Genomic DNA, 57,671 nt, shown 5'->3' on the forward strand with positions numbered 1-57,671 from the left:
AAAAATTTAACGGAAAATCTCCTGCAGAGATCTTTATCAACCTGTATGGCGAGGATGTATTGCATTTACTCGGACTCGAACTTATTCCGCCACAGGATATCTGTTTAAAGCGGACTCTTCTCGCCGGTAAATAACGGCTCCTTTTTAATTTCTTGATTGCATTAACTCTGAACTGAAAATTTTGCTTTCAGTTGAGGATCACTTTTGTATGCACTTTTTTCGGACAATTTCCTCGTAACAGCTTTTCATCCCCTTGAATTTGTTCCGTTAGCGCAATCTTGATCGTTATTATGTGTTCGTAATGACTGCTTGCTGCTTTTGTCCTGTCAAAGTAAATGCAACCCCGTCGCATTTACTTTGACGAGGTTGCATTTACTCTGAAAATTTACCGATGTTCCCGAGGCGGTTGTGTTTCGTCCGAAAATAACGCCCCAAAAGCGCCGCAACGTTTGAACTTATGGCGTTCAGAGTCTATAATTGAGCTGAAAGTTTTTGCGGAACCACGAATTTTCTCCTCAAAAATCCTATTTCAGAAAAGGAGTATGAACGATCATGGACGTTAACGACAAACTTTACCGCAAAGCGCTCGACCGTCGCCCTCTCAATGTGAGAAACCGCTGGGAAAACGAAGACGTAGGACTGTTCAGCGGCCGCGATATTTTCGACGCCATGAAGGAAAACGAGGCGATCGTGCTGGCGGCGAACGCCCGCCATCCGCTTACGGCCAAGGGCGTGCTGCGCGCCGCCAAAAAACACAGCGCCGCCGTGCTGATCGAGATCGCCAAATCGGAGACCAATTACTGCGGCGCCAATTTCGACAATCTCGTCGACTCCACCGTGCAGTATTCCAGGGAGCTGGGGCACGGCGCGGTCTTCGCCATGCACGTCGATCATTACGGCATCAAGGGCAAAGAGGACGTGATGAAGGCGGTCGCGCAGATGGGCGAGATCGTCGCCAAGGGCTGGACCTCGGTGGCGATCGACGCCTCGCATCTCGACGACTGGAACAATCTCTGCGCCACGCGCGACGTGGCCATGCACATCCCGCCGTACTTCGGGCTTGAGGCCGAGGTGGGCGAGATCAAGGGACCGGGCGAATTCTCCACGGTGGAAGAAGCGTCGTATTTCATCGGCGGGCTCAACTCGTGGGGCATCTTCCCCGACCTGATCGCCATCTCCAACGGCAGCAAGCACGGCACCTACGACAAGACGATGGGGCAGGACGAAGGCATCAACCTCGAGCGCACGCTGGAGATCGCCACGGCGCTGCGGCCTTACGGCGTCAGCATCGCCCAGCACGGCATCTCCGGCACCGACATCGAGAAGTGCGCCAAGTTCCGCAAGTACGGCATCGTCAAGGGCAACGTGGCGACGCTGTTCCAGAATGTGATCTTCGGCATCAAGATGGAGCCGGATACGGGCAACGCGGTGATCGAGGGCGATTCCTACGTCAAGGAAGCGGACCGCGGCATTCCCGTCGAACTGTGGAACGAGATCGTGGCGTACTGCGACGGCAAGGGCATGAGCCGCAAATCGGGCGACTACAAGAAGGCGAATCTGCCCTTCTGCGACAAGATCCTCGCCCTGCCCGACAAATATCTGGACCGCATCCTCGACGAGACGGAGTACTGGGCGGAGCGCTTCATCAGGGCGTTCAACGCCGAGGGCACGGCCGACAGGGTGATCGAGATCGTCAACCGCCGCGGCACGTGGAACCCGCTGCCCGAGCGCAAGATCATCGCCGACCGGAGCGATTTCCGCGCCGACAACGCGCCCACGAAGGGCGGCAACGACGGCGGCGATTATTCCGAATAAGCGATGAGAAACTTTCCCGCGAAAATTCTTTTGAGCGTTCTGCTGCTGGCGGCGGGAGGCGCTGCGCTGACGGCGGCTCCCGTCGCCACGCAGCTTACCGCCGACGCCATGGACTACGATATGGAAAGCGGCGAGTTCAAGGCGCAGGGACACGTGACGCTGAAGCGCGAGGACGTGACGCTGACGTCTGCCTACGGCGAAGCCAGCACGAAAACGCAGAAGGCGCGCCTGTGGCGGAGCGTGCGCGCTTTCGGCACTTATCGCGGCGAAAAGCTCGACGCCGTGTGTGCCGAGCTGACGGCCGACTTTTCCGTTTCCGGCGGCAGCTATGCGATGAAGGGCAACGTGGACGCCGCCTTCGGCAGCCGCGTGCTGCGCGCGGCCGTGGCGCGGCTGAGCGGGCAGACTTTCGGCGCCGAGGACGTGACGCATTTCGAGGATAAAGACCGAAATATGGTCATGACGTGCCGCACGCTGAGCGGCGATTACGACGCCCAAGGGCTTCGCGCCGCCGAAGGGAAGGGGAACGTCACGGTCGTGCAGCAGGATGAAGAGAAGGTTTCGCGCCTCTGGTGCGACGCGCTGTCCTATTCCCGCGCGGCCGACACGCTGACGGGGACCGGCAGCGCCAAGATCCACGTGCAGCCCAAGAGCGGCAAAACCAGCGAGACGACGATCGAATGCGAAAAACTCGTCTACTCCGTGGGCGGCAGCGTCGTGACGGCGACGGGCAAAGCCCGGGCCGTGCAGGACGGGCGCCGCATCAGCGCCGAGACGCTGATCTACCATCCCGATACCGGGCGGCTCGAGGCCAAGGGAACGCCGCGCATCTCGGTGGATCTGACGAATCTGAAACCGTCGCCGCGGACGCCCGCGAAGAACGGAGCTCCCGCCGCGGGAAGCGAAAAAGGCGGCAAGAAATGAACGCGATAAAAACGCTGAGCGCGACGGGGCTGAACAAGAGCTTCAAAAAACGCCACGTCGTCAACGACGTCAGCCTTGAGTTCAGCACCGGCGAGGTGGTTGGCCTGCTCGGCCCCAACGGCGCCGGCAAGACGACGAGCTTTTACATGATCGTCGGCCTGATCGAGGCCGATTCGGGCGTCGTCAGGATCGACGACCGCGACGTCACGGGGCTGCACGTATATCAGCGCGCCCGTTGCGGCATCGGCTATTTGCCGCAGGAAGCCTCGGTGTTCCGCAGCCTGTCCGTGCGCGACAACATCGATCTGGTGCTGCAGGAGCGCGGCATCGAGACGAAGAAGCGCCGGCAGATCATCGACGAGCTGGTGGAGGAATTCGGCCTGGCGGCGCTCGCCGACGTGATGGGCTATTCCCTTTCCGGCGGCGAGCGCCGCCGGCTGGAAGTGGCCCGCACGCTGGCGCTCGATCCCGATTTCATCCTGCTCGACGAACCGTTCGCCGGGATCGACCCGATCGCGGTCGGCGACATCCAGCAGATCGTCAAAACCCTGAAGGACAAGGGCTACGGCATCATGATCACCGATCACAACGTGCGCGACACGCTGGCCATCACCGACCGCGCCTACATCATCTATCAGGGCGAGATCAAGGTGAAGGGAACGTCTGCGGAGATCGCCGACGATCCCTTTGCGAGAAAATATTATCTGGGCGATTCGTTCCGCCTCGATTGAAGAGGCGTTTTCCGGCTTATTCGAGCGCGGCGATCCCGTCGAGCCGTCCCGCGGCGATCAGATCGGCGCACTCCTGCGCCGCCTGGACCGCCGCGGGCGTGAGCCCGATGCCGAAATCGACGCTCTGCGGCTGGATGGCGACGACCCAGGCTTCGCAGTCCGACGGCAGCGTGCCGGCCAGCAGCTGCGGCAGCGGCAGATCGTGGCTGGTGAAGGAGGGATCGTCGACGCGCGCCAGCGGAAATCGGCGCAGAGTTCCGGGCGGCAGCCCCATGTCGGAGGCGTCGATCAGCAGAAAGCGGCGCGGGCGTTCCCTTGCGAGCGTGGCGAGATAATTGCCGGGCGCCAGCTCGCAGCGGCGCAGCGAAAAGCCCGACAGTTTCCTTTCGCCGAGCAGGCGCACGACCTCGAGCCCGGCGGCGTCGTCGCGCAGCAGAGGATTGCCGATGCCCCAGACGGTGGTATGGGTTCTCATATTCTTGCGGCCCCTTTCGATTGGCCGGCCCGAAACGGAAATGTTCCACGTGGAACATTCCGTTTCGGCGGGTCGAGTCTCTTTTGTGGAAAATCCGCGAAAATACGCATGAGAGCGGGAGAAACTTTATGGCAAGTGAAAAATCGGGAAACATGATCCGCAACGCCCTGACGATGATGGCGGGCACGTTTTCGAGCCGTATCCTCGGGCTGCTGCGCGAGGTGATCACCGCGGCGTATTTCGGCGCCGGACGCTCGCTGGACGCCTTTTTCGTGGCCTACACCGTCGCCAATCTCGGCCGTCAGCTGTTGGCGGAAGGGGCGCTGTCGGCCGCTTTCGTGCCGGTGTTCTCGCAGGTCCTGGAGCGCGACGGACACCGCCGCGCCGAGCGTCTGGCCCGTCAGGCGCTGACGGTGATCCTCGGCGTGGGCGCGCTGGCGGTGGCTGCCGGCGTCGTTTTCAGCCCGCAGCTGATCGCGCTGATCTCGCCGGGCTTTGCGGGCGAGAAGAAACTGCTGGCGGTGGCGATGACGCGGCAGATGTTTCCGTTCCTGCTGCTGATTTCCGTGGCCGCGCTGGCGATGGGGGCGCTCAACAGCCTGAACTGCTTTTTCGTGCCGGCGCTCGCCCCCGCGCTCAGCAACGCCGTTTATATTATGACCGTCCTGTTCTGCGCGTCAAGATTCGGCGTGGAAAGCCTGGTCGCCGCGGTGCTTTTCGGCGGCGCGGCGCAGCTGGCGTTTCAATGGTGGGCGGCCTGCCGCAAGGATATGCTGCTCGTCCCCGCCCGTCCAAATTGGAAAGACCACGACCTGCGGCGCATGCTGACGCTGTTTTTGCCCTACGCGGCGGGACTGTCGCTGAATCAGGTCAATCCCGTGCTGGGACGTTTGTTCGGTTCGTTTTTGGCCGATGGTTCCATTTCCATGCTCAATTATTCGAACCGCGTCATCCAGCTGCCGCTCGGACTGGTGGTGATCGCCATTTCGCAGGCGGTTCTGCCGGAGCTGGCGCGCTGTGTGCGGCAGGGCGACGAAGTCTTTGCGGGCACGCTGCGCGACGCGCTGCGCTTCGCTCTGTTCGTGATCCTGCCGGTGACGCTGGGCACGCTGCTCGTGTCCAGCGAGGCGGTGAACTTTCTGTTCTTCCGCGGCGCTTTCGACGCGGAAGCGTGGCGCGGGACGGCCTCGACTCTTTTTTATGCGGCGCTGGGACTGCCGGGTATGGCCTGTTCGACGGTGCTGATGCGCGCGCTTTTCGCCCGTTCGCTGCCGCGCGCGGCGATGACGACGACGGCGGCCAGCGTGGCGGGCACGCTGCTGTTCTCGGCGGCGCTGGTGCTGCCGATGAAGATGAACGGCATCGCCTTGGCCAGTTCGCTGGCGTTCACGTTTTCCAGCGGCGTCGGCCTTCTTTTGCTGCGTCGTTCCATGTCGGCGCCGCTGCGTCTGTTTTCCGCCGGCTGGCTGGCGAAGATCGCCGTCTCCTGCGCGCTGACGCTTGCGGCGGGACTGGCGTGGCGGACGCTGTGGCGTTATCCGGTCGAGGCTTCGCTGCTGCGGCGCGGGCTCTGGATCGTCGGGATTGCCGCGGCGTGCGCGGCCGTTTATGGTATAACGACTTTGAAACTGAAATGCGAAGAGTGGGGGCTGATCTCTCAGGCTGTGCGTCGGAAAACGCCGCGGGAGAAATAACGCCGGCTGTCCGCAGGCGCGGAAAAACGGAGGTGAGTTTGTGAGAATGAAGAAGATGATAAAACTTCTTGGGGCGGCGGTGCTTCTGACGATGGGAGCGATTTCGGCCTTTGCCGCTTCGGCGAACAAGGATGAAGAATTGATGAAAGCCCGCTCGGTGCTGCTGTGGATCGGCGGCACGCGCGTCGGCGACCTGATGGTCGGGGCCGACGCCAAGCTGCAGTTCCAGTTCGTGGATCGGACGCTGTCGGCGCGGATCTACGCGGCGCCGAACAACTTTCCCGACGACATCGTCTGGAACGCGTCGTATATCGACAAGGCGGCCCGCGCCAAATGCAACCTGGTGATCCTCGGCTATCGGGCCATGAACCGCTGGAACTTCGATCCGGGCAAGCTGACGGTCAACGGCGAACCGCTGCCGGCCAACCGCATTTACACGAGCCTGCTCTCCAAGGAAACGGGCAATCTGGCCCCCGATACGCAGGACGCGATCGCTTTCGGCGTGCCGCGTTCGCAGTCGCGCGGCGGCAGCGAGATCGTTTTCGGCTATGAAGGATATTCCGTGAAATTGACGATTCCCGAGAGGTGAATGAAAATGGCGGGGCATGTGTTCAAGTGCGCGCTCTGCGGCGAACGGATCAGTTCCGACGGCCGTCCGGCGCGCTGTCCGAAGTGCGGGGGCAAGGCGTTCGTCCATGAAGAGGGCGAACCGTTGCGGAAAAAGGCGTGCTGCACGGGATCGTGCAGCGGTTGCAGCGGATGCTGCCACTAGACAGGCGTTTCCTGACGCTGGGCATCGAGAGCAGCTGCGACGACACGTCGGTGGCGCTGCTCGAAGGGCCGCGGCGCGTCCTGAGCTGGAAGATCTCCAGCCAGATCGAACGGCACGCGGCGTTCGGCGGCGTCGTGCCCGAGTACGCCTCGCGCATGCATCTGGAGGCGATCCTGCCGCTGACGCGTGCCGTCCTCGCCGAGGGCGGCGTCGCCGATCCCGCGAAACAGATCGGCCTCGTGGCGGTGACGCGCGGCCCGGGGCTGATGGGCTCGCTGCTGGTCGGCGTGATGACGGCCAAGGCGTACGCGCAGGCGTGGAACGTGCCGATCCTCGGCGTCAACCATCTGGAAGGGCACATCTACGCCAACATGGTCGATCACGAAGATTTACGGTTCCCGTTTCTGTGCATGGTCGTCTCCGGCGGGCACACCGAGATCGTGCTCGTCGAAGGCTGCGGCGCGTACCGGATGCTCGGCGCCACGCAGGACGACGCGGCCGGCGAGGCGTTCGACAAGGTGGCCAAAGTGCTCGGCCTGCCCTATCCCGGCGGCCCGGTGATCGACCGTCTGGCCGCCGCAGGCGGCGCGGAGGCCTTTAAGTTTCCCGACGTGCTGCAGCATCTGGACGGGCTGAATTTCAGCTTCAGCGGTTTGAAGACGGCGGCGATCAATCAGGTGAACCGTCTGCGTCAGAAGGGCGAAGAAATTCCGCTGGAGGACTTTTGCGCGTCGTTCCAGAACACGGTGGTGAAGACGCTGGTCGCGCGTCTCGAACAGGCCGTGCGGCTGACGGGCGTGAAATCCGTGGCGATCTCCGGCGGCGTGGCGGCCAACAGCGCTTTTCGCCGCGCGGTGGCGGAACACGAGGGCTGGAAACCCTTCCTGCCCTCGAAGATGTTCTGCACCGACAACGCGGTAATGGTAGCCGCCGCCGGCTACGCGGCCTGGCAGAGCGGCCGCCGGGATGACATTGGGCTGGCGCCCGATCCGGCGCTTGATTTCGGCGAAGACGAGGTGGTCGGAAAATGAGGAAGGCGCGGAGGAGCAAGGGGTTTACGCTGATCGAACTGCTGATCGTGATCACGGTGATCGGTATCCTTTCCGGCAGCATGATGCTGACGATGGGCTCGAGCGCCGACAAGGCCGAAGCGACGCGGATCGTCGCCGATCTGCACAGCCTCAAGCTGGCGGCCGGGCTGTATTACGCCGATAACGTCGGCGGCGCGCTGTCGCCCGACATCGCCAGACTGAAAACCTACGTGACCGCGCCGGAGAAGCTGAGCGGCGATCAGTACGAATTTGTCGCCGGAGCCGACGCGGGACAGTGGTTCGTCGGTTACAAGGTAGCGGGGGCCGACGCCGGCGTGCGCGAAAACCTGAAGAAAATGGCCGCCGCCAACGGCTTGCGCGTCGGCACGACCTCGGCGGACACCGACGTGTACGACGGCGGCACGGCGGGCCTTTATGTGCGCGTCAAGTGACGCTGGTTCCCGAAAAAGTGGGGAAGGGACGGCCAAGGCTTCGAGAAAAACCGCCGCTTTTTGCGGCGCGCCCGCAGACTGGAGAGGGAAAAAGCGGAAGTGTCGTTCCCCCGGCATTATGAAAAAGGCGCTGAGAGACTTGTCTCTCAGCGCCATTTTGTGTCATCGCGTGCGTCATAGGACTGTCAATCGATTCTTGAGAAAGCCTTAACATCTGGGCGCTCGCTCGCCGTCGGGCCGTTCCGTTAAGAGGTGGCGTTAAAAGTCGATGGCGGACTGGCCGACGCGGTAGTAGGTTGTGCCGTTGTCCTCGTATTTCTCGTAAACGCCTTCCACGGTGATGGGGGCTTCGAGATCGGGGAAATCTTCGGGGTAGTACAGCTCGCCGGCGACGCCGAACTCGAGGCTGTTCTGCGCCATCGGGATGACGCAGTTGTAGAAAATCTTGTCGGGATCGGGCTGTCCCTGAGCGTCGGCGCCCTGAATGATGGCGAACTGGCCGGTCATTTTGATGCGGCGGCCGAGGTAGCTTTCGGGATTGTTCTTGATGTCGTAGACGGCGGCGAACAGCATCGTGCGCCCCATGGCGGCGAGGTCGATATCCGGCGCGGCCGGCGCGGGGAGGGCCAGCGCCGCGAGGAGGAACAGCGCTGCGGCGAGGCGTTTCATCGTGCGGCCCCTTTCAGGCGGCCGAGTGCCGCGCAGAGCAGAAAGACGAGGATGTTGCCGGCGACGATGGTGGATCCGACAGGCGTCCCCGCCAGCACGGAGACGACGATGCCGGCGGCGGCGCACAGCACGGAAACGGCGGCGGAGCAGAGCGTGACCGAGAGGAACGATGTGAACAGCCGCATGGCGCTCAACGCCGGAAAAATGATCAGCGCCGAAATCAGCAGCGAACCGACGAGATTCATGGCCAGCACGATGATCACGGCGATGACGACGGCGATGACCAGATTGTACAGCCCGGCGCGCGTGCCGGTGGCGGCGGCGAATTCTTCGTCGAACGTGACGGCGAAAATCTTGTGATAGAACAGCACGAACACGGCGATGACGACAAAGGAGAGGACGGCGCAGAGTTTGACCTCGAACGGATCCAGCGTGAGGATCGAGAAGGAACCGAAGAGGATGCTGCACACGTCGCCGGACAGATTGGCCGAACGCGAAAAAACGTTCATGAGCAGATAGCCCATGGCGAGGGCGCTGACGGAGAGCATGGCGACGGCGGCGTCGCCTTTGATGCGGCGAGTCCTCCCGCCCTGGAGCAGCAGCACGGCGCAGGCCACGGTGACGGGGAGCGTCAGCGCCGTGGTGCTGTTCATCTTCAGCACAGCGGCCACGGCCATGGCGCCGAAGGCCACATGCGACAGGCCGTCGCCGATCAGCGAGAAGCGTTTCAGCACCAGCGTCACGCCGAGCAGCGACGAGCACAGCGCCACGAGCACGCCGACGATGAACGCGTAGCGCACGAAAGGATACTGAAAATACGCGGCGAGTTGGGTGAACATGGCGGACATCACTGCTTTCCCCCTTAGCGGTGCGTGAAGATCCGGCCGGCGGCGCTGCCCAGATATTCCGCACGGGAGCCGAAGAAGTATTTTCCTCCGCCGAGGTGGAGGATATGCGTGGCGTAGCGCACGGCGGCGGCGATGTCGTGGGAGATCATGACGACCGTGAGCCCTTCGTCGCGGTTCAGCGCCGCCACAAGCTCGTACATTTCCGTCGTGACTCTGGGGTCGAGGCCGGTCACTGGCTCGTCGAGCATGATCAGCTTGCGCGTGGCGCAGAGCGCGCGGGCGAGGAGCACGCGCTGCTGCTGTCCTCCCGAAAGTTCGCGGTAGCAATGACTGGCCAGGGGCGTCACGCCGAGACGGGCCATGTTCCGCGCCGCCAGTTCTTTTTCCCGGCGCGTGTAAAACGGCCGCAGCCCCATGCGGTTCAGGCAGCCCGACAGCACGATCTCCCTGACGCTGGCGGGAAAATCTTTCTGCACGGCGGTTTGCTGGGGAAGGTAACCGATCTCGGTCCGTTTCAGTCCTTCGCCGGTGACGACGCGTCCCGTCCGCAGCTTGATCAGGCCGAGGACGGTCTTCATCAGCGTGCTTTTGCCGGAGCCGTTTTCGCCGACGATGTAGAGATAGTCGCCGCGTTCGACGGCGAAGTTCAGCCCTTCGATCACCGGCGCGCCCTCGTAGCCGGCGGCGACATTTTCGCAGGTAAGCAGAGCCATGGAAATCTTCCCGTCCTAGTCGAGCGCTTCGCGCAGCGCGGCAAGATTGTCCCGCATGAGCGAAAGGTAGGTCGTGCCGCGTTCCAGATCCCGGGCGGTACAGGACTGCATGGAGTTCATGGCGACGATCTTCCGCTCCCGGCCGCCGGCCGTGCGCAGCACCGTTGCGGCGATCTTGCGGTCCGAGTTTTCCAACACCAGCACGGCGGGCAAGTCAAGTTCTTTGACCTTGCCCGCCAAAACGGCCACGGTTTTGAAACTGGCTTCGCTCTCGGCCGAACAGCCTCTGAAAGCGGCGTAGTGCTCCAGTCCGTAGTCTTCGGTCATGTAGATGAAGGGGAAACGGTCGGCGAAGACGACGGTGCGGCGCTTGGCCGAGGCGGCCATGGCCGCGTATTCGCCGTCGAGCGCCTGCAGTTGGGCGATGTAGGCCGCGGCGTTGGCGCGGTAGAGCGGCGCGCCCTCGGGATCGAGTGCCGCCAGCTTCTCGGCGATGAGACGGCAGAAGCGCTGGGCATGGCGCAGCGACAGCCACACGTGTTCGTCCAGCTCCGGCTCTTCGTGCGCGTGATCATGATGGTGATGCTCCGGCGTTTCGCCGGCCGCGGGAGCTTCCTCACGGGCGCGCTCGCCAAGCGAGGCAAGCAGATCGATCACGGCCATCTCCCGGTTGACCGCGCCGGAGAGCGCGCCGGACAGACCGCTGTCGGACGCGCCGCCCACGCCGATGAAGAGGTCGCACGACGAAACCAGGATCATGTCGTTGACGGTAGGCTGATAACTGTGCAGGTCCACGCCATTGTCGAAAAGCAGTTTCAGACGAACCTGGCCGGCTCGTTCGCCGAGGATGACGCGTGCCCAGTCATAGGCCGGAAAAACAGTGGCGACCACGGTCAGCTTCTTGTCCGCCGCCGCGGCCGGGCCGTGGCACGCCAGAGTCAGCGCGGTCAGCAGCAGGAAAAATCTTCTCATTTCTGAAAGCCTCCGTTGCAGAAAATTTAAAATTGTCCGCACCTCTGTGCTATAATCGCAAAAGGGCGGACTTTTTACGCCATTGGCAAAAATATATTTCAAAAGCTAGCACGCGGCATCGCCGTTGTCAAATGAAAAGAATGCATAAGTTCAGTCGTCGTAACGCTGAGGAGATATTCAATGATGAGGAAAATCTTCCGTTGGGCCGTCCTTTTCTGTGCGCTCTTCCTCCGGACGGACAGCGCCGCGGCCGCAGAGCCGCCGCTGCCCCGGGTCGAAACGCCCGTGCTGATCACCGGCTTCGGGCAAAGTCAGGACACCAATTCGGTCAACATTTTGTGCCGCCGTCTGCAGATCGACTACGACTACAAGCTCGACGTTCCCGCCGGGGAGGTGGACTGGAGCCGCTACAAGACCATCTTCGCCGTACTGGGGTGCAGCAGCAGCGTGTACTGCTGCTCGTTCGACGCCGACTCGACGGCGATCGTGATCACCCGCGACGGCAAACCCAGCCCGACGGTGTCGGGGCTGAGCATCCTCGACGAAGCGGCCCGCTGTTCCGAGATCCTGGCCGAGGCGAAGAAACACAACGTAAAAGTCGTCGCCATGCACGTGGGCGGCGAGCCGCGCCGTCTCAAGAACTCCGAACCGTTTCTGCCCTTCGCCGGCGCCGCCGACTTCATGATCGTCCGTTCGGACGGCAATCTCGACGGCTATTTTACCACGCTCTGCGCCGAAAAAAACGTGCCGCTCTTCACGATCGAAAAAACAGCCGATCTGAAGAAGATCATTCCGCTCATGGTACGGCCCTGACGTCCGCTTTGCGGCCGGCGGCGGGAGTTTTTCGACGTGATGATAGCCGCGCGTTCATAAAGTTATATGCTTTCATGACTTGGACAAAGAGCGGGGTTTGTGATAGGAATGAATCGCCAGTCCGACTTTCGAGAAGGCGCGCGCCTGCGCGGAACTGCCTCGAGAGATCGTTATTTTTTTATGAAGAGGAAGTGCATGTCCATGTCGTTCATCGATGAAGCGCTGGATCCCATTCGGATCCCCCGGTTCGTGAAAGTCCGCCAGAACTTCCCTCGCCCTTGCGTGCAGGACCCCGCCGGCGATCTGCGTACCGGGCTGGAAACGGGGCGTTATCTCGACTCCGTCACGCCCGGTATGAGCGTTGCCATCACCGCCGGCAGCCGCGGCATCACCAACTATCCGTTGATCATCAGGACGCTGGTCGAAGCGGTGAAAAGGCGAGGCGGCGAGCCCTTTATCTTCCCCGCCATGGGCAGCCACGGCGGGGCCACCGCCGAAGGACAGAAAAACATGCTGGCCGGCCTCGGCATCAGCGAAGAAACCATGGGTGCGCCGGTTCGTTCCACGATGGAAACGGTACGGCTCGGCACGGCTGCCAACGGTCGCCCCGTCTACCTCGACAAGTATGCCGACGCGGCCGACGCCATCATCATCGTCAACCGCGTCAAGCCGCACACGGGATTTCGCGGCGCGGTGGAGAGCGGCATCTGCAAGATGTGCGCCATCGGCATGGGCAAGCAGAAAGGCGCGGACTTCTGCCACGCCGAAGGCTTCGGGCACATGGCCGAGAACATTCCCGCCATCGCCGCCGTAACGTTGGCCAAGAAGAACGTGCTCTGCTGCGTGGCGCTGCTGGAAAACGCCTATCACGAGACGGCGCAGATCGAACTGATGCGCAAAGACGAAGTGCTCGGGCGCGAACCGGTGCTGCTCGAACGCGCATGGGAGCTGCTGGCCAAGATCCAGCTCGACGAATTCGACGTGCTGATCATGGACGAGATCGGCAAGAACATCGCCGGCACGGGCTTCGACACCAACGTGGTGGGACGCTACAACACGCCTTACGCCTCCGGCGGCCCGAAGATCACCCGCGTCGCCGCGCTCGACATCACCGACGTCTCGCACGGCAACGGCAACGGTCTGGGCATGCTCGACGTGACCACCATGCGCGCCTACGAAAAGTTCAGCATGGAGCAGACCTATCCGAACGCCATCACTTCCACCGTGCCGCTGACGGTGAAGATCCCCATGGTGCTGAAGAGCGACCGTCAGGCCATCCAGGGCTGCATCAAGACCTGCAACGTGCTCGACCCGTCGAAATTGCGCCTCGTGCGCATCAAAAACACCCTTGCCCTCGACGAGATCGAAGTCTCCGAGGCGCTGCTCCCGGCGGTCGCCGCCCATTCGCACATGGAGGTCGTCGGCGCGCCGTACGAACTGAAATTCGACGCGGACGGCAACCTGTTCTAACCGCTCCGCAAAGAATCAGTATGAGATAAAAACGCCGCGGCCCGGTCAGCGCTGACCGGGCCGCGGCGTTTCCTTCATCGTGGATTTTTCATGTTGAAGAGATCGCACGACTGACTGTGTCCGGCGCGAAATGTTCCACGTGGAACATTTCCTATGCCGTTCGCTCCGTGAACGTGAAAAAGCAGCGGCCGCCGAAGGAGCGCCCCCATTGGTCGCGTCCTCCGAGCCAGTAGTCGAAGGTCCCGGGCACGCCGGCTTTCTGCAGATCGGCGGCTTTGACGCGGACAGTCCAGCGGCCCTCTTCGGCTCGCAACGAACCGGCGACGGGGCGGATGCCCATCAGACGGGCGTTGGTGCCTCCCAGCGTGAGCAACAGCGCGTCCTCGGAGGGGATGCGCCCGTCCGTGAGCGCGAAGCTGAACTCGATCTCTTCGGCGCTGTCCATCGCCGTGGCGGCGGGGGAGGCGCTGACGGCGACGGGGCGCAAGTTTTTCTCCTGCTCGCCGATGGCGGCCAACGCTTCGGTGGCGACGGCTGCGTCGCGCTCGCGCAGCAGCGCGGCGGCGCGTTCTCTGTCGTCGAGCGCCGCGACGCGCGCCTGCAGTTCGCTTTCGCGCCGCGCAAGGCCGTTTTCGTAACTCCACAGCCAGCGTTCGTGCTCGTCGTGATGCTGCTGGAAGACCAGTTCGAAGAGGTTTTGGAAGTCGCGCAGCTTTTGCCAGCCGTTGTCGCGCCATGTCGCGATCTCCGCGTCGGGGCGGCAGTGAACGGCCAAAAGCGCCGGCGCTTCGTCTCCCATCGTGTCCAGCGCGGCGGGCACGCCGCAGAAAGGATGGAAGGGCAGATAGGGCAGTTCGCTCGGGCGTCCTGCGCACAGCCACATCGTCGTGGTCTCGGGACGATCCCGATCGCCGAAGACGGTGACGGACGATTCCATGGTCGTGCCCGTGCAGATGCGGCGGATCTCCGTGTCGTGCGGCGCGCCGCCGGGGAACTGCATACGCGCCCAGGCGGGATCGAGGAACGAGCCTTCGTAGTAGCAGCGCAGGATTTCCATGACCTGTTCCACGGCGACGGGACGCTTCGGCACGACGGCGAAGGGGTAGCGGTCTTCGCGCCAGAAGGGGCTGCGCGTCAGGATCGAATAGCCGGCGGCGCTGCGGTACGTGTTGCCCGGCCCCATCCAATCCTTCTCGGCCTGATAGGCGCGCGCGAAGTCGAACGCGCCCTGAGCGGGATCGTACCAGCCCTTCTTTTGCGCGTACTCGACCAGATCGGGCGAGACGATGAAGTTGTCGCGGTCGTCGAAGTCGATCTCGTGGATCGTGTAGTAATTGGGAATGAACGCCGCCTCGCGGTCGCCGACGCGGCGCGCAGCGTAACGGCGGCCGCTGACGACCTGGAGCATCCACGCTTCGTCGGCGTCGGCGCAGGTGTAAGTGCGGCCGGAGGAAACGTAGCCGTAGCGTTCGAGCATTTCGACGCCGATTTCCACGGCGTGGCGGGCGGAGTTAGCGCGCTCGGCCATGACGCGGCGAAGGTTGAAGCCGATGCCGCCCTCGCTGAGCCGCGAGGCGTCTTCGAGGTCTTCCTTGGAGTCGACGCAGCTGTCGCTGACGATCAGCACGCCCTGGTCGTTGTAGAAGGAGTCGGCCGTCGACATGCCGCCGGAGGCTCCTTTCATCTCGCTCCAGTAGAATCCGTGCGTGTGCGCCGCCTGCGGGATGAGCGCGTAACCATCTTCGGCCGGCAGCGTTTCGCCGGGAACGTGGTCGGCGGCGGGAACGGAGCCGTGACGGTTGACGAGACGCCCGCCGTCGTCTTCGTTGTGCCCGACGATCACGTGCCCCGTCGGCGAAGCTTCGCGCCCGACGACGACGGTGGTGCAAGCGCGAGCCGCCGCGGGCAGCGCGATCAGAAGCGCCAGAGCCAGAATGACAAGATCCATGGGAAACACCCTTTCCTGAAAAAATGATGGGATCGAAACGGCCGCTGCGAAAAAAGGAAAGGAAGAGCGTTTCCTCCCCTTTTTCCATTGTCGATTATAGAAAGCCTTCGAACGAGCGTCAAAGGTTTTTACTGATCAAAAAGATGGCATTGCACCCAATGCCCCGGCGCGATCTCGCGCTCTTCGGGCGCGCACTGCGAGCAGACGGGCATGGCGCAGCGGCAGCGCGTGTGGAAGCAGCAGCCCGACGGCAGGTTCACGGCGCTGGGGATCTCGCCTTCCAGCCCTTCGGCGTTGCGCATGTTGTGTCCCGTCAGCGTGGGGATCGAAGAGAACAGCGCCTTGGTGTAGGGATGCTGCGGAGACGCGAAGATCTGCTCCTTGCTGCCCTTCTCGACGATGCTGCCGAGGTACATGACCGCCACCTGATTGGAAATGTGCTTGACCACCGAGAGGTTGTGGGCGATGAACAGATAGGAGAAGTGGAACTCGTCCTTCAGATCCATGAGCAGGTTGAGGATCTGGGCTTGAATGGACACGTCCAGCGCCGACACCGGTTCGTCGGCGATGATGAATTCCGGTTCCACGGCCAGGGCGCGGGCGATGCCGATGCGCTGGCGCTGTCCGCCCGAGAACTGGTGCGGGTAACGGCTCGCCTGCTCGGGACGGATGCCGACGCGGGACAGCAGGTCGAGCGCGCGGGCGCGCGCTTCCTTTTTGCCGCTCGCCACCTTGTGGAACAGCATCGGCTCCGTGAGGATCTCCATGACGTTTTGGCGCGGGTTGAGCGAAGCGTAAGGGTCCTGGAAGATCATCTGCATCTTCTTGCGCAGCGGCAGCATCTCGTCCAGCGGGATGTGGGCGATGTCCTGCCCGCGGTAGCGGACCGAGCCGCCGGCCGGTTCGATCAGGCGGATGATGCTGCGCGCGGCCGTCGATTTGCCGCACCCAGATTCGCCGACAAGGCTGTAGACTTGGCCTTCTTCGAGATCGAAGCTGATGCCGTTGACGGCGTGGACGACGCGTTTGCGGCGCACGACGCGCCCGCCTTCGAAGCGGAGCTGGCTGAGGAACGAGCGGTCGAGGTCGAAACGCTGTTCGAGATTTTTGACTGAAAGCAGACAAGCCATGTTACTTCACCTCCCCGCGAAGCGGAAAATGGCAGGCGGCGCAATGCCCCGGCGCGATCTCGCGCAGCTGCGGCGCTTCGCGGCGACAACGTTCCTGAGCGCAGGAACAGCGCGGACTGAAATAGCATCCCGAAGGCAGGGCGAACATGTTGGGGACGATGCCGGGGATCGTGTCGAGGCGCTCTTTTTCCGTGCTCAGGTCGGGAATGGAGCTGATCAATCCATGGGTGTAGGGATGCGCGCTGCGGTCGATCACGTCGCGCGCGGCGCCGCTCTCGACGATCTTGCCGCAGTACATCACGTTGATGCGGTCGGCGACCTCCGAAACCACGGCGAGGTCGTGGGTGATCAGCATCAGCGAGCAGCCCTCGGCGCGGATCAGGTCGGTCATCAGCTTGAGGATCTGCGCCTGGATCGTCACGTCTAGCGCCGTCGTCGGTTCGTCGGCGATGATCAGCCGCGGGCGGGCCGCCAGCGCGATGGCGATGACCACGCGCTGCCTCATGCCGCCGGAGAACTGGTGCGGATAGTTCTTGAGCCGGCTTTCGGGATTGGAAATGCCGACGTCCCTGAGCAGGTCAACGCTGGCCCGGCGGCGCTCGGCCGTATTCATTGACGTGTGCAGCCGCAGCGTTTCGTCGAGCTGCTGGCCGATCGTGTAGACGGGGTTGAGCGAGGTCATCGGATCCTGGAAGATCATGGAGATGTCCTTGCCGCGCAGCTTGTTCATCTCGTGTTCGGAAAGCGTCATGAGGTCTTTGCCGTCGAACAGGATCTCGCCCGATTCGATGAAGCCCGGCTCTTCGATCAGGCGGATCAGCGAGAAGCCCGTCACCGATTTGCCGCCGCCGGACTCTCCGACCACGGCCAGCACTTCGCCCTGCCTGATGTCGAACGACACGTCGTCCACGGCCTTGACCGTGCCCTTGAACGTTTTGAACCACGTGCGCAGGTGCTTCACCTGCAAAAGAAGTTTGTCGTCCATGGCGGGCCTCATTTCAGCTTGGGATTCATCTCGTCGCGCAGGAAATCGCCGAGGAGGTTGATGCCGAACACGATGATCATGATGTACAGCCCCGGCAGGATCGAGACCCACCACAGGCCGCTGTAAAGCACCGTGAAGCCGTCGTTGCAGAGCATGCCAAGCGACGGACGCGAGATCGGCACGCCCAGGCCGAGGAAGCTCAACGTCGCCTCGGTGAGGATGAAGCCGCCCACCTGGATCGTGGACAGCACGACGATGGAGGCGAAGACGTTGGGCAGCACGTGCTTGTAAAGGATGCGCCAGTTCGGCAGGCCGATCACGTGCGTGGCTTCGATGTATTCGCATTTTTTGACGCGCAGCGTTTCGCCGCGCACCGTGCGCGCGTAGCGCACCCAGCCGACCAGCATCAGCGACAGCAGGATGTTGGTGATGCTGCGCCCCAGCATGGACATCAGGAACAGCGCGATCAGCATCGACGGGAACGACAGCTGCACGTCGGCAAAGCGCATGATGAGCGCGTCCACCTTGCCGCCGAAATAGCCCGAGATCAGCCCCAGCACGATGCCGATGCCGCTGGCCATCAACGTGCCCAGCAGGCCGATGACCAGCGAGACGCGACTGCCGTAGACCATGGCGCTTACCATGTCGCGCCCTTGCTGATCGGTGCCCAGCAGGAACTTGGGGTCGCCGCCCTCCAGCCAGAACGGCGGCTTGTAGGCGTCGCCCAGGTCGAGCTCGGCCATATTGTAGGGATTCTGCACCGTGAACTGCGGCCCCACGACCGCGATCAGGATCACGAGCAGGACGATCACTGCTCCGGCGATCGCCGTAGGGGAGTGACGGAAGTTGTAAAACAGTTCCGAGTCCAGAAAAGCGCGCCAACGGCTTTTCTCTTGTGCGTCAGACATTTTTCGTCCTCCTCCTACTGCAAGTCGATGCGCGGATCGATAAAAACGTAGAGCAGATCCACGATGAAATTGATGAACACGAACATCACCGCCACGAACAGAATGTAGGCGGCGATGATCGGCCGGTCGGCGCTGGTCACCGCGTCGATGAGCAGCTTGCCGATGCCCGGCCAGGCGTAGATCGTCTCGGTGATCGTCGTGAAGGCGATCAGGTTGCCCAGCTGCAGTCCGAAGACCGTGACCACCGGGATCAGCGTGTTTTTCAGCGCGTGCCCGAACAGCACCTTGCGGTTGGGCACGCCCTTGGCGCGCGCGAACTTGACATAATCCTGCCGCATGTTTTCCTGCATCCCCGCGCGGGTGAGGCGGATGATGGTCGCCACGTTGCCCAGCGCCAGCGTGATCGACGGCAGGATGATATGCGCCCAGCCGTCGGCGGTGGCGAGGCTGGTCGTGATTCCGAAGATCACGCCCGTTTCGCCGCGTCCGGACACGGGCAGGACGCCGAGATACAGGCCGAAGAAATAGATCATCACCATGCCGATCCAGAACGACGGCATCGAGATCCCGGCGATGGACATGGCCATGACGCTTTTGCTGAAACGGCTCTTCGGATACGCGCCGGACCATACGCCCAGCGGGATGCCGAGAAAGATCGAGAGCACCATGGCCACGGCGACGATGTCCAGCGTGGCGGGAAGCCGTTCGGTGATCAGCGCCAGCGCCGGCAGGTGGTACATGTACGACTGGCCGAAATTGCCGTTCAAAACGTTTTTGACGAAGATCCAGTATTGGACGTACAGCGGTTTGTCCAGGCCGAGATAGGCCGAGACGGCCGCGATCTCCTCGGGCGTTGCGTTTTCGCGCACCATAAGGTAAACGGGGTTGCCCAGCACGCTCGTGAGCACGAACACGATCAGCGAGACCACGAGCACGACCAGCACGAGCTGGGTCAGCCTTTTGACGAGAAACTGAAGCACCTTAAAGGTCACCTCCGCGGAAAAGCAGTCTATTCCGGAGCGAAAAGGACGGAAAAAGACTTTCATCAAAGACAGACGGTTCTTTTCGCGTGAAAAGAACCGTCTGCATTATGGGTGTCTTTCGGGAACCGGGAAATTATTTTTTGAACGTGACGTCCCACGCGTACACGTATTTGTTGTAGCGCGGCGCGTAATCGATGCGCGGCCCGACGGCGTACACGTCCATCTGGAAGTGCAGCGGGATGTAGGCCACGTCGTCGGCGGCCAGCTTCCACGCCTGCCGCATGATCTGATCGCGTTTGGCGGCGTCGACGGTCGCCATCGCTTCCTCGATCAGTTTGTCCACCTCGGCGTTGCTGTAATAACCGCGGTTGACGCCGCCCCAGCCCTGCTTGACGTACTCGCCGGGCTTCATCGAGTAGATCATGTCGAGGGCGATCAGCGCTCCCTCGCCGCCGGAGTCGGCCCAGCCGGTCTGGCACAGGTGCGTGTTGTCTCCCGACCGATTGACCGCGCCGATGTAGGAGAAGAAAATGTTGCGCGACATCAGATTGGGGACGACCTTGATGCCGACCTTTTCGAGGTATGAGGCGCAGGCCGTGGCGATGGCGCCGTCGTTGATGTAGCGGTCGTTGGATGCGTCGAGCGTCACCTGGAAACGTGTGCCGTCGGCCTGGCGGGGGTAACCCGCTTCGTCAAGCAGCTTTTCGGCCAGAGCCGGATCGTAAGCAAGGCGCTTGATCTCGGGATTGTAGCCGTTGTAGCCCTCGGGACAGTAGGTCGCGGCGGGAAGGGCGAAGCCGTTCATGACCTTGGCGACGATCTCGTCCTCGTTGATGGCGTGGTACATGGCGGCGCGGACGCGCTTGTCGGTCATCGGGTTCCTGCCCGTGGGCGAAACCAGCGGGAACTTGGAATCCTTGCTGGGGTTCTCCACGCAGGACGGATTGAGGTAGATGACGCGCAGGCTGGGCATCTTGACGATGCTGATGTTTTTGTTGCGCTCGACCATGGCCACGTCGCGCACCGGCACGTCGACGATCATGTCGACGGCGCCGGACATCATGTTGGCGGTGCGGGTGCCGGGGTTGGTGATCGGCTTGTAGACGACGTTCTCGGCCTCGGGTTTGTCGCCCCAATAAGTTTCGTTGCGCTTGAAGACGATGCGGTCGCCGCGCACGTGCTCGGCCAGCGCGTACTTGCCGGTGCCGACGGGATGGTTGGCGTTGTAATCGTCGTCGTGGGCCTCGCAGGTCTCCTTGTCGAGGATCACCACGTCCTTGACGTGGGCCAGCAGCAGCACGTTGGGCGCCTTGCAGGTGATTTTGACGGTGTAATCGTCGATCTTCTCGCTCTTGTCGATGGTGGCGAACGCGTAAATGAAGGCCGACTTGCCGGCCGTGTTGGCGCGCTCGAACGAGAACAGGACGTCGTCGGCGTTGAAGGCGCTGCCGTTGTGGAACGTGACGCCCTTGCGCAGATGGAACGTCCAGATCGAAGCGTCCTCGTTGGTTTCCCAGCTCTCGGCCAGAAGCGGCTGCGGTTTGATCTCCCGGTCAAGGGTCACGAGCGGTTCGAAGACGTGCTCCATGATGGCGTTGTTGAGGTCTTCGTTCAGCGAATAGGGATAAAACGAATAAGCGTCGCCCGTCAGGCCGATCGTCACGTCCCGCGGCCCCGCCGCGCAGGCCGCCGAGGCTCCCAGCGCCAGAGCGGCCAGCGCACACCACAAAATACTTTTCTTCACGGCATTTTCCTCCTGTTAAAGATAAGTTTTTAAGAACCATCTGAATCATAATTTTTATGGATACAAAATTCAACAATAAAACATAGTGATCGGCGTGATAATAAATGTTGTTTTTGCATTAAAATGTTTGCTGCGGAACTGTCATACAGATAAACTACTTTTCCCCGGCTTCATGTGCCGACAATTTTTCGAAAAGAAAAGAGGCTCGTCACGGCAGAGCACAGAACATGGGCGGCGGATTCACATGAATCCGCCGCCCATGTTCTGTGCTCTGCCGTTTTTTGTTCCGCAGGCGTCCGCCTCTTATTTACCGAAAAGACTGTTCAACCCTTTTTCGAGCTCTTTGTTGAGCGCATCGTTGAGCTGGTCTCTGACGCTGTTTTTGCTGGACCCGCTTTCGGCGCCGCTCTTGCCGGTGAGTTTCTCGGTGAGCTTGTTCACGGCGTCTTCTTTGGCCTTTTCAACGGCGTTCTTGGCCTGGTCCTTGACGTTGGTGACTTTGGCGTTTTCCTGCTGGGCTTCCTTGGCGTCCCAGGTCTTGCCGTTGACTTTGAAACTGCCGATCTTGGGGTCGCCGATAGTGCCGCCGATGTGGAAGGTCAGGTTTCGGAAGTCGTTGACGCCCCAGCTCTTGCTGGCGCCGGCGATACCGCCGCCGATCAGGCCGGCGATGCCGCCGGCGCCGCCGGTCAACAGGGCCGCCGCGCCACCGGCCGCCATCGCGCCGCTCAGGGTCGAAGCCGCCGTGTTCACGAGCATGGCGTTGATGGAACCGTCGACGTTGATGTTCAGATTGCCGGCGTAGGCGAAGGTACCGTTGGCTTTGATGTACTGATAAATGCCGTCGCCCTTTTCGGCGTTGATGACGGTGCCGTCCTTGAGCGTCAGCTTTTCGATGTCGTTGGCGAAGGGGATCCTGGCGTTGGCGTAGGCGATGCCCTTGTTGCCGTGCAGCGCGGCGACGGCGTTGACGATGGACTGATACTGCTTGAAGCCGTACATCCTGCCGCCTGCCGAGGAGACGGAACCTTCGCCGTCGAGCGTGAAGGGGCTGAGCTTGCCGGCGGCCTTGTATTCGCCGGTCAGCGTGCCGGTCAGTCCGCCGCCGAGCGCGGGCGCCATCTGGTCGATGATGGTCTTGAGCTGGCTGCCCTTCAGGCTGGCGCCGAGCTCGTAAGTCATCTTGTTGATGTCCATGCTCGCATTGCCGTCGATCGTTCCGCCGGCGAATTTGGAGGAGAAATCGGGCAGCGAGGCCACCATTTTGGAGAGTTTGAGGGAGGATCTGATCTGTTCGAACTTGAGCCCCGTAAGCGAGAAGACGGGGATGGAAAGCGAACCGTCGCCGGTGATGTCCGTGTCGGAAAGCTCGCCCTTGAGGCCGCCGCTGAGTTTGCCGGAAGCGCCCAGCGAGGCGGCGCCGAACGTGTTCATCACGTTGCCGAGGTCGATGCCGTTCAGTTTCAGATCGTAGGTGCCGTTCAGATTTTTGCCGAATTTCAGCACCGAGTCCATCTTGATCGTTCCGTTGGCGACGACCGCGGACATTTCCTTGAAGGCCAGATTGTCGCTGCCCATGGTGATGGAGCCGTTGACCTTGGTGACGGGCAGTTCCATAAAGACCAGCGAGGCGTTTTTGAACGTCACCGTGCTGCCCTGGAAGGCGACGGGCACGTTGACCTTGTCGATGTTCATGTCGTTGAGCGAGACGCGCGGCGAGTCGATCTTGCCGCCGGCGGTGATGGCGCTGCCCTTGCCCTTGACGGTGAAGGCGGCGTTCACTTTGCCCTTGATGTTCGCCGGCGCCGAAGGCACGATCTTGGGCAGCATGGCGAGGTCGAAGTCCTTGACGCTGAAAGCCACGTCGGCCGCCACTTCCTTGCCGCCGGCGTTGACCGTTCCTTTGAGCGTGGCGGGATTGCCGGCGAGGTTGGAGCCGCCGGAGACGGTGATCAGCCCTTTGCTGTTGAACGCGGCCTTGAAAAGCGTGTCGGTGACGCTGGCGCCGCCGAACGTAAGCTTGTCGGCCTTGACTTGGGCGCTGCCCTTGAGGGCGTTCACCGGTCCTTCGACCGCGACGTTGACGGCGTCGACCTGTCCGCTCAGTTCAGCGGGCAGCGAGGGCAGATTCTTGCGCAGAGTTTCGGCGGTGACGGGGCCGTCGGTGTTCATGTTCACTTTGATGGAAGGCGTTTTGCCGCCGAGGTCGGCGAACACGTCGCCTTTGGTGGGAATGCCGATGGCATTGACGGTCAGAGGCTTGAGATTGACTTTCAGGTCTTTCATCGCGACCGTGGTGCTGGCCGAAACGGGGAAGCCCATGGCGGAACCGTCCTCGAAGCTGACAGTCCCCGCTACGGCGGGATTGCCCGGCTCGCCTGTGACGGTCATGTCAGCGGTGACCAAACCTTTGACGAGGAAACTTTCCAGCTGGGGAACGAGGGCCGCCAGATCGCCGATCTGCACCTTGTCGGCAGCGGCCTTGAGATTCAACGCCGGCGCTACGCTGCCGTTGACGCTGATCGTACCGCCGGCAGTTTCGATGTTCCCTTTGCTGATCGTCAGGCCGGGGGCCATGCTGACTTTGAAGCTGCCCTTCAGGGGCAGACCGTTGAGGGCGATGTCGAAGGCCGCCTCGGCTTCGCTGCCGTCCAGCGTACCGCCGACTGAATTGAGCTGGAGGTCGTTGAGCGGAACGGCGCTGGGCAGCGTCACTTTCTGGCCGGTGAAGATTTCGGCCAGCTGGAGCAGGTGAGGAATGGTGCTCTTGATGTCGCCCAGTTCAATCCAGTCGAGCGCCACGTTACCGGTGATCAGCTTGAGCAGCGCCGGGTCGACGAAAATTTTGCCTGCTTTGATCAGCGACGCGCCGTCGCGCGTCAGTTCGATGTCGTTGAAAGTGTAGCCTTTGACGGGATTGCCTTTGGCGCCGCCGATGGACACGCCCAGATTGTAGGTGTTGGCCACGTATTCGGCGCCTTTCTGAGCGATCCAGCCTGTGCCGACGTCCAACGTGCAGACGGCGACGACGGCCGCCGCGAGCAGGATCGCAATGCCTATGAAAAGTTTTTTCATTGGGATTTAACCTCCTCTATTCTGTCGTTTTCACAACGGCAATGATGGTACGCTTCGCGATTTTGTGCCGGCGTTTTCATGCCGGACTCATTATAGCACAGGCTTAGAAAAGGGACGCTCCCGAGCGGAAAAGGAACGGAACGCTTTCCATTTGCATCGTGTAGTGTTTATAAAACAATCGTGTTATCATAAAAAAATACATTTATGGAAGGTGCAGGAAATCTATGGAAAATCGTCGTGAAATGCTGGCGCAATCGCCGTTGCTGCGTTTGCTCGCGAAAATGTCTCTGCCGGCCATGATCGGCATGTTCGTCATGGCTTCGTACAACGTAGTCGATGCGATCTTCATCGGCTGGGGCGTCGGCCCGCTGGGCATCGCCGCCACGTCGGTGGCGTTCCCGCTGCAGCTGTTCGTGGGGGCGCTGTCCATGTGGGTGGCGATGGGCACGGCCTCGCTGTCGTCGCGCAAACTGGGCGCGGGACTGGACGACGACGCGGAGCGGGCGCTGGGCAACGGCTTCGTGATGTCGACGGCGCTGGGTTTCGCGACGCTGGCCGCCGGGCTGTTCTTCCTCGATTCGCTGATCGCCATGATGGGGACCGACGAGCAGGTGGCAGACTACGCGCGGCAATATCTCGGCATCGTCTTTCTCGGCAATCCGCTGGTGATCGTGGGGATGCTCTTCAACAACACGATCCGCTCTGAGGGCAACACGCGCTACGCCATGTACTCGATGGTGCTGCCGGCGGTGCTGAACGTTTTTCTCGATCCGCTGTTCATCTTCGGCTTCAAGATGGGCATGGCGGGAGCGGCCTGGGCGACGGTGATCGGCCAGCTGGTGACGCTGCTGTGGAATCTTCGCTACTATCTGACGGGGCGCCGCAGCCTGATCGCCCTGCGCGTCAGCCGCATGCCGCTGCGCTGGGCCATCGACGCCGAGATCCTCGGCGTCGGCGTTTCCGAGTTCGCGCGCCAGGGGGCGCTGACGGTGGCCAACACGATCCTGATGAATCAGATCTCGCATTACGGTTCGGCGCTGCATATCGCCGCCTACGCGATCATGATGAAGGTCTCGTCGATCGCCGTGATGCCGATCTTCGGCATCGGCCAGGGCATGCAGCCGATCGTGGGTTACTGTTACGGCGCGGGACTTTACGGCCGCGCCCGCAGGGCTATCGAGATCGCGCTGCTTTCGGCCACGGTCATCACCGTGACGGGCGAGATCATTCTGCTCGGCTTTCCGCACGTTTTCGTGCGCGCGTTCACCGATGACGCCGAGGTGATCCGCCTCACCGTCTGGGGCGTGCGCATCCTCCAATCCACGTTCGCGATCATCGGCTTTCAGATCGTCGGCACGGTGACGTTTCAGGCGCTGGGATTCGCGGGGCCGGCGCTGTTTCTGTCGCTGAGCCGCCAGGTAATTTTTTTCATCCCCTCGCTGCTGGTCCTGCCGCGCTTTTTCGGCGTCGCCGGCGTGTTCTTGAGCTATCCCGTGGCGGACGTGTGCGCCTGCTGTGTGACGCTGGCGCTGCTGATCTTCTACCGAGGACGCTTCAAAAAGCTTGAACGCTGACGGTGCGATGCCGCCGCTTCCCGTATCGCGCCGACGAGGCGAAAATAATGATTTTCATGATTTCATGGATAAGGCAGATGAGTTAAAATAAATTATAGTGAACATAATGGAAGAAGAGCATCCGGGACATCTGAAGAAGCCATGATCGTGTATCGGATGCTGTTCGCGCGGACGTTCGACCCGATCGCGCTGTACCGCGTGGAAGAAGGATCGCACCGCAGCATCACGGCCGACAGGGTGTTTTTCGTCGACGTCAACCCGTCTTACGAGCGCGTCATGAAGGTTCGCCGCCGGGACGTGATCGGCCGCAGCTTTCTCGACGTATGGCCGATTTCCGAGCCGCGCTGGTCCCAGATCATCGTCGACTGTCTGCGTCTCGGGCATTCGGTGCACTGCGAGGGCAACAGCAAAGAGGCCGGCAGTTTTCTCGAGGCGATCGCTTTTCCTCTGCCGCCGGCCATGGCGGCCGTGATCTTCCTCGACAAGACGAAACTGAAGGATGCCGACGAGGCGCTGGACCGCAAAAAAAATGAATTGCGCAATTTGGCCACGCAGCTGACGCTCACCGAGGAGAGCACGCGCCGCGCCATCGCCACCGACTTGCACGACCGCATCGGCTACGATCTGGTCTCGCAGCTTCACAAGATCCGCGAGCTGCGCGAAAAAGTGCGTCCGGCGCTGGAGGCGGAGATGGCGGCGCTGGAAGCCAACACGGAGAAGATGATCCGCGAAAGCCGTTCGCTGATCTTCGAGCTCAGCCCGCCCATTCTCAAGGAAGTGGGCATCAATCCCGCTTTGGAATCGTTGGCCGACAACCTGCTCACGCCGCACGGCATCAAGTGGGAGCTGCGCGCGAAGGGGACCATGGCCGACTTCTGGGCGGACGATGCCGTCTGCGTGATCCTTTACCGCATGGCACGCGAGCTGCTGATCAACGTGATCAAACATTCCGGCGCGACGCGTGTCACCATCATCGTCAACCGCGGCCCGGGGAAGATCATGGTCGCGGTGGAGGACAACGGCCGGGGATTCCCCGAGGACTTCGACCTCGATCATAACGAGGAGCGCAAGGAAACGAAAAGCTTTGGGCTTTTCAGCATCAGGGAACGCCTTGAACCCATCGGCGGAACTCTGAAAATCGTTTCCATCCCCGGGAAGGGCGCGACCGTCGCCATGTCCTGCCCGTTGAAACTGAAGGAAGGGGAGTTCAAATGAGTATTCGCGTGCTTCTGGCCGACGATCACGAAATGTTTCTTGAAGGACTGCGGGAACTGCTCGGCAAAGCGGACGGCATCGAACTGGCCGGACTGGCCCGCGACGGCGCGGAGGCCGTCGCGGCGGCGGAACGTCTGCAGCCCGACGTGGTGCTGATGGACATGACGATGCCGCGGCTGAACGGCATCCAGGCGACGCAGAAGATTGCCGCCGGCTCATCCGGCACGAAGGTGCTGGTGCTGTCCATGCACGGCGACAAGAACCTGATCGTCGAGAGCCTGAAGGCCGGAGCCCGCGGCTACGTGCTGAAAGAGTGTTCGTCGCAGGAGCTGTGCCTGGCCATCCAAACCGTCGCGAACGGCCAGTATTACTTGACGCCGGCGATCCTTTCGACGCTTATCGGAGATTATCTGCGCTTGACCGAAAACGAAGCCCAGTCCTCGAGCTGCCCGCTGTCGGACCGCGAGCTGGACGTGTTGAAACTGCTCGTCAACGGTTGCAACGCCAAACAGATCGCCGAACAGCTCAGCATCAGCAAAAACACGGTGGACACGCACCGTCGCCACATCCTCGACAAACTTGGCTGCAACAGCATGGCCGAGCTGACGCGCTACGCTATCCGCGAAGGCTACCTCGACCTCAGCTGAAACGCCTCTCCAGCCGCGAAGAAAAAAGCGGGCACGGCACCCGCGGCGGAACGGAAGAGGAAACTTGGCAACGGCGCCGCCTGTGCGGCAGACACCGAACCATCGTGAAAATCTTGTCGGGAAACAACGGCAAAGAGCCGCCTCGCATCGACCGGGGCGGCTCTTTGTGCATGTTCCGCGTTAAGCGACGCCGTCGGATTGTCGCGAACGGCACGTCATAATTTTTACTACGGGCATTTTCACATTTTTCATTATGGAAGTCATTCATTCTTTTTCATTATAATCCAATCGTGAAAAGCAACACAGAGGGAATGGAGCGGCCGGGCTGAGAACGTCCGGTCATCTCGAAGGGGCATCGGAGGGATTTGATCCCGCGAATCTTGAAGAAGGAGTGATTTCAGTTATGAGACTTGAAATCGGAGCCTTTCATGTGACCGACATCAAGTTCGGCGACCATACGGGCTACAGCAAGGGCATTCTCACCGTCAACAAGGAAGAACTGCTCAAGGTCGTCAAGGAAGACGAGCACATCACCACCGCCGATCTGAGGATCGTGCATCCCGGCGACAAAGTGGTGCTCTGTCCCGTCAAGGAAGCGGTGGAGATGCGCTGCAAGGTGTCCGGCGGCCACGGAATCTTCCCCGGCGTCCTGTCCGAGATGGAGATCGCCGGTTCCGGCCGCACCCACTGTCTGCAGGACTGCTCGCTGCTCGTCGTCGGCGAACATTGGGGCGGATTCCAGGACGGCCTGATCGCCATGGGCGGCGCGTATCAGCATCACACCATCTTCGGCGACATGGTCAATCTCGTGTTGGTGGCGGACACCGACGAAGAGTTCGAAAAGCGCGAGCAGCAGAAGAAAAATCACGCCCTGCGCTGGGCCGGCATGCGCCTTGCCGAATACGTCGGCCAGTGTGTGAAAGATCTCGAGCCCGAGAACATCGAAGTCTACGACCTGCCTGCCCTGAACGAGCGCGGCCCTGAAGTGGACAAACTGCCCCGCGTGGTCTACCTGCTCCAGCCGCAGACCCAGATGGAGACGATGGGCTACAACACGCTGATCTACGGCTGGGACGGCAACCATATCCTGCCCACCTTCATGCACCCCAACGAACTGCTCGACGGCTGCATGGTGTCGGGGTCCTTCATGCCCACGTCGTCGAAGATCTCGACTTACGAGTTCGCTGTCAATCCGATGATCAAGAAGCTCTACGAACAGCACGGCAAGACCATCAATTTCCTCGGCGTCGTCATGTCCACGCTGAACGTGAAGATGGACGAAAAAGTCCGCTGCGCCAAGATGGCCGGGCAGATCTGCGCCTCTCTCGGCGTCGACGCCGCGGTCGTCGTCGAAGAAGGGTACGGCAACCCCGACGTCGATTATACCGCCATGCTGGTCGAGCTCGAGCGCCTCGGCATCAAGACCATCGGCCTGTCGGACGAGTGCACCGGCCGCGACGGCGCCTCGCAGCCCCTCGTTTCCATGAACCCCGTCACCGACGCGTTGGTCACCACCGGCAACGTGTCCCAGATGTACGAGTTCCCGAAGATGGAAGTCATCGGCGAGCTCGAAGCTCTGGCCCGCGACGGGAACTCCGGCGGCTGGGAAGGCTGCATCCGTCCCGACGGTTCCTTCGTGATGGAAAACAACGGCATGTTCTGCGCCAACCACATCAGCGGTTACTCCAAGAGAACCTGCGCTGATTTTTAAATCGGGGAGGCAAAAATAAAATGCTGAAAGCCATTCATTACATCAACCAGTTCTTCGGCCAGGTCGGCGGCGAAGACGCGGCCGACGCCAAGCCCATTTTCCACGACGATCTCGTCGGCTGCTCGATGATGCTGAACCAGATGGTGAAGCCCGACATCGAAGTCACCAATACCATCGTCTGCGGCGATAATTACATCACCAATCACACCGACGAGGCCCTGAAAGAGATCTTCGCCTGGCTCGACACGAAGAAATTCGACATTTTCTTCGCCGGTCCCGCCTTCATGGCCGGACGCTACGGCGTCGGCTGCGGCATCATGTGCAAGGCGGTGGCCGAGCGCTATCACGTGCCCGTGATCACCTCCATGAACGAGGAAAACCCCGGCGTCGAAGAGTACAAATCCGTGTGCTACATCTTCAAGGGCGGCCGCAAGGCGACCTTCATGAAGGACGACGTGACCGCCATGGCTGCGTTCGCCAAGAAAATCGCCAAAGGCGAAGAGCTCCTGCCCGCCGCCCAGGAGGGTTACTTCCCCCGCGGCATCCGCGCCGAGATCCCTCAGCCCGACGGACGCATCGCCGCCGACCGCGTCATCGACATGCTGCTCAAGAAGCTCAAGGGCGAGCCCTTCCAGACCGAGCTGATCATCCCCAAGATGGAGAAGATCCCGCCCGCGCCCGCGCTCAAGGATCTGGCCCATGCCACCGTCGCGCTCGTCTCGTCTTCCGGCGTGGTGCCCGTGGACAATCCCGACCGTATCCAGAGCGCTTCCGCCCAGAAATGGGGCAAGTACGACATCTCCAAGCTCGACAACTTGCCCGAGGGCGTGTTCAAGACGATCCACGCCGGTTTCGACCCCGCCGCCATGTGCCACATTCCCGATCGCGGCATCCCCGTGGACGCCATGCGCTACTTCGAGAAACAGGGCAAGATCGGCAAACTTTATGATTATTACTATGTGACTGTCGGCACCGGCACGACCCAGGCCTTCGCCGCCAAGTTCGGCAAGGAGATCGCCGCCGAGCTTCACGCCGCCAAAGTCGACGCCGTCGTGCTCACCGCCACCTGAGGCACGTGCACTCGTTGCGGGTCAACGATGGGCAAAGAAATCGAAAAAAGCGGCATCCCTGTGGTCGTGATGTGCAATCTGATCGACGTGGCCAAGACCGTCGGTGCCAACCGCATGGTCCAGACCGTGTCCGTCCCCTATCCTCTGGGCGATCCCGAACTGAGCGCCGAGGCCGAGTGGCAGCTGCGCACCAGCCGCGTCGAGGCGGCTCTGAACGCTTTGGCGACGGACATTACCGAGCCGACGGTGTTCCCCTCCAAGTTCTGATCTGACGGAACGGCGGAGTGAGATTCTCTCGACCAGAGACAAGGCAGTAAGTTCGAGGGGCTGAAAGGACGTTTTTGAAACGTGAATTTCAGCCCCTTGTTTTGAATCGTCCTTCCCATTGTGAAAGGAGTCGCTTGAATGTCGGATAAAATTTCCCGAAATCCTCTCGACCACGGCCGGCTTGACTGGTCAGGCTGCGTCGATACCAAGAGCAACGCGGTTTATTACGTTTCAATTCTGATCACCTTCGCGGCGGTCCTTTGGGGACTGCTGTCGCCCGATTCTTTCGGCTCTTTCGCCAAGTCGTTGTTCAATGGCCTGACGACTTATTTCGGCGCCGGGTACATGTTCTTCATGAACGTTTTCGTTATCTTCTGTCTCTTCATCGCCGCCGGCCGTTTCGGCAAAGTCCGCCTGGGCAAGGCGGAGGACCGCCCCGAATACAGCAACTTGGCCTGGTTCGCCATGCTGTTCTCGGCCGGTATGGGGGTGGGGCTGGTGTTCTATGGTGCCGCCGAACCTTTGATTTATTTCACCAATCCGCCCTTCGGCGCGGCTCCCGAGTCCGTCCAGGCCGCCCGTGACGCGCTGCAGGTCTCTTTCTTCCATTGGGGGCTGCATCCTTGGGCAGGTTACGCCGTCATCGCCATGCCGCTGGCCTACTATCAGTTCCGCTACAACGCGCCCGGCTTGATCAGTTCGATCTTCATCCCGCTGGTCGGAGAGAAGGCCGTCAAGGGGACGTTCGGCAAGGTTGTCGACATTCTCGCCACGTTCGCCACGCTGGGCGGCATCACCACGTCTCTGGGGCTCGGCACGCTGCAGCTGAACTCGGGAGCTAACACCGTCTTCGGACTGCCCAAGACCACGTTCGTTCAGGTCGTCATCATCGCGATTCTTGCCGTGCTTTACACCGGTTCGGCCGTGCTCGGCATCAAAAAGGGCATTTCCAAGGTGGCCGACTTCAACATCCGCGTCTGCTTCATCCTCATGGCCCTGATGTTCATCGTCGGCCCCTCGCTGCCCATCGTCGAATCCTTCATGACCGGTATCGGCGATTTTCTCAGCGGCCTGGTCGAGGAGAGTTTCATGATGGATCCCTACGGCGCCGGGTACCAGAAACATCTTGCCAACTGGACATTGTACTACTGGGCCTGGTGGATCGCCTGGGCGCCTTTCGTCGGCGCTTTCGTGGCCCGCATTTCCCGCGGCCGCACCATCAGCGAGTTCATCGCCGGCGTTCTGATCGTTCCCGCGCTCGGCAGCGCGGTCTGGTTCGCCATCTTCGGCACTTCGGCGCTGCATCTCGAGCTGGTCCAGCACGTCAAGATCGCGGCGGAAGTGATCAAGGACGTTTCCGTCGGCGCCTTCGAGCTGTACAAGCACTATCCTCTCGGCACGGCCATGTCCTACGGCATGATCGTGTTGATCACGACGTTCTTCGTCACTTCGGCCAATTCGGCCACGTTCGTGCTGGCTGCGTACTGCCAGCACGGCACCAGCGATCCGTCCAAGAGCAAGATGGCCATCTGGGGCATCCTCATGGGCGCTCTGGCCGTGGTGCTCTTGACCACCGGCGGCCTGATCAACATTCAGACCATCTCACTGTGCACGGCGCCTCCGTTCGCGTTCATCATGTTCTTCTCCTGCTGGGGGTTCTGGAAGGCCCTCAACGCCGACGAGCGGAACGGGCGTCTGTAAGTCTCTTCAATTCAATCGTGAAAAAACGGACGCCTTTTTTCGCAAAAAGGCGTCCGTTTTGTAAAATTGCCATGGGAAAAATATTTCTCTTAGACGAAGGAGGAACGATCATGGAATCTTCGATCCTTTTGTTTTCTCCCGAATTCCCCTGTTGGGACGAGGAGACGGTGCGGCTGGCCGGCGACGATCCCTCGTCGCTGGCCGGGATGCTCGAAGCCGGCGAACTGGCACGCCGCGGCGGCGGCTACGTGCTGACGTCCAAGGGCAAGGCGGCGCGGCGCGAGCTGGCGCGGTCGACCGGAGTTCCGGCGGCGGAGATGGGCGCTCCGACGGACGACGAGGCGCAGGCCTGCCGGGAGCTGGAACACAACCGCATGTGCCAGCTGCTCGATCGCGCGTTCCGTCAGCAGTGGGGCGTCAAGGAAGTCACTCATCACGAAACGTTTCCCGTCGTGCCCTGTCTTCCCGACGACCGGTACTTCGCCTTTGAGGGCGAGCGCGTCAGGGCGATCTGGCCGCAGCATCCGCTCGTCGAATCGTTTACGGGAGCTTTTCCGCACTGGGGTGTGGGCGCACGCGGCCTGCCCGCTCCCGGCCAGGCGGGGCTCGACGCCTGGGCGAAGGAAAACGGCGCTCCCGCAGGGACGCTGACGATCGACTTCATGCTGCGCAGCCATGCCGATTTCGAACACTACAGGTTTTTCGAACCGATGGCGTCGGACCGCTTCGGGTTTTATAACGTCGATCTGATGTTTGCCGTGAAATGCGGTGACGATCCCCGGGAACTGCTGCCGCTGATCGGGCGGCTGCACGTCTTTTTGATGGAGCAGCGGCGCGTCTACGTCCCCGGCTGGTATGATCTCGACGCCGATGAGCAGGAGGATTGGACGCTGCTGGCTCTCGTCACCGACACCGAAACGCAGCTGGCCGATCTGGCGGCGACACTGCGGCGTTGGGGGCGCGATCTGATCGAACCCTGCCGCCCGTTTTACATCCTCGGTACGAGCATCGAACGCCTGCGCGCGCAGAAAGAGCCGAAAGATACCCTTTACGACTGGTTCCAGGAGGAGACCGTGCGCATCCTGCGTCCCGACGTGGACGATCAGGAAGATCTGTTCGGCTGAGAGCAAAATAAGTGAGGCGCGCGCGACGGCAATGTCGTCGCGCGCGCCTCATCATGAAGTTATGTGTGAACAGCGCTTTTTTCAAAAAAATCCCCTTCCGACAGATCTGAAAGTGACGATGACAGACGGTCGGAAGGGGGAAAGGGTTGCTGCGTTGTGTGTAAACGCCGAAGTTCAATCGGCGTTTTTGTTTTTCTGACGCCCGCGAAAAAAGCTGTTTCATGGAGCTGGCGCGTGCGCGGCGGAACTCGGCGCCGCAAATTCCGTTCGCCGCAGGTTCCGCGCTTCACGGCGCAGCAGCAGCGCGGCGGCGAGGCCGCCGACGAAATCGATGGCGGGAAAGGTGATCCACACGCCGTCGACGCCGAGGAATCTTGGCAGGATGACGATCAGCGCGATGCCGACGAGCTGGCGGATCAGGTTGAAGCAGAAAGACGCCCGCGCCCGTCCGAGCGCCTCGAGCGTGTAGCCGACGATGATCGCGGCAGCGCTGAAGGGAAGGGCGGCGTAGCCGATGCGCATGCAGCGCGCCGCGAGGGCGATCAGTTCGGCGTCGCCGTCGGTGAAGAGGGATGCCAATTCCTCCGCCCAGAACATCGCCGCCGCTTCGGACAAAATATAATAGCCGACCGAAAACAGCAGCGCGATCTTCACCGTTTCGCGCAGGCGGTCCCAGCGGCGCGCGCCGTAGTTGTAGCCGATGATGGGCATGGCGCCTTCGCCGATGCCGGTGACGGGCATGAAGAGCAGACTGTCGAGGCCGAAGAAGATGCCCATGGCGGAGATGGCCATCTCGCCGCCGTATTGCCCCAGCAGCAGATTGAACGCCACCAGCATGACCGAAAAGAAGATGTTGATCAGAAAGGGCGACACCCCCACCGCGCAGGTTTCGGCCAGCACCCGCCAACGCGGCCTGAACCGATCGGGAGAGAGCCGCAGCGCGCCGCGGCGCCGCGCGTAAAAAGCCAGCAGCCAGAGAAAGGCGAAAATCTGCGCACCGGCGGTCCCCCAAGCGGCGCCGGCCACGCCCATGCCGAGCCCGGCGATGAACCACCAGTCCAGGGCGACGTTGAACAACGAGCCGAGCACCATCGCCCACATGGCATGGCGCGGATGGCCTTCGGCCCGCATGGCGGCGATCAGAACCATGCTGAGAAACTGAACGGGAATGGCCGGCCCGGTGATTTTCAGGTAGGTCTCCGTCAGCGGCGCGATACGCTCCGTGGCGCCGCACAGCCTGACGATCGCCGGGATGTTGAACAGCAGCAGCGGCGCCGTCAGGGCCAGGAAAAAGACGGAGGCCGTGACGCCGTTGCCGAGCGCGATCTCGGCCCGTTCCTGATCCTGCGCGCCGAGATCGCGCGAGATCTGCGAGGCCGTGCCGACGCCGATCAGAGCGCTGAAGGCGACGACCAGCAGAATGATGGGGAAGACGACGGAAATGGCGGCCAGCCCCTCGGCGCCGACGTAATGGCCGATGAAGACGCGGTCGACGATGTTGTAAAGCGCGTTGGCCAGCACCCCGAGCGTGGCCGGCAGGGCGAAGCGGAGGATCAGGCGGGGAATGGGCGCGCTGCCCATCAGAGCGGAAGCGTCGGGCATCTCAGACCAGGACGGCGATCACCGGATTGACCGAGCTGACGGCCTTGAGCGCGCGCAGCGAGGCGATGAATTCCTTCACGCTTTCCACGTCGCCGCGGACGATGACAGTCTCGAGACAATGATCATGATCGGCGTGGACGTGGGTGGTGCACACGATGATGTCGCCGAAATCGTGCTGAAGGCCGGTAAGGCGCGCCGTCACGTCGTTGCTGTGATGATTGTAGGTGAGCGTGATCGTGCCGTAGACTTGCCCCGATCCTTTCTGCCAGGTGTCGCGGCTGACGTACTCGCGGATCAGCTGACGCAGCGCTTCCGAGCGATTGGGCAGGCCGGCGTTCTCGAGGCGCTTGTCAAAACTCTGCAGAAGGTTCTCCGGAACGGCGACGCCGAAACGGATCAGCGGTTCTTTTTCACGGTGCATGGCCACAAGTCTCCTTCCTTTCGGGGCGGACGGGCGACGACCCAAGGCTGAGTGCATTCGTCCCGTTCCATGACGAAAATGTCGTACCAGGTGCTGTAAAACTTGTCGATGTGTTCCACGACGTAGCCGTCCTGGCAGTGGTCGGCGGTGTCGTGCGGATCGGCGAGGATCAGCACGCCGTGGGCGGGATTGCCCGTGCCCATGTCGTCGTAGCCGATGATCACCCGCCAGTGCGCGCCCCAGTCGATGTTCTCGACCATGATCGGAGCGCCGTCGCGCAGCGTTCGGCGGCAAAAACGCGCGAAGCTGTCCAGCGTCGGGAAGCTTTTGGCCTCGGCGCAACGCCACGGATTGTAGGGCGCGGCGTCCTGCGGCGCTTTGGCGGCGAAAGGCAGATTCGATGCCACGTCCCAGCCGATCGCCTCGAAGAAATGGACCAGATCCTTGACCGGGATCGGGCGGCGCGACTCCGTCGGCAGGCCGTGAAAGGCCGCCATCTTGTCGGCGATCTCCAGCTCCCGCCAGTCGTGATAGCCGAAGTGGTACATGACCATCAGCGCCACGGCCGAGGCGCAGCTGTAATCGCGCGTCTGCTGGTAGGTGCGGAAACAGGGCAGGATCGTGCGCGAGCCTTGGCTGTACATGTGATAAAAGTCCAGCGCGGGAAAATAAGGCGAGTTGGGGCAGTCGGCCGCTTTGAAAAAGGCCGACGCGTCCGATTCGAGGTTGTAGCCTTCGGGCACGTGAATGATCGGATCGGCGTTCCACCGCGTCGCGACAATGGCTGCCTCGTGCCGGGTCAGTTCCCACAGCGGCGGGAGCGGCAGTTTCTCTTTTTCTGCATGTGCTGCCATCGACGCATTCCTCCTTTGCAAATAAAAGCCTGCGGCATAATTTCTTATTTTAGCGCAAAGAACGCCATTCGTGGCGGATGATTTGAGCGGAAAACAAAAAAATCGTTCCGCGCCGCCGCGCCCGTTTCGTGGTACACTTTGCCCAGAGAATCTTTTCGTCAACGGAAAGAAAGGAGCGAGTTATCCATGGATTCCCGCATCGAAAGAGACAGCATGGGCGAGATCGCCGTCCCCGCCGAGCGTCACTGGGGCGCGCAGACGCAGCGCAGCTACGAGAACTTCCGCATCGGCACGGAGACGATGCCGCGCGGGATCATCGAAGCCTTCCTGATCCTCAAGAAAGCCGCCGCCGCGGCCAACGGCCGCCTTGGCGCGCTCGACGCCGAAACCGCCGCGGCGATCATGCACGCCGCCGACGAGCTGCTGGCCGGCGGCCGCTGGGACGAATTCCCGCTCAAGGTCTGGCAGACGGGCAGCGGCACCCAGAGCAACATGAACGTCAACGAAGTGATCGCCCATCTCGCTTCCGAACGTTTGGGGCGGAAGATCCATCCCAACGACCACGTCAACCGCAGCCAGAGCAGCAACGACACGTTTCCCACGGCGCTGCACGTCGCCGCCGTGCTGGCCGTGGAAAAGGGAGTGCTTCCCGCGCTGGAAAAGATGCGCGAGTGCTTGCAGGCCAAGTCGGAACGATACATGGATCTGGTCAAGATCGGCCGCACGCACCTGCAGGACGCCACGCCGCTGACGCTGGGACAGGAGATCGGCGGCTGGGCGCGCATGCTCGAACGCTGCCAGGCCATGATCATGACCGCCGTCGAGTTCATGAAGGATCTGGCCCTCGGCGGTACGGCCGTGGGCACCGGCCTGAACGCGCCCGAACAGTTCGGCAGATTCGCGGCGCAGGAGATCGGCGACATCACCGGCGTGGATTTCCGCACCGCGCCCAACAAGTTCCACTCGCTCACCAGCCGCGACGAGATCGTGGCGCTGCACGGCGCGCTCAAGGCGCTGGCCGCCGATCTGATGAAGATCGCCAACGACGTGCGCTGGCTCGCTTCCGGCCCGCGCTGCGGCCTCGGCGAGCTGAAGATCCCCGCGAACGAACCGGGAAGTTCGATCATGCCCGGCAAGGTCAATCCCACCCAGTGCGAGGCCGTGACCATGGTGGCCGTGCAGGTGATGGGCAACGACGCGGCCGTGGGCTTCGCGGCGTCGCAGGGCAACTTCGAGCTGAACGTGTTTTTGCCCGTGATCGCCTACAACTTTTTGCAAAGCTGCCGCCTGCTCGGCGACGCGATGAACTCCTTCACCGACCATTGCCTGGCCGGACTGGAGGCCGACGAGGCGCGCATCGCCGAGAACCTGAGCCGCAGCCTGATGCTGGTCACGGCGCTGGCGCCGAAGATCGGCTACGACAAGGCCGCCGAGATCGCCAAAAAAGCGAACGGCGAAGGCACGACGCTGCGCGAAGCGGCGCTGGCGCTTGGGTACCTGTCGGCCAAGGAATTCGACGCGGCCGTCCGTCCCGAGCTGATGGTCGGGCGCCCCGTGAGGGCCGTGAAGCCGCCCGCCGCGAAATCGGCGGAAAAGGAGTAACCGTCCGATGAGAATTTTTATCAGCGCCGACATGGAAGGCGCCACGGGCGTCACGTCCATCGCGCAGTGCGACAGCCGCCGTCCGGAATACGCTTTCGGCTGCAGGATGCAGCAGCGCGACGTGCTCGCGGCGGTGCGCGGCGCTCTGGACGGCGGCGCCGACGAGGTGATCGTCAACGACGCTCACAGTCACATGACCAATCTGGACATCGGCGAGTGGCCGAAGGGGGCGCGGCTGACCAGCGGCTCGCCCAAAACGCTGGGCATGATGGAAGGCTTCGACGAGTGCGACGGCATCTTCTTCCTCTGTTACCATGCCATGGCCGGCACGCGGTGCGCGGTGCTGGATCACACCATCGATCCGAACGTGGTTTACAGCGTGAAACTGAACGGCCTTGAAGTGGGCGAGATCGGCATCAACGCCGCGGCCGCTTCCGGCAAAAAAATCCCCGTGGCGTTGGTGACCGGCGACGACGCCGCCTGCTGCGAAGCCCGCGCCCTGTGGGGCGACACAGCCGTCACCGCCGCGGTGAAAAAGGCTCGCGGCCGCCTGGCCGCGACCTGCCTGGGACCGGAAGAGACTTACAAGATCATTTACGACGCGGCCATCAAGGCGGCGCAGCTGGTGCGCGGCAAAAAAGCGCCCGTGCTGGACTTCGCTCCGTCCTGGATCGCCGAGATCGCTTTTCTCAAGACCGCTCAATGCGATGTCGCCGCAACGCTGCCGTTCGTCGAGCGCCTCGACGGCCGCCGCGTCCGCTTCGGCGGCTCCGACTCCGTGGAAATGCGCCGCTGCGTCAGCGCCGTGCTCGATCTGGCGGGGACCGCGCCATTCTAACGCTGAAAGTATGGGCCGATTCCGTCCGCGGCGACGGGATCGGCTTTTTGCAGCCCATGAGATTCTGGGACAGGAGGCCGAAAAAACGTCGTTCCGCGCTGCAATAAGCCGTCAGCTTTTGTTCGGCGCGGCGCCCTTGTGTTCGAATTTTTGATGAAGAAACAGCGCGACAATCTTTGGGGGGATGGCAATTGAAGACAGACTATGACGTGGTCGTCGTCGGAGGCGGCGTGGTGGGGTGCGCCGTGGCGCGGGGGCTGGCGCAGTATCGCATCGGCGCCTGTCTCGTCGAACGCGAGCTTGACGTGTCGCTCGGCACAAGCTGCCGCAACAGCGGCGTGCTCCACTCGGGCATCAACTACAAGCCGGGCACGCTCCGCGCTGAACTGGCCGTGCGCGGCAACGCCATGATGGACGATCTGTGCCGCGACTTGAAGGTGAAAATCCGGCGCATCGGCAAGCTGACAGTCGCCCTTGACAGAGACGATCTGCCCGGCATCGAACGTCTTCACGCTCAGGGGCAGGCCAACGGCGTGCCGGGCCTGGAGATCATCGGTCCGGCGCGCATGCGTCAGATCCAGCCCGACGTACAGGGGATCGCGGCGCTGTGGTCGCCGACCAGCGCGATCATCTCGCCTTACGGCCTGACGATCGCCCTCGCCGAAAACGCCAAGGCCAACGGCGTCGACATCCGTCTCGATTGGCCGGTGGCGAACGTGAACGTGCTGCCGCAGGGGCGCGGCTTTGAAGTGAGAAACGATCGCGGCGACATGCTCACCTGCCGAGTGCTGGTGAATGCGGCGGGACTTTTTGCGGCGAAAATCTGCGAGATGGTGGGCATCGGGGATTATCGCATTTATCCCTGCCGCGGCGAATACTATGTGCTCGACAAGCGCCTCGGCGGTTCGTTGCGCACGCTGATCTACCCCACGCCGAATCCGAAAAATCCCGGCCTGGGCATTCACCTGACGCCGACGGTGGACGGCAATATCCTTATCGGGCCGAGCGCCGATTATCAGGATTCGCCTCGCTGGACCGGAAACGAAGCGCCGGTCATGGCGTCGCTGCGTGACGAAGGGCTCAAGCTGTTGCCCGACATCCACGTGTCCGATTATATCCGTACGTTCGCCGGCCTGCGCGCCAAGCGGACGCCGCCGGAAGTCGGCGGCAACGCCGATTTCGTGATCGAGGACCGCCCTGACGTGAAAGGCTTCATCAACGTGCTCGGCATCGAGAGCCCGGGGCTGACCAGTTCTCCTGCGATCGCGGAGATGGTGCTCGGTTTTGTGGGAAATCATCTGGAACTGCGGCGCACCCCGGATTTCAACGGCGCACGTCCTGGCAACGCTCTGTCGTTCAGCGAGCGCAGTCCCGAGGAACGCGCCGACATGATCGCTGCGGATCCGGATTACGGCGAAATGATCTGTCGCTGCGAGGGCGTCAGCAAACGCGAAGTGCTGGACGCGCTCGACAATCCGCTGGGCGCGCGAGCCTTCGTCAGCCTCAAGTACCGTTCCCGCGTCTCCATGGGGCGATGCCAGGGCGGCTTCTGTTTTCCCCGTATCGTCCGCCTGCTGCGCGAGGAGTTCGATTGGGAGTGGGAGGACTTTGTGGATCACAGCGCTGCGTCCGCCATGTTTTCAGGCTGTGCGCTCGGCGGGGGTGAAGACCGGTGATCGGGGAAAGACACTGCGGCGTCGCCGTGATCGGCGGCGGTCCCGCCGGCCTGGCGGCGGCCATCTCGGCCTGCGAGGCCGGTTGCCGCGACGTGGTACTGGTCGAGCGCGACCGGCTCTTGGGCGGTATTCTCAATCAGTGTATCCATGACGGTTTCGGCCTGCATCGTTTCGGCGAGGCCATGACCGGTCCCGAGTACGCCCAGCGCGACATCGACCGCTTCGGCGAATTGGGGCTCGAGGCCATGACCGAGTCGATGGTATTGGAACTTTCGAAGGAGCGCGAGCTGCTCGTCAGCCGTCGCGGCGAGATGGTCCGACTCAGAGCGGACGCCGTCGTGCTGGCCATGGGGTGCCGCGAGCGCCCGCGCGGCGCTCTGTCGATCCCCGGCACGCGCCCGGCGGGCATTTACACGGCCGGGGCCGCGCAGAATCTTGTCAATCTCGAAAACCTGATGCCCGGCAAAAAGATCTGCATCCTCGGCTCCGGCGATATCGGCCTGATCATGGCACGCCGCATGACCTTGGAGGGAGCCGGCGTCGAGGCGGTTTTCGAACTGCTGCCCTACTCAAGCGGCCTGCCGCGCAACATCCAGCAATGTCTGAACGATTACGGCATTCCCCTTTATCTGAGCACGACCGTGACCGATATTGTCGGCGACGACCGCCTCGAAGCCGTGCAGGTGTCGCGGGTGGACGAAAAACGCCGCCCCATCCCCGGTACGGAGCGGATTTTCGAGTGCGATACTCTGTTGCTGTCCGTCGGGCTGATCCCCGAAAACGAACTGACGCGCATGGCCGGCATCGAAATGAATCCTGCGACCGGCGGTGCGGCGGTGGATGACGACTTTATGACCAGCGTTCCCGGCATTTTCTCGTGCGGCAACGTGCTGCACGTGCACGATCTGGTGGATTGGGTCTCTCTGGAGGCGGCCGAAGCGGGGGCGCGCGCGGCGGCTTATGCTCTCGGACGATCTCCTTGCAGAGAGAGCATCGTCGTTCGTCCCGGCGCCGGCGTGCGTTACACTACGCCTTCGCGGATCAGCGGCGAAAAAGACGTGTCCATTGCGTTCCGTCTCGTCTCTCCCGGCCGTGACCGCTGTCTCGTCGTGAGCGCCGATGGCCGTGAGATCCTGCGCGAAAAACGGGTGCGCCTTCATCCGGCCGTGATGGAACATCTCGGAGTCAGGGCCGCTGATCTGAAGGGCTGCTGCAGTTTGGAGGTGTCGGTGCAGTGAGCGAACGCCGCGAATATACTTGTATCGTCTGTCCCAATGGCTGTCCTCTGCAAGTCGAGACGAGCGGCGGCGAAAAAGCGAAGCTTGTTTCGGTGACGGGCAATCTGTGTCCGCGCGGCGCCAGATGGGCGAAGCAGGAAGTGGAGGACCCGCGCCGTACCATTGCCACGAACGTGCTGGTGGAGGGCGGCACGCTGCCCGTGGCGAGCGTGCGCACGCTTGATGCCGTCCCGTTGAAGGACATCATGGCCGTGCGCGAAAGCCTGAAAGGAATCGTGCTCCATGCGCCGGTCCGGGCGGGCGACATCGTGGCCGATCATCCGGCCGGAGTCCCTTGCCGCGTCGCCGTCACGCGCCATGTGCCTCGCAAGGGCTGATTTTTCGTGATGAAATAGAATTTATGAAGTAAGGGGCTTGCGAAAATTCCGGATGGATTTCGCGAGCCCCTTTGTATTCGCACCGGTTGATTCTAAACTCTTGATAAAAAAACTTAACATGGCCCGCTGGCCCCCCGAGGGCGCTCTGGCGCTCAGGACGATCTCGCCTGCGGCGCAGTTCGTGGTGCGGATCTCCCTCGAGGCGCTCTCCCTGCCCAGCGTTTCAATCAAGAAGGAGTACAAGATTTTTGGAAGGCGGGGCGGCGGATTTGTCATTGAACACGACGCAAGAAATCCCGTTCTTATTGACAGGAAAGAAATCAGTTGTTAGAATCTCGGTAAGTTATGTATAACTAACTCATGTCGGATTCCTGATGATTCCGGAAAGCGGTGGATGCTTTGTTCCGAATTCAGTTGATTGCCATCGGTACGGTCAAGCGAGCGACTGCCGCGGAACGAAAAAGACTCATCGAGCGTGGGCTCGCTGCACGGAACGGGATCGCGCTTCTGTGACGATGATGCGCCTGTTTTGAACAGAAAAATGCATCGGCTCTGAAGCATTGCATCGTGAGAAAGCAGGAAAAAGACAAAGAACAAGAGATCCGCCGTCGATAAGTTCCATTAAGAATTCAGTAAGAATACGAATGTGCGCATGCGGAGACCCAGTGCAGGATCCGAGACGGGAAGGTCTCTCCGAAAAACGAATGCCGCGCAGTCTCAGGAGGTTTCCCATGTTCCCTCTCTCTTTGGCGCCGCTGAACGTCGATCTGAAAATCGTCAATCCCGGCGGCGACGCAAGAATGTCCAAGCGCCTCGAAAGCCTGGGATTGAGCGAAGGCAGCATCCTCACCCTTCTGCAGGAACGGGACGGCGACGTCATCGTCCGGCCGGCGGGAGGCGCGAGCAGCCTGGCGCTGGACCAAAACGTCGCCGCGCGCCTGATGGTGACCGTGAACGACTCGTAATTTTTCGCGGGGCCGGCGGGAAGATGGACCGCGTGCGCGGCGGAAATTCCGAACGCACGCTTTTACTGTTTCGAGAGAGGTGCAGACGATGAACGAAACGACGTTGGCGGAACTGGCTCCGGGAGAATCGGGGCGAATCGTGAAGATCGAGGGCAAAGGGATCCTCGCCCAGAGGCTGGTGGACATGGGGCTGTATCCCGGCGTCGCCGCGAAGGTCGTCCGCCGCGCGCCCCTCGGCGACCCGATCGAGGTGGACGCCGAAGGCGCGCTGGTCAATCTGCGCCGCGAAGAAGCGCGTTTCGTGAAAGTGAAAAAACTCTGATGGCAAAGAAGATCATCGCCCTCGCGGGACAGCCGAACTGCGGCAAATCGACCGTCTTCAACAGCCTGACGGGAGCGAAACAGTTCGTGGCCAATTATCCCGGCGTCACCGTCGACAAGATGATGGGCTGGTATAAACGAAACGGCGAAGACGTGGAAGTCATCGACCTTCCCGGCACGTACAGCCTGACCTCCTATTCCCCCGAAGAGCGCGTCACGCGCGACGTGCTCCTCCACGAGCCGCTTTCCGCCGTCGTGAACGTCATGGACGCCGCCAACCTGAAGCGCAGCCTGTACCTGACGCTCCAGCTTCTGGAGATGGAGATCCCCCTCATTCTCGACCTGAACATGATGGACGTGGCCGAAAAGCTGGGCGTCTCCATCGACGTTCCGGGACTTTCGCGGGAACTCGGCGCGCCGGTCGTGACGACGGCCATCACCCAGGGGCGCGGCCGCGAAGATCTGCTGCAGGCCGTCGCCGACATGTCGCAGTCCGGCGTCCGCGCCAGCCTCGCCGTTTGCGAGCTCTATCCCGACCTGAAAGACGCCCTGGACGATCTGGAGGGCCTGTTGAACCGCGAAGAGAGTCTGAAGGGCGCCTTCCCCATTTCGTGGCTCGCCGTCAAACTGATGGAAGGGGATCCCGCCGTCGCCGCGCTGCTGCGCGGCAAAGCGAAAGGGAGCGCGTCCGTCCTTGCGCGGGCGGAAGAATGGCGCGCGCGGTTCGAGCGGGAAAAGGGCGTGAGCGCCGACATCTACGTTTCAGGCCAGCGCAGCCGCCGGGCGGCGGCCATCGCCAAACGCCTCGCGGCCAAAAAGGAGGCCGCGAAAGCGCCGCTCTCCGAGCGCATTGACCGGGCCGTCTGCAACAAGTTCTTCGGCCCCGTCTTTCTGCTTTTCGTCATTTACGGATTCTATTACCTTTCCTTTATCCAGGGCTACAATCTCACCCACTACACATGGCCCGTCCTCGCCGGCGTCCGCAGCTTTGCGGAACGTATCCTTCCCCAGCCCGGGCTCATAGACGTTCCCATCGTGCGGGAATTCGTGCTCTGGATCGTGGATAACCTGAACGCGCTCTTCAACTACATCCCGATCTTCTTCATCCTCTTCGCGCTCATCGCCGTGCTGGAGGACAGCGGCTACATGCCGCGCATCGCGTTCGTCCTGGACCGTATCCTCAGCCGCTTCGGGCTGCACGGGCAGTCAACGCTGCCGATGATCCTCGGCGGCGTGGTCCTGGGCGGCTGCGCCGTTCCGGCGGTCATGGCCACCAAGGGAATCCCCGACGAAAAGTCGAAGCTGGCGACGATCCTGACGCTCCCCATGCTCAACTGTCAGGCCAAGCTGCCCTTGTACTTCCTGCTCATCGGCATCTACTTCAACGAGACGGTGCATCTGCCCCTGCTGGGGAACGTCAACCAGCAGGCCATCGTCATCGTCTTCATTCAGACGATCAGCCTGCTCTTCGTGCTGCCCATCGCCAAGATCCTTTCAATGACGGTGCTGAAGCACAAGGAAACGGCGCCGTTCATCATGGAGATGCCGCCCTATCACATCCCCACGCTTCGCGGCGTTTTAGGGCGGGCGGTCGAGCGGATCTGGCTGTACGTCCGCAAGATTACCACCGTCGTCGCTGCGGTCGCCGTGGTCCTCTTCGTCCTGCTGCGCTTCCCCGGCCTGTCCCCGGAACGCGAAGCCCATTACGAGGCGGAGAAAGACCGGGCCGTCCAAGTTTTTCTCGATGCGGCGAAGAACAAAAAATTCGGACGAAATCTCACGAACGAAGACGATGTCCTCAACCTGATCCTCTACCAGCAGGGTTACCGGGAATTACTCAAGTCCGGGGCCTCCGCCGAGAAGAAAAGGGCCTACGGACTCACGAATCCCGACTTTTTCGAGATCATCCAGAACAGGAAGGATCCTGAAGCGAAGGCGCTCGAAAAGGAGCTCAAAAAGCTGATCGTTTTCCGAACGAACGCGCTGACGGCCATCCGCAAGGAACGCATCGACAACAGCCTGCTCGGCAAGGCCGGCCGCGCGCTGGAACCTATTTCACGCTACGCCGGCTTCAACTGGCGCGTCAACGTCGCCGTGCTCAGCACCCTGGCGGCCAAGGAGAACAGCGTCTCCACGCTGGGCGCCCTTTACATCAAGGAAGCGGACGACGGCGAAGCGAAGAACGCCGACACGCTGGAACAGCGTATGAAACGGCAGGAGGAAGACCTCACGCCGCTGCACGCGATGGCTCTGATGCTCTTCATGGTGCTCTGTCCGCCCTGTCTGCCCACGATCATGGCCATCCGCGTGCAGACCGGCTCCACCAAATGGATGCTCTTCGCCTTTTTCGTGCCGCTCATTCTCGGGCTGCTCGCCGCCGTGCTCGTTTTTTCCGGCGGCTCCGCCCTCGGCCTGACCGGATTTCAGGCGATGTGGATCTTCTACCTGATCCCGCTGACCCTGACGATCCTGCTGGGGCTGATCAAGACCAAGAGGACCTATTGACCTGTCCCGAAAAGGCGCGCATATACTGCGGCAGACTGCGGCATTCCCCGCCGCTGGACTGACATACAAAATTCAAACGGAGGTTTTGAGGATGAACAGAAAGTTATGGACTGGCGTGATAACGGCCGTCTTCATCGCGGCGCTCGCAGGCGCCGCTCTGGCCCATACCCCGCTTTTCTCCTGCTGGGACAACGGCGACGGCACGCTCTCGTGCGAGGGCGGCTTCTCCGACGGTTCCTCGGCCGCGAACATCCCCATCCGCGTCACCGACGAGAAGGACGCCGTTGTGTTCGAGGGCAAGCTGGACGAGAGCGGCGAGCTGACGTTCGACAAGCCGCAGGGAGCCTTTTCCGTCACCTTCGACGGCGGCCCCGGGCACACGCTCACCGTCAAAAGCGGCGACATCAAGTAAGGCGGCCTGAGTGAATCAGGCCAGGATACTGATTTCAAAAAAGAAAAGGAGCGTATCGTACGTGAAAAAAGCGGCCCTGTTGTCGATATGCGCGCTGTTTGCCGCGGTTCTCCCCGCTTCGGCGCACTTTCAGATGCTCTATACCCCCGAGATGATTCTGGACAAAGGCGGAGAAATTCCCCTGAAGCTTGTGTTCACCCATCCTTTTGAGGCTGGACACACGATGGACATGGAGACCCCGCAGGAGTTCTTTGTCGTGAACAAGCAAAAGAAGACGGATCTGCTCAAGACGCTGAAGCCCATCACCTGGACGAGCCTGGAGAACAAGGGCAGGGGCTTTGAGACTTCTTTCAAGCTGAGAGGTATGGGCGATTACGTCTTCTGTCTGGTCCCGGCTCCTTATTTCGAAAAGAGCGAGGACATCTATATCCAACAAATCACCAAAATGATCGTAAACAACGGCAGTCTCCCCACGGAGTGGGATGCCGACATGGGGCTCAAGGCGGAGATCGTGCCCTTGGACAAGCCCTATGCGATCTGGGCCGGCGGGATGTTCCGCGGCGTCGTGAAGAGCGAAGGGAAGCCGGTCCCCTTCGCCGAGGTCGAGGTGGAGTACATGAACCATCGCCCCGACCTGAAGAAGAACGCCTTCGAAAGGAAGGGCGCGGTCTCCGCTCCCCACGACGCCTTTGTGACTCTGACGATCAAGGCCGACGCCAACGGCACGTTCGCTTTCGCCATGCCCAAGGAGGGATGGTGGGGATTTGCCGCTCTGGGCGTCGGCCCTGATACGGAATTCAAGGGCAAGGAGCTCTCGCAGGATGCGGTGATTTGGGTTCAGGCTGCCAAGATGTAGTTCGTTGAGGCACTCTGCGGCAGAGAGAGGAGGTTTTCAGACCATGGGCGCACAGGAGCTGATCGTTGTCCTGATCGCGCTTGCCGCCGGAGGATACCTGCTTCGCGGCTGGATCGTTTCCGCACGGCAGGGACGCTGCGGCGGGTGCGGATGTGGGTGTGGGGGCAGAAAATGCCCTCCGGACGAGGAATAATCGAGGGAGTTTCGTCCCTCTCGAAAGAATCGACATGACATTCGATGTATACACAACACTAAGGAGGAGAATTTTCATGCGCAAGATTTTTTCCGTACTGCTTGCAGGGGCGTTTTTTGCGGCTTCTTTCGGCGTTTCCGCCGAGGCTCACGAGTTCTGGGTGAACGCCGAGTATAAGGACGGCCTTCTCAAGGCCGATTTGGGCTACGGGCACGAGTATCCCGATCCCGAACCCATTGCCGCGGACCGTACGCATCTCTTCGAGCCCTTGAAGCTCATTACCGCCGAGGGCGCGACGGAGATGGCCCAGACCGGCGCCGACAACTTCCACTACGAGGCGGCGGCCGACTTGAAAAAAGGCGACTATTTGGTGATCGGCAACTACAAGCCCACTTTCTGGGCCAAAGGAGCGGAAGGATGGAAACAGGCGGACAAGGCCAAGTACAAGGAACTGACGAAGGCCGATGCGACTTATGCCGAGGAAGCGGCGATGTACGCCAAGCTCGTCCTGAATCTTGACGGCGCCGAGGGGATGGATGTCATCACCAAGCCGGTGGGACAGCGTCTGGAGATGGTGCCGCAGGTGAATCCGGCGACGGTGAAGCCGGGACAGCGCTTCCCCGTTCTGATACTCGTCGACGGCAAACCGGCCAAGACGGCGGAAGTGAAAGCCGTTTACGCGGGTTTTGCCGGCGACACGAAGGACGGCGATCCCGCCAACGAGTACAAGGCGTTCTATGGGCGTACCGACCTGAAAGGCATCATCAACATCATTCCCTCGAAAGCCGGCTATTGGAACGCCTCGGTGGAAGTGAAAGTGCCTTATGCCGACAAGACCGTCGCCGACGAGTCCGTCCTGGTATCCCGTCTGACGTTCATGATCGCGGAGTGAGCCCGGTTTCACGAGAACGACGAATTCTTATACTATTTCTTGATAAAACGCATGAACACAGTTTACGGGGCGCTGCGGGGAAGTTCAGTCGCTCGGAACTCCTTCGACTGCTGCGCAGCTCGCCTTGTGAATCTTCCTCGCCGCGCCTCTGTGTTCGGCCTTTTAATTGAGAAATAGTATGAATCTTACCGCAAACGAGCGGCCCCGCCATTTCTCTTTCAAGGCGGGGCCGCTTTTCAATGGCCGATGGTTCGGGGATCGTCCCGGCATGAAAACGATTGACGAAGCAGAGCGGGACTGCTAAAATCACATTCAACACTACTTATTACGGAGGTGGAGAAGATGTATGCGGCTGAGTGTCAGTACAAAGGCGTCATTATTATTATAGCGGCGGCCGATGCATCGTGTTCTCTTCCTCTGGCGACGCTGTAATTTGTCGTGGAGCAATACAGGGAGGACGGGGCGCGGCTCTTTCCTCCCTGTTGTTTTTGCGGTGTGTTCGGACAGGTTCATGAATTCCGCCTATGACGCGGAGCACAATTTAAATCAAGAGGTGAGGCATCATGTCGGTTGACTACAAATCGACGCTTCAGCTGCCGGTGACGGAATTCCCCATGCGGGCCGGACTGGCGAAGAGAGAACCGGAAACGGTCAGATTCTGGGAACAGAACGAGATTTATAAAAAAATGCTGGAGAGCAACAAGGACCGCCGCTCCTTCATGTTCCACGACGGGCCGCCCTACGCCAACGGCGCGATCCACATCGGGCACGCGCTCAACAAGTCGCTGAAGGACTTCATCGTCAAGTACAAGTCGATGCGCGGCTACTACGTGCCTTACGTGCCGGGCTGGGACACGCACGGGCTGCCCATCGAGCTGAAAGTGCTCAAGGACGAGCACCTGAACAAGGACACGACGCCGGCGCTCGAACTCCGCTCCAAATGCCACGACTACGCGCTCAAATGGGTGGATGTGCAGCGCGAGGGCATGAAGCGCCTGGGCTGCTTCTCGCTCTGGGACGAGCCGTATCTGACGTTGAATCCGGAATTCGAGGCCCGCGAGCTGGAAACGCTGGCCACGATCGTGGAAAAGGGTTTCGTCTACCGCGGTACCAAGCCCGTGTACTGGTGTATCGACTGCCAGACCGCCGAAGCCGCGGCCGAGATCGAGTACGCCGACGTCACGTCGCCCTCGGTGTTCGTCGCTTATCAGATGGATGATGACGCGGCGGAGCGATTCCCCGCGCTGAAAGGACGCGACGTGAACGTCGTGGTCTGGACGACGACGCCCTGGACGCTGCCCGCCAGCCGCGCCGTGACGCTGAACGCCAACTTCGACTACTCGTTTTTCGAGGTGGGCGACAAAGTTTACCTGATCGCCGACGGCATGGCCGATTCGGTGTCGCGCGACACTGGGCTCGATTTCTCCAAACGCCTGCTGACCGTCAAGGGCAAAGACTTGGAATTGCTCGCCGCCAATCATCCCATGTATCCCTGCAAAACGCCGCTCGTGCTGGCTCCATACGTCACGCTCGAGGCCGGCACCGGCTGCGTTCATACGGCGCCGGCCTACGGCGTCGAGGATTTCGAGACGGGACAGCGCTATCACATCGAAAATTACAATCCCGTCGACGCCACGGGACATTACAAGTCCGACACGCCCGTCGTCGCCGGCCTGGATCTGGACAAGGGCGGCCGCAAGGCGCTGGAAGTGATCGAAGCCAACGGCCGTTTGCTCGGCCTGAAGAAGATCTCGCACTCTTATCCGCACTGCTGGCGCTGTCACAAGCCCGTCATTTTCCGCTCCACGCCGCAGTGGTTCATCGACGTCGCCGCGTTCAAGAAACGCGCGCTCGACGTAATCGACAACGAGGTGAAATGGATCCCCGGCTGGGGACACGACCGCATCTACAACATGGTGTCCGAGCGCTCCGATTGGTGCATCAGCCGTCAGCGCGTGTGGGGCGTGCCGATCCCGGCGTTCGAGTGCGAAGACTGTCATGAAACGATCCTCGATGCCGCCCGTATCCGCCGCGTCGCGGAAAAAGTCGCCGGGGCCGGTTCCGACGTCTGGTGGGCGAGCACGCCCGAAGAGCTGCTCGGCGATCTGGCGGTCTGCCCTCGCTGCGGCAGTCGTCATCTGAAGAAGGGCGAAGACATTCTCGACGTGTGGTTCGATTCCGGCGCGAGCCACTTCTCCGTCATGGACGTGCCCAGCCGTCCCTATCTGAACTGGCCGACCGACCTGTATCTCGAGGGGGCCGATCAGCACCGCGGCTGGTTCCAGACCTCGCTGCTCACTTCCGTGGCCGTGGCCGAAAAAGCGCCGTACCGGGCCGTCCTGACGCACGGCTTCATCGTCGACGAACAGGGGCGCAAGATGTCCAAATCGCTGCAGAACGGCGTCGCCCCCGAGAGGATCACGAATCGCGACGGAGCGGACATCCTGCGCCTGTGGGTGGCTTCCGCCGACTATCGCAGCGACGTACACATCTCCGACGGCATCATCAAGAACCTGTCGGAGGAATACCGCCGCATCCGCAACACGGCCCGCTTCATGCTCGGCAACCTGAACGGCTTCGAGCCGGCCAGGGATTCCGTGCCGTTCGGCAAGATGCCCGAATTCGACCGTTGGGCCATGTCGTTGCTGAACCGCGTCGTCGAGCGCGTGACGGAAGGTTTTGAGGCGTATGATTTCCACATGCCCATCACCGTCATTCATCAGTTCTGCGTGAACGAACTGAGCTCGTTCTATCTCGACGCCAGCAAGGACCGCCTTTACGCCGACGCGGCGGACGGCCTGAGCCGCCGCGCCTGCCAGACGGTGATGTGGAAGGCCGTCTGCGCGCTGGCGCGCATGCTCGCGCCCGTGATCAGCTTCACCGCCGAGGAGATCTGGCAGCAGCTGCGCACGATCGAGCCTTCGCTGGCCGAGAGCGTCTTTCTGGGCGGCTGGCCGGAAGCGGATCCTGCCGAGACGGACGGCACGCTTGTGGAAAAATGGGAGAAAGTCCAATTCCTGCGCGGCCTCGTCAGCAAGGCGCTGGAAGCCGAACGCGCCGTCGGCAAGATCGGCCAGGCGCTGGAAGCTCGCGTCGCCGTCGCCGCGCCCGAGTTCTACAAAAACGCCATGAGCGCCGAGGACTGGGCGATGGTGTGCATCACTTCGGGCTTCGAGTTCGGCGAGACGGTGGAAAGCGACGACGACATCCGCGTCGAAGTGTTCCCCGCCAAAGGCACGAAGTGTCCGCGCTGCTGGAAGTACGAAGAGACGTCTCACGCCGACGGACTGTGCCGCCGCTGCGCGTGCGTCATTGAGAAAAAGTAGTCTGGAATAAATCGAAACGCCGAAAATGTTCCACGTGGAACATTTTCGGCGGACAGAGTACAATGAAGGGAGCGAAGATTCTTCGCTCCCTTTTATGATGGAGTGGTGATCGATCGAATGGAAAACGCGAATCGCGAAATTTACGAGCTGGCTGTCCCCGAAGAGGATTCCGGCGCGCGCCTTGACCTTTTTCTCGCCGGCGAACTGTCGCTGTCGCGCAGCCGCGTCCGCGCCCTGCTCGACGGCGGGGCCGTGACGTGCGAACAGGTGAGGAAGATCCGCCCGGCGTTCAGGATCCAGCCCGGGCAGGTATATCGCGTGGAAATTCCCGAGGCCGCGCCGGCGGAGATCGCGGCGCAGGACGTGCCTTTTGACGTGGTCTACGAGGACGACGACGTGATCGTGGTCAACAAACCGGCGGGCGTGGTCGTGCATCCCGGCGCCGGGCGTCCCGACGGCACGCTGGTCAACGGCCTGATGTTCCGCTATCCGGAGATCGGCCGCATCGGCGATTCGGTGCGCCCCGGCATCGTTCACCGTCTCGACGTGGGCACGTCGGGGCTGATGGTCGTGGCCCGCAGCGACGCGGCTTTTCGCGGCCTGACGGAGGCGTTTCAGGCGCACGAAGTGCTCAAGGAGTATCTGGGGCTTGGCGTCGGTACGCTGAGATCGTCCGAAGGCACGGTGAACGCCCCGATCGGCCGCGATCCTCACAATCGCCTGAAGATGTGCGTGTCGTGGGACGGGCGCGAAGCCGTGACCGATTACAAAGTCCTCTGGACGCGGGCGCGCTACACTCTGATCAGGGTACGGCTGCACACGGGGCGCACGCACCAGATCCGCGTGCACATGCGCGCGCTCGGCTGCTCGCTCGACGGCGACACGCTCTACGGCCCCAAGGATCCGGCGCAGCACATCCTCAAAGATCGCGTGTTTCTGCATTCGTGGCGGCTGGGGTTCCGCCATCCCGTCGGCGGCGAGCGGCTCGAATTCCGAGCGCCGCTGCCGCCGGAACTGATCGCGGCGCTGCGCGTGCCGCTGTCGCAGCCGCAAGACGCGTGACGCTCTGAACGGGATGCCGCGGCTGAATATTTTATCGGCGATAAAAATATTCATGCGCAAAAAACGCGCGCACGGCGCCGCGTCGATTGAAAAGTTTATTTTTGTAGAGTATAGTTAGCCTGCTCGTCATTCCGAGGTTCTCCCCCGACGGGAGCCTCGCTATTATTGAAGGAGGAAAAAATGAGAAGAAACGCATGGACAGCATTGGCCGTCGGCGCGGCGTTGACTGTGGGAGCCGCGGTTTCGTTCGCGGCCGATCACAAGATCTCCGGCAGCTTTCTGATGGGGACGGGCAGCGCCACGGGGAATTACTATTCCTTCGGCAGCGTGCTCGCGCAGGTTATCAACAGCCATACCGGCGCCAACATCACCGTCAGTTCCACGGGCGGCTCGGTGGAGAACGTGCGCCTTCTCAAAAAGGGCGAAAACGAGATGGCGCTGGTGCAGACGGACGTGAACAGCTACGCTCTGAACGGCGTGGAGCAGTTCGCCAGCGGCGCGGTGACGAATTTCTCGGCGATCACGGCCTGCTATCCCGAAATGGTGCAGATCGTGGCGAGCAAAGCCAGCGGCATCAAGAGCGTGGCCGACATGCGCGGCAAGCGCATCTGCGTGGGCGCGGTCGGCTCGGGATACGAGGTGGCGGCCCGCCAGATTCTCGGCATTTACGGCATGAACTACGACGACATCGACGAGCGCTTCCTGAGCCAGTCGGAGGGCAAGAACGCCCTTCAGGACGACCAGATCGACGCGTTCTTCATGTGCTCGGGCTATCCCAACGCCAACGTGACGGAGCTGTCGCTGATGGGCAAGATCGAAGTGATCTCCATCGACGACGAGCATTTGAAGCTGCTGCAGGAGAAGTATCCGTTCTACGCGCCGTTCACGACGCCCGACGATCAGTACAATCTCGGCCATCCCGTCACCTCGGTGGCGGTGATGTCGATGCTGGTGGTACTGAACGAGATCTCCGACGACGACGTGTACGCGATGACGGCGGCGATCTACGATCATCTCGACGAGATCCGCGCGCTCAACAAGAAGGGCGAATACATGTCGTTCGAAGGCGCTTTCCGCGGCATCCCCGGCAACATCCATCCCGGCGCGGCCCGCTTCTACGAGGAGAAAGGGCTGAAGGTCCCCGGAAAGTAAACGGCGCGCGGCCGCGGGGCCGCGATTCCATGGCATGATGCCGGACGGTTCGATCGCTGCGGACCGTCCGGTTTTTTCCTGAAAGGGGAGGCGGCGCTTGAGCTTTTTGAGCCGAAAAAAACTGAACAACGAAGTTCCGCAAAACGTCGATCTGTCCGAATTGGAGCGCGATTCGCGCTATCGGATCTTTTCCGGCGGCATGAAAGTCTTTCTGACGGTCGTGCTGACGTGTTTCGCGCTGTTCCAGCTTTACGCTTCGCTGAGCGGGAGGCTGCCGCAGCAGATTTTGCGCTACGGGCATCTGGGGTTTGCTATCAGTCTGGCCTTTATCATCTATCCGACGACGAAAAAGTCGAGCCGCCGCAGGATCAATCCGCTGGACGTGATCTTTGCGCTGACGTTCCTGACGGTGATTATGTATTTTATCGGCAACTTCAAGGCGCTACAGCTGCGCGCCGGCGAGTATACGACGCTGGACACGGTCATGGCGGGGCTGGGCGTTTTTCTGGTGCTGCTGGCCTGCTGGCGCGTGGTCGGCCCGCCGATCGTGATCATCGCCTCGTGCTTCATGCTGTACGGGCTGATGGGCGCGCGCGGCTTTTTCGCCGTGCAGATGCCGGGGTTTCTGGCGCAGCGCGGCTATCAGCTGCCGCGAATCATCACGCATCTTTTCATCACCACGGAGGGCGTGATCGGCAACCCGATCGGCGTGTGCTCGACGTACATTTTCCTGTTCATCCTTTTCGGTTCCTGTCTCGAAAAGACGGGGATCGGACAATTCTTCATCGACCTGGCCAACGCGCTGGCCGGCTGGGCCGTGGGCGGCCCGGCCAAGGTGGCGGTGCTTTCGTCGGCGCTGCAGGGCACGGTCTCCGGTTCTTCGGTGGCGAACACCGTCTCGACGGGCTCCTTCACGATCCCGCTGATGAAGTCGCTGGGCTACGAGCCGGAGTTCGCCGGCGCGGTCGAAGCGGCGGCTTCGACGGGCGGGCAGATCATGCCGCCGGTGATGGGGTCGGCGGCGTTCCTGATCGCCGAATCGGTGGGGATCCCCTATTCGCAGCTGATGCTGGTGGCGCTGATCCCGGCGCTGCTGTACTTTTCGGGCATCTGGATCATGGTGGACTTCGAGGCGCGCCGCAAGGGGCTGAAGGGGCTGCCGCGCGAAAAGCTGCCGCCCGCCAAGCCGCTGCTTCTGCAAAAGGGGCATTTGGTGCTGCCGCTGGCCGCCATCATCTACTTCATGCTGTCGGGTTTCACGATCACGCGCTCGGCGCTGTGGGGCATCATGATCGCCGCGTTGGTGCCGTTTTTGAAAAAGAGCACCTGGGTCTCGCCGAAGCAGATTCTCGAGGCGCTGCCGCTGGCGGCGCGCAACATCGTCTCTGTGGCGACAGCCTGTGCGACGGCGGGCATCATCGTCGGCATGGTGACGCTGACGGGGCTGGGGCAGCGGATCGGCGGCGGCATGTTCCAGGTCGTGGGCGGCAACGTTTTCCTTGGCCTGATGTGCGCGATGATCACGTCGCTGGTGCTGGGCATGGGGGTGTCGACCACGTCGAACTACATCATCACCTCGACGGTGGCCGCGCCGATCCTCATCCATCTGGGTATCCCGTTGCTGGCGGCGCACATGTTCTGCTTCTACTTCGGCATCATCGCCGACATCACGCCGCCGGTGGCGCTGGCGGCCTACGCCGGTTCCGCCATCGCCAAGGGCAATCCGTTCAGGACGGGCGTCAACGCCTCGAAGCTGGCGATCGCGGCCTTCCTCGTGCCCTACATGTTCGCGCTCGACCCGAAGCTGATCATGATCGACGGCACGTTCTTCGAAGCGCTGCCGATGATCGCCACGGCGCTGGTCGGCCTGTTCGGCATCGGCGGGGGGCTGATCGGCTACATCAACGCGCCGATCGAATCCTATTGGCGGCTGCTGATGATCGCGGGCGGCCTGGGACTGTTGATCCCCGGCACGATCAGCGACCTGATCGGCGCGGCGGTGATTCTGGCGGTTTATTTTTTCACCCGGCGCAAAAAAGCGGGCGAATAAAAATCAGGCCGACGACGTTCCACGTCACCGGCCTATCTGGGAAGAAAACGAACGCGGTTCGCGCGGCGTTTGCGAAGAACGGAAAGGACCGAGCTGAAATGAGACTTTTCATGGTGCGCCACGGAGAGACAAAATGGAACCGCGAGGGGCGCTTTCAGGGGCAGATGGATATCCCGTTGAACGAGACGGGATTGGCGCAGGCGGACCGCGCCGCGGAACGTTTTCGCGGCTTTCCGCTGGAGGCGGTATTCGTCTCGCCGCTGTCGCGCGCCCGCGTCACCGGGGAGAAAATCTTTGCGGCGGCGAAATGCGGGCAGCTCGTGAGCGACCCGGGATTTATGGAGATCAATCACGGCGCGTGGGAGGGGCTGACGTTCGAAGAGGTGTCGGTCCGGTACGGGGCGCTGCTGGAGCGGTGGCGCACGAGCCCCGACGGCGTGAAGATGCCCGGCCCCGGCGGCGAATCGCTGGAAGACGTGCAGCATCGCGCCGTCGCCGCGCTAAAGCGCACGGCGCTGAACTACCACGGCGACACGCTGCTGGCCACGCACGACGCCGTGCTCAAGACGCTGATCTGTTATTTTCTCGGCGTGCCGCTATCTCATTACTGGCGGCTGAAGATCCCCAACTGCAGCGTCTCTTACGTCGAATTTTTGAACGGAACGCCCCAAGTGGGACTGCTGAGCGACGTCAGCCACCTTGGCAACGGTTTCGACAGTTTTGTCTCGAAGAGCCTGTAAGGGTGTTTGCGGCGGGAATAGGGCCGTATTCGAAAAGAGCGAAAAAGGCACGGCGATCCGAAGATCGCCGTGCCTTTTTCCGTGTCGTTTTTTTCGAGCTTTTGCGTTTTGGGCACGTCTTTTGTTTGAACGCGGTCAGCGGCGTTCGATGATTTCTTTCCAGTCGTCGGGATTGACGAGGACGGTGCTGGGGCGCTTGTAGGTGACGTTGGCGGGGCCGCCGCCCTGGATGTGGCGGACCTGCTTCTTTTCGGCGTAATCGACGACCGAACTGCGGTCGCCGCATTCGCTGTAACGCAGCGCCAACGACGCGGCGGCGCGCACGGCGCGTTCCCGCTCCGCCGCGTCGGCGGGGGGATTCTTGAGGATCACATGCGAGCCGGGGAACTCGTGCACGTGGAACCACAGGTCGTCGGGCGCTGCTTCCTGAAACGTGACATACCGGTTGCCGCGCTCGTTCATGCCCACCAGGATCAGGCTGTCGCCCAAAGCGAAGTGCAGATGGGGCGGCAACGGGTTTTTCGCTTTGCGGGCGCGGGCGTCCTTTTCTTTTTTGCGGCCGTCGTCGTATTGCTGGGCTATCTGTTCGCACAGTTCCGTCAGTTTTTCCGCGCTGGCGACGCGCTTCAAATTAGCTTCCAGCGCGGCGAGATCGTTCAATTCCGTTTGCAACGCGGCGACGCGCTCTCTGACGACGGCCACGTCGGTGCGGAATTTCTGGTATCTCTTGAAATAGAGTTTTGCGTTGCCCTGAAGGTCGAGCGCGGGATTCAGCTTGACCTCGACGGTTTTTTCTCCGTCGGCGTCCCAGTATTTCAGCGTGACAAAGTCCTGATGTTCTCTGACCTTGCCGAGATTTTGCAGGAGCGCTTCGCCGGCGGCCCGATAGGCGTCGCAGTTTTCGGCTTTTTTGATCTGGCTGAGCAGATCGCCGACGTGCTTGGCGCGCCGGCCGCGCTGGCGCTCGAGGATCTTCAGCGCTTTGGCGGCGAGGGTTTTCAGCGCGCGGCGCTCGATCTCGCCGGCGATGTAGGCGCGGCAGAAATCCAATCCAGCGCCGTCGTAAACTTCGGCGCCCGGCAGCGCCGCGCCGAGGGCGGTCAGATATTTGCCGAAGCGCTGAAAGAT

General features: G+C 61.6%; 51 protein-coding genes (1 of these 51 running past the window's edge). 35 read left to right on the forward strand and 16 right to left on the reverse strand.

Annotated features, from left to right (window positions below):
• Positions 1-552: 552 nt before the first annotated feature.
• From B0D78_RS05315 to lptB, 3 genes are read left to right on the forward strand one after another with little or no spacing between them, the layout of a single operon-like run.
• Entirely contained in the window at positions 553-1,815 is a 1,263-nt protein-coding gene (locus B0D78_RS05315; protein ID WP_078015945.1) for a class II fructose-bisphosphate aldolase, read from the forward strand.
• A gap of 30 nt (positions 1,816-1,845) precedes the next feature.
• Positions 1,846-2,739 carry an LptA/OstA family protein gene (locus B0D78_RS05320; RefSeq protein ID WP_143521740.1) on the forward strand — a complete coding sequence of 298 codons (894 nt, stop codon included), beginning with the start codon at positions 1,846-1,848 and terminating at the stop codon, positions 2,737-2,739.
• Positions 2,736-3,470 (forward strand): LPS export ABC transporter ATP-binding protein, encoded by a 735-nt coding sequence (gene lptB, locus B0D78_RS05325; RefSeq protein ID WP_078015947.1) that lies wholly within the window; start codon positions 2,736-2,738, stop codon positions 3,468-3,470. The genes B0D78_RS05320 and lptB overlap by 4 nt, the downstream gene beginning before the upstream one ends.
• Before the next feature lie 16 nt (positions 3,471-3,486).
• Here lptB and B0D78_RS05330 read toward each other — a convergent pair whose 3' ends face one another.
• Positions 3,487-3,945 carry a hydrogenase maturation protease gene (locus B0D78_RS05330; protein ID WP_078015948.1) on the reverse strand — a complete coding sequence of 153 codons (459 nt, stop codon included), beginning with the start codon at positions 3,943-3,945 and terminating at the stop codon, positions 3,487-3,489.
• Positions 3,946-4,073: 128 nt separating this feature from the next.
• Here B0D78_RS05330 and murJ point away from each other — a divergent pair, with 128 nt between their 5' ends.
• The 5 genes from murJ to B0D78_RS05355 are packed head-to-tail and all read left to right on the forward strand — an operon-like array spanning position 4,074 to position 7,894.
• The gene (gene murJ / locus B0D78_RS05335) at positions 4,074-5,639 is read left to right on the forward strand and encodes a murein biosynthesis integral membrane protein MurJ (protein ID WP_240496119.1); all 1,566 of its coding nucleotides are present in this window, start codon (positions 4,074-4,076) and stop codon (positions 5,637-5,639) included.
• Positions 5,640-5,679: 40 nt separating this feature from the next.
• A complete protein-coding gene (locus tag B0D78_RS05340) occupies positions 5,680-6,228 on the forward strand; it encodes a hypothetical protein (protein ID WP_143521742.1) in 549 nt (182 codons plus the stop codon).
• A 6-nt stretch (positions 6,229-6,234) separates the two neighbouring features.
• Complete coding sequence (locus B0D78_RS12795) at positions 6,235-6,411, forward strand: hypothetical protein (RefSeq protein ID WP_168170017.1); 177 nt, start codon at positions 6,235-6,237, stop codon at positions 6,409-6,411.
• Positions 6,399-7,442, forward strand: a complete 1,044-nt coding sequence (gene tsaD / locus B0D78_RS05350; RefSeq protein ID WP_078015952.1) for a tRNA (adenosine(37)-N6)-threonylcarbamoyltransferase complex transferase subunit TsaD — start codon at positions 6,399-6,401, stop codon at positions 7,440-7,442. The genes B0D78_RS12795 and tsaD overlap by 13 nt, the downstream gene beginning before the upstream one ends.
• A complete protein-coding gene (locus B0D78_RS05355; protein WP_078015953.1) occupies positions 7,439-7,894 on the forward strand; it encodes a type II secretion system protein in 456 nt (151 codons plus the stop codon). Before tsaD ends, B0D78_RS05355 begins: the two co-directional genes overlap by 4 nt.
• A 258-nt stretch (positions 7,895-8,152) precedes the next feature.
• Here B0D78_RS05355 and B0D78_RS05360 read toward each other — a convergent pair whose 3' ends face one another.
• Genes B0D78_RS05360 through B0D78_RS05375 form a run of 4 tightly spaced genes read right to left on the reverse strand, consistent with a single transcriptional unit; the run spans position 8,153 to position 11,096 of the window.
• Positions 8,153-8,563 (reverse strand): hypothetical protein, encoded by a 411-nt coding sequence (locus B0D78_RS05360; protein ID WP_078015954.1) that lies wholly within the window; start codon positions 8,561-8,563, stop codon positions 8,153-8,155.
• A complete protein-coding gene (locus B0D78_RS05365) occupies positions 8,560-9,411 on the reverse strand; it encodes a metal ABC transporter permease (RefSeq protein ID WP_120372259.1) in 852 nt (283 codons plus the stop codon). The genes B0D78_RS05360 and B0D78_RS05365 overlap by 4 nt, the downstream gene beginning before the upstream one ends.
• A 14-nt stretch (positions 9,412-9,425) precedes the next feature.
• The gene (locus B0D78_RS05370) at positions 9,426-10,124 is read right to left on the reverse strand and encodes a metal ABC transporter ATP-binding protein (protein WP_078015955.1); all 699 of its coding nucleotides are present in this window, start codon (positions 10,122-10,124) and stop codon (positions 9,426-9,428) included.
• Between the two features lie 15 nt (positions 10,125-10,139).
• Positions 10,140-11,096 (reverse strand): metal ABC transporter substrate-binding protein, encoded by a 957-nt coding sequence (locus B0D78_RS05375; RefSeq protein WP_078015956.1) that lies wholly within the window; start codon positions 11,094-11,096, stop codon positions 10,140-10,142.
• A gap of 180 nt (positions 11,097-11,276) precedes the next feature.
• Between B0D78_RS05375 and B0D78_RS05380 the strand changes: the two genes are divergently transcribed.
• Positions 11,277-11,909 carry a DUF6305 family protein gene (locus B0D78_RS05380; RefSeq protein ID WP_078015957.1) on the forward strand — a complete coding sequence of 211 codons (633 nt, stop codon included), beginning with the start codon at positions 11,277-11,279 and terminating at the stop codon, positions 11,907-11,909.
• A 201-nt stretch (positions 11,910-12,110) separates the two neighbouring features.
• Positions 12,111-13,379 (forward strand): lactate racemase domain-containing protein, encoded by a 1,269-nt coding sequence (locus B0D78_RS05385; RefSeq protein WP_240496120.1) that lies wholly within the window; start codon positions 12,111-12,113, stop codon positions 13,377-13,379.
• Positions 13,380-13,530: 151 nt separating this feature from the next.
• Here the strand turns inward: B0D78_RS05385 and B0D78_RS05390 are convergent, their stop codons facing one another.
• The 7 genes from B0D78_RS05390 to B0D78_RS05420 all read right to left on the reverse strand — a co-directional run bounded on the left by B0D78_RS05390 (position 13,531) and on the right by B0D78_RS05420 (position 24,152).
• Positions 13,531-15,327, reverse strand: coding sequence for a C69 family dipeptidase (locus B0D78_RS05390; protein WP_078015959.1), 1,797 nt, complete (start codon positions 15,325-15,327; stop codon positions 13,531-13,533).
• A gap of 128 nt (positions 15,328-15,455) precedes the next feature.
• Positions 15,456-16,457, reverse strand: coding sequence for an ABC transporter ATP-binding protein (locus B0D78_RS05395; RefSeq protein WP_078015960.1), 1,002 nt, complete (start codon positions 16,455-16,457; stop codon positions 15,456-15,458).
• 1 nt (position 16,458) lies between these two features.
• Positions 16,459-17,442, reverse strand: a complete 984-nt coding sequence (locus B0D78_RS05400; protein WP_078015961.1) for an ABC transporter ATP-binding protein — start codon at positions 17,440-17,442, stop codon at positions 16,459-16,461.
• Positions 17,443-17,450: 8 nt separating this feature from the next.
• Complete coding sequence (locus tag B0D78_RS05405; protein ID WP_078015962.1) at positions 17,451-18,350, reverse strand: ABC transporter permease; 900 nt, start codon at positions 18,348-18,350, stop codon at positions 17,451-17,453.
• 14 nt (positions 18,351-18,364) lie between these two features.
• Positions 18,365-19,330, reverse strand: a complete 966-nt coding sequence (locus B0D78_RS05410; RefSeq protein WP_078016022.1) for an ABC transporter permease — start codon at positions 19,328-19,330, stop codon at positions 18,365-18,367.
• A gap of 136 nt (positions 19,331-19,466) precedes the next feature.
• On the reverse strand, positions 19,467-21,077 hold the full coding sequence (locus B0D78_RS05415) for an ABC transporter substrate-binding protein (protein WP_078015963.1): 1,611 nt from the start codon (positions 21,075-21,077) through the stop codon (positions 19,467-19,469).
• A gap of 303 nt (positions 21,078-21,380) precedes the next feature.
• A complete protein-coding gene (locus B0D78_RS05420; protein ID WP_078015964.1) occupies positions 21,381-24,152 on the reverse strand; it encodes a hypothetical protein in 2,772 nt (923 codons plus the stop codon).
• 224 nt (positions 24,153-24,376) lie between these two features.
• Between B0D78_RS05420 and B0D78_RS05425 the strand changes: the two genes are divergently transcribed.
• The 7 genes from B0D78_RS05425 to B0D78_RS05455 all read left to right on the forward strand — a co-directional run bounded on the left by B0D78_RS05425 (position 24,377) and on the right by B0D78_RS05455 (position 33,461).
• On the forward strand, positions 24,377-25,726 hold the full coding sequence (locus B0D78_RS05425; RefSeq protein ID WP_078015965.1) for an MATE family efflux transporter: 1,350 nt from the start codon (positions 24,377-24,379) through the stop codon (positions 25,724-25,726).
• A 141-nt stretch (positions 25,727-25,867) separates the two neighbouring features.
• Positions 25,868-26,941: a sensor histidine kinase gene (locus B0D78_RS05430; protein WP_078015966.1), complete on the forward strand. Its 1,074-nt coding sequence runs from the start codon at positions 25,868-25,870 to the stop codon at positions 26,939-26,941.
• Positions 26,938-27,588: a response regulator gene (locus B0D78_RS05435; protein ID WP_078015967.1), complete on the forward strand. Its 651-nt coding sequence runs from the start codon at positions 26,938-26,940 to the stop codon at positions 27,586-27,588. The genes B0D78_RS05430 and B0D78_RS05435 overlap by 4 nt, the downstream gene beginning before the upstream one ends.
• A 403-nt stretch (positions 27,589-27,991) precedes the next feature.
• Complete coding sequence (locus tag B0D78_RS05440; RefSeq protein WP_078015968.1) at positions 27,992-29,299, forward strand: glycine/sarcosine/betaine reductase component B subunit; 1,308 nt, start codon at positions 27,992-27,994, stop codon at positions 29,297-29,299.
• Between the two features lie 20 nt (positions 29,300-29,319).
• Positions 29,320-30,636, forward strand: coding sequence for a glycine/betaine/sarcosine/D-proline family reductase selenoprotein B (locus B0D78_RS05445; protein ID WP_078015969.1), 1,317 nt, complete (start codon positions 29,320-29,322; stop codon positions 30,634-30,636).
• A 138-nt stretch (positions 30,637-30,774) separates the two neighbouring features.
• A complete protein-coding gene (locus B0D78_RS05450) occupies positions 30,775-32,337 on the forward strand; it encodes a BCCT family transporter (protein WP_240496121.1) in 1,563 nt (520 codons plus the stop codon).
• Positions 32,338-32,447: 110 nt separating this feature from the next.
• A complete protein-coding gene (locus tag B0D78_RS05455; protein WP_078015970.1) occupies positions 32,448-33,461 on the forward strand; it encodes a hypothetical protein in 1,014 nt (337 codons plus the stop codon).
• 219 nt (positions 33,462-33,680) lie between these two features.
• Here the strand turns inward: B0D78_RS05455 and B0D78_RS05460 are convergent, their stop codons facing one another.
• Genes B0D78_RS05460 through B0D78_RS05470 form a run of 3 tightly spaced genes read right to left on the reverse strand, consistent with a single transcriptional unit; the run spans position 33,681 to position 36,338 of the window.
• Positions 33,681-35,063 (reverse strand): MATE family efflux transporter, encoded by a 1,383-nt coding sequence (locus B0D78_RS05460; RefSeq protein ID WP_078015971.1) that lies wholly within the window; start codon positions 35,061-35,063, stop codon positions 33,681-33,683.
• A 1-nt stretch (position 35,064) separates the two neighbouring features.
• A complete protein-coding gene (nikR, locus tag B0D78_RS05465) occupies positions 35,065-35,484 on the reverse strand; it encodes a nickel-responsive transcriptional regulator NikR (RefSeq protein WP_009164553.1) in 420 nt (139 codons plus the stop codon).
• The gene (locus tag B0D78_RS05470; protein WP_009164554.1) at positions 35,460-36,338 is read right to left on the reverse strand and encodes a papain-like cysteine protease family protein; all 879 of its coding nucleotides are present in this window, start codon (positions 36,336-36,338) and stop codon (positions 35,460-35,462) included. Before B0D78_RS05470 ends, nikR begins: the two co-directional genes overlap by 25 nt.
• Positions 36,339-36,524: 186 nt before the next feature.
• Between B0D78_RS05470 and fumC the strand changes: the two genes are divergently transcribed.
• From fumC to B0D78_RS05555, 18 genes are all read left to right on the forward strand, one after another.
• A complete protein-coding gene (gene fumC, locus B0D78_RS05475) occupies positions 36,525-37,940 on the forward strand; it encodes a class II fumarate hydratase (RefSeq protein ID WP_078015972.1) in 1,416 nt (471 codons plus the stop codon).
• A gap of 7 nt (positions 37,941-37,947) precedes the next feature.
• Positions 37,948-38,778, forward strand: coding sequence for a M55 family metallopeptidase (locus tag B0D78_RS05480; protein ID WP_078015973.1), 831 nt, complete (start codon positions 37,948-37,950; stop codon positions 38,776-38,778).
• A 191-nt stretch (positions 38,779-38,969) separates the two neighbouring features.
• Positions 38,970-40,454, forward strand: coding sequence for an NAD(P)/FAD-dependent oxidoreductase (locus tag B0D78_RS05485; protein ID WP_078015974.1), 1,485 nt, complete (start codon positions 38,970-38,972; stop codon positions 40,452-40,454).
• The gene (locus B0D78_RS05490) at positions 40,451-41,692 is read left to right on the forward strand and encodes an NAD(P)/FAD-dependent oxidoreductase (protein ID WP_078015975.1); all 1,242 of its coding nucleotides are present in this window, start codon (positions 40,451-40,453) and stop codon (positions 41,690-41,692) included. The genes B0D78_RS05485 and B0D78_RS05490 overlap by 4 nt, the downstream gene beginning before the upstream one ends.
• Positions 41,689-42,069: a DUF1667 domain-containing protein gene (locus B0D78_RS05495; RefSeq protein WP_009164560.1), complete on the forward strand. Its 381-nt coding sequence runs from the start codon at positions 41,689-41,691 to the stop codon at positions 42,067-42,069. The genes B0D78_RS05490 and B0D78_RS05495 overlap by 4 nt, the downstream gene beginning before the upstream one ends.
• Positions 42,070-42,121: 52 nt before the next feature.
• The gene (locus tag B0D78_RS05500) at positions 42,122-42,400 is read left to right on the forward strand and encodes a hypothetical protein (protein WP_078015976.1); all 279 of its coding nucleotides are present in this window, start codon (positions 42,122-42,124) and stop codon (positions 42,398-42,400) included.
• A 400-nt stretch (positions 42,401-42,800) separates the two neighbouring features.
• Positions 42,801-43,034 (forward strand): FeoA family protein, encoded by a 234-nt coding sequence (locus B0D78_RS05505; protein ID WP_009164562.1) that lies wholly within the window; start codon positions 42,801-42,803, stop codon positions 43,032-43,034.
• Between the two features lie 88 nt (positions 43,035-43,122).
• Positions 43,123-43,356 carry a FeoA family protein gene (locus B0D78_RS05510; protein WP_078015978.1) on the forward strand — a complete coding sequence of 78 codons (234 nt, stop codon included), beginning with the start codon at positions 43,123-43,125 and terminating at the stop codon, positions 43,354-43,356.
• Positions 43,356-45,860 (forward strand): ferrous iron transport protein B, encoded by a 2,505-nt coding sequence (feoB, locus tag B0D78_RS05515; RefSeq protein WP_078015979.1) that lies wholly within the window; start codon positions 43,356-43,358, stop codon positions 45,858-45,860. Before B0D78_RS05510 ends, feoB begins: the two co-directional genes overlap by 1 nt.
• Before the next feature lie 91 nt (positions 45,861-45,951).
• Positions 45,952-46,272 (forward strand): hypothetical protein, encoded by a 321-nt coding sequence (locus tag B0D78_RS05520; protein WP_078015980.1) that lies wholly within the window; start codon positions 45,952-45,954, stop codon positions 46,270-46,272.
• 61 nt (positions 46,273-46,333) lie between these two features.
• Positions 46,334-47,128, forward strand: coding sequence for a DUF4198 domain-containing protein (locus B0D78_RS05525; protein ID WP_078015981.1), 795 nt, complete (start codon positions 46,334-46,336; stop codon positions 47,126-47,128).
• A 43-nt stretch (positions 47,129-47,171) separates the two neighbouring features.
• Positions 47,172-47,321: a FeoB-associated Cys-rich membrane protein gene (locus tag B0D78_RS12550; protein WP_009164567.1), complete on the forward strand. Its 150-nt coding sequence runs from the start codon at positions 47,172-47,174 to the stop codon at positions 47,319-47,321.
• Positions 47,322-47,397: 76 nt separating this feature from the next.
• On the forward strand, positions 47,398-48,213 hold the full coding sequence (locus B0D78_RS05530) for a DUF4198 domain-containing protein (RefSeq protein WP_009164568.1): 816 nt from the start codon (positions 47,398-47,400) through the stop codon (positions 48,211-48,213).
• A gap of 563 nt (positions 48,214-48,776) precedes the next feature.
• Positions 48,777-51,539, forward strand: coding sequence for an isoleucine--tRNA ligase (ileS, locus tag B0D78_RS05535; protein WP_078015982.1), 2,763 nt, complete (start codon positions 48,777-48,779; stop codon positions 51,537-51,539).
• 105 nt (positions 51,540-51,644) lie between these two features.
• A complete protein-coding gene (locus B0D78_RS05540; RefSeq protein WP_240496122.1) occupies positions 51,645-52,601 on the forward strand; it encodes an RluA family pseudouridine synthase in 957 nt (318 codons plus the stop codon).
• Positions 52,602-52,781: 180 nt separating this feature from the next.
• A complete protein-coding gene (locus tag B0D78_RS05545) occupies positions 52,782-53,753 on the forward strand; it encodes a TAXI family TRAP transporter solute-binding subunit (RefSeq protein WP_078015984.1) in 972 nt (323 codons plus the stop codon).
• A 97-nt stretch (positions 53,754-53,850) separates the two neighbouring features.
• Positions 53,851-55,803 carry a TRAP transporter permease gene (locus B0D78_RS05550; protein ID WP_078015985.1) on the forward strand — a complete coding sequence of 651 codons (1,953 nt, stop codon included), beginning with the start codon at positions 53,851-53,853 and terminating at the stop codon, positions 55,801-55,803.
• A gap of 98 nt (positions 55,804-55,901) precedes the next feature.
• On the forward strand, positions 55,902-56,543 hold the full coding sequence (locus B0D78_RS05555) for a histidine phosphatase family protein (protein ID WP_078015986.1): 642 nt from the start codon (positions 55,902-55,904) through the stop codon (positions 56,541-56,543).
• A 135-nt stretch (positions 56,544-56,678) separates the two neighbouring features.
• On the opposite strand, the gene B0D78_RS05560 is transcribed toward B0D78_RS05555, so the two are convergent.
• Positions 56,679-57,671 carry the 3' portion of an NFACT family protein gene (locus B0D78_RS05560; RefSeq protein WP_078015987.1) on the reverse strand. 657 nt of this gene lie beyond the right edge of the window, so the window shows 993 of its 1,650 coding nt (coding positions 658-1,650); its start codon lies beyond the right edge, outside the window — the gene reads right to left on this strand; the stop codon is at positions 56,679-56,681.

It is taken from the genome of Pyramidobacter sp. C12-8 (assembly GCF_002007215.1).
Classification (GTDB): Bacteria; Synergistota; Synergistia; order Synergistales; family Dethiosulfovibrionaceae; genus Pyramidobacter.

Excerpts from the sequence above, each read along its gene's own strand:
- B0D78_RS05315 (WP_078015945.1), top strand. The coding sequence starts at position 553 with ATGGACGTTAACGACAAACTTTACCGCAAAGCGCTCGACCGTCGCCCT.
- lptB (WP_078015947.1), top strand. The coding sequence starts at position 2,736 with ATGAACGCGATAAAAACGCTGAGCGCGACGGGGCTGAACAAGAGCTTC.
- B0D78_RS05330 (WP_078015948.1), bottom strand. The coding sequence starts at position 3,945 with ATGAGAACCCATACCACCGTCTGGGGCATCGGCAATCCTCTGCTGCGC.
- murJ (WP_240496119.1), top strand. The coding sequence starts at position 4,074 with ATGGCAAGTGAAAAATCGGGAAACATGATCCGCAACGCCCTGACGATG.
- B0D78_RS12795 (WP_168170017.1), top strand. The coding sequence starts at position 6,235 with ATGGCGGGGCATGTGTTCAAGTGCGCGCTCTGCGGCGAACGGATCAGT.
- tsaD (WP_078015952.1), top strand. The coding sequence starts at position 6,399 with ATGCTGCCACTAGACAGGCGTTTCCTGACGCTGGGCATCGAGAGCAGC.
- B0D78_RS05355 (WP_078015953.1), top strand. The coding sequence starts at position 7,439 with ATGAGGAAGGCGCGGAGGAGCAAGGGGTTTACGCTGATCGAACTGCTG.
- B0D78_RS05360 (WP_078015954.1), bottom strand. The coding sequence starts at position 8,563 with ATGAAACGCCTCGCCGCAGCGCTGTTCCTCCTCGCGGCGCTGGCCCTC.
- B0D78_RS05365 (WP_120372259.1), bottom strand. The coding sequence starts at position 9,411 with ATGTCCGCCATGTTCACCCAACTCGCCGCGTATTTTCAGTATCCTTTC.
- B0D78_RS05370 (WP_078015955.1), bottom strand. The coding sequence starts at position 10,124 with ATGGCTCTGCTTACCTGCGAAAATGTCGCCGCCGGCTACGAGGGCGCG.
- B0D78_RS05375 (WP_078015956.1), bottom strand. The coding sequence starts at position 11,096 with ATGAGAAGATTTTTCCTGCTGCTGACCGCGCTGACTCTGGCGTGCCAC.
- B0D78_RS05380 (WP_078015957.1), top strand. The coding sequence starts at position 11,277 with ATGATGAGGAAAATCTTCCGTTGGGCCGTCCTTTTCTGTGCGCTCTTC.
- B0D78_RS05385 (WP_240496120.1), top strand. The coding sequence starts at position 12,111 with ATGTCGTTCATCGATGAAGCGCTGGATCCCATTCGGATCCCCCGGTTC.
- B0D78_RS05390 (WP_078015959.1), bottom strand. The coding sequence starts at position 15,327 with ATGGATCTTGTCATTCTGGCTCTGGCGCTTCTGATCGCGCTGCCCGCG.
- B0D78_RS05395 (WP_078015960.1), bottom strand. The coding sequence starts at position 16,457 with ATGGCTTGTCTGCTTTCAGTCAAAAATCTCGAACAGCGTTTCGACCTC.
- B0D78_RS05400 (WP_078015961.1), bottom strand. The coding sequence starts at position 17,442 with ATGGACGACAAACTTCTTTTGCAGGTGAAGCACCTGCGCACGTGGTTC.
- B0D78_RS05405 (WP_078015962.1), bottom strand. The coding sequence starts at position 18,350 with ATGTCTGACGCACAAGAGAAAAGCCGTTGGCGCGCTTTTCTGGACTCG.
- B0D78_RS05420 (WP_078015964.1), bottom strand. The coding sequence starts at position 24,152 with ATGAAAAAACTTTTCATAGGCATTGCGATCCTGCTCGCGGCGGCCGTC.
- B0D78_RS05425 (WP_078015965.1), top strand. The coding sequence starts at position 24,377 with ATGGAAAATCGTCGTGAAATGCTGGCGCAATCGCCGTTGCTGCGTTTG.
- B0D78_RS05430 (WP_078015966.1), top strand. The coding sequence starts at position 25,868 with ATGATCGTGTATCGGATGCTGTTCGCGCGGACGTTCGACCCGATCGCG.
- B0D78_RS05435 (WP_078015967.1), top strand. The coding sequence starts at position 26,938 with ATGAGTATTCGCGTGCTTCTGGCCGACGATCACGAAATGTTTCTTGAA.
- B0D78_RS05440 (WP_078015968.1), top strand. The coding sequence starts at position 27,992 with ATGAGACTTGAAATCGGAGCCTTTCATGTGACCGACATCAAGTTCGGC.
- B0D78_RS05450 (WP_240496121.1), top strand. The coding sequence starts at position 30,775 with ATGTCGGATAAAATTTCCCGAAATCCTCTCGACCACGGCCGGCTTGAC.
- B0D78_RS05455 (WP_078015970.1), top strand. The coding sequence starts at position 32,448 with ATGGAATCTTCGATCCTTTTGTTTTCTCCCGAATTCCCCTGTTGGGAC.
- B0D78_RS05460 (WP_078015971.1), bottom strand. The coding sequence starts at position 35,063 with ATGCCCGACGCTTCCGCTCTGATGGGCAGCGCGCCCATTCCCCGCCTG.
- nikR (WP_009164553.1), bottom strand. The coding sequence starts at position 35,484 with ATGCACCGTGAAAAAGAACCGCTGATCCGTTTCGGCGTCGCCGTTCCG.
- B0D78_RS05470 (WP_009164554.1), bottom strand. The coding sequence starts at position 36,338 with ATGGCAGCACATGCAGAAAAAGAGAAACTGCCGCTCCCGCCGCTGTGG.
- fumC (WP_078015972.1), top strand. The coding sequence starts at position 36,525 with ATGGATTCCCGCATCGAAAGAGACAGCATGGGCGAGATCGCCGTCCCC.
- B0D78_RS05480 (WP_078015973.1), top strand. The coding sequence starts at position 37,948 with ATGAGAATTTTTATCAGCGCCGACATGGAAGGCGCCACGGGCGTCACG.
- B0D78_RS05500 (WP_078015976.1), top strand. The coding sequence starts at position 42,122 with ATGGATTTCGCGAGCCCCTTTGTATTCGCACCGGTTGATTCTAAACTC.
- B0D78_RS05505 (WP_009164562.1), top strand. The coding sequence starts at position 42,801 with ATGTTCCCTCTCTCTTTGGCGCCGCTGAACGTCGATCTGAAAATCGTC.
- B0D78_RS05510 (WP_078015978.1), top strand. The coding sequence starts at position 43,123 with ATGAACGAAACGACGTTGGCGGAACTGGCTCCGGGAGAATCGGGGCGA.
- feoB (WP_078015979.1), top strand. The coding sequence starts at position 43,356 with ATGGCAAAGAAGATCATCGCCCTCGCGGGACAGCCGAACTGCGGCAAA.
- B0D78_RS05520 (WP_078015980.1), top strand. The coding sequence starts at position 45,952 with ATGAACAGAAAGTTATGGACTGGCGTGATAACGGCCGTCTTCATCGCG.
- B0D78_RS12550 (WP_009164567.1), top strand. The coding sequence starts at position 47,172 with ATGGGCGCACAGGAGCTGATCGTTGTCCTGATCGCGCTTGCCGCCGGA.
- B0D78_RS05530 (WP_009164568.1), top strand. The coding sequence starts at position 47,398 with ATGCGCAAGATTTTTTCCGTACTGCTTGCAGGGGCGTTTTTTGCGGCT.
- ileS (WP_078015982.1), top strand. The coding sequence starts at position 48,777 with ATGTCGGTTGACTACAAATCGACGCTTCAGCTGCCGGTGACGGAATTC.
- B0D78_RS05545 (WP_078015984.1), top strand. The coding sequence starts at position 52,782 with ATGAGAAGAAACGCATGGACAGCATTGGCCGTCGGCGCGGCGTTGACT.
- B0D78_RS05555 (WP_078015986.1), top strand. The coding sequence starts at position 55,902 with ATGAGACTTTTCATGGTGCGCCACGGAGAGACAAAATGGAACCGCGAG.